The sequence below is a fragment of the Streptomyces violascens genome (genome assembly GCF_014649955.1).
Lineage (GTDB): Bacteria > Actinomycetota > Actinomycetes > Streptomycetales > Streptomycetaceae > Streptomyces > Streptomyces violascens.
Genome location: NZ_BMUA01000001.1, coordinates 454,283 through 511,953 on the forward strand (window position 1 = coordinate 454,283; position 57,671 = coordinate 511,953).

Annotated in this window: 38 protein-coding genes and 4 pseudogenes (2 of these 42 running past the window's edge); 25 read left to right on the forward strand and 17 right to left on the reverse strand. The window is 70.3% G+C overall.

Annotation, left to right across the window (positions count from 1 at the left end; genetic code table 11):
- From IE206_RS02135 to adh, 8 genes are all read left to right on the forward strand, one after another.
- Window positions 1-2,488 carry the 3' portion of an SCO1167/SCO6262 family helicase gene (locus tag IE206_RS02135; RefSeq protein WP_189960014.1) on the forward strand. Its footprint begins 380 nt before the window's first position, so the window shows 2,488 of its 2,868 coding nt (coding positions 381-2,868); the start codon falls outside the window, past its left edge; its stop codon occupies window positions 2,486-2,488.
- Complete coding sequence (locus tag IE206_RS02140) at window positions 2,485-3,753, forward strand: SWF or SNF family helicase (protein WP_189960016.1); 1,269 nt, start codon at window positions 2,485-2,487, stop codon at window positions 3,751-3,753. Before IE206_RS02135 ends, IE206_RS02140 begins: the two co-directional genes overlap by 4 nt.
- 233 nt (window positions 3,754-3,986) lie before the next feature.
- A complete protein-coding gene (locus IE206_RS02145) occupies window positions 3,987-4,274 on the forward strand; it encodes a hypothetical protein (RefSeq protein WP_189960018.1) in 288 nt (95 codons plus the stop codon).
- Between the two features lie 291 nt (window positions 4,275-4,565).
- Window positions 4,566-6,053 carry an APC family permease gene (locus IE206_RS02150; RefSeq protein WP_189960019.1) on the forward strand — a complete coding sequence of 496 codons (1,488 nt, stop codon included), beginning with the start codon at window positions 4,566-4,568 and terminating at the stop codon, window positions 6,051-6,053.
- Window positions 6,050-7,078, forward strand: a complete 1,029-nt coding sequence (locus tag IE206_RS02155) for an acetamidase/formamidase family protein (RefSeq protein ID WP_189960021.1) — start codon at window positions 6,050-6,052, stop codon at window positions 7,076-7,078. The genes IE206_RS02150 and IE206_RS02155 overlap by 4 nt, the downstream gene beginning before the upstream one ends.
- A 15-nt stretch (window positions 7,079-7,093) precedes the next feature.
- The gene (locus tag IE206_RS02160) at window positions 7,094-7,672 is read left to right on the forward strand and encodes an N-acetylmuramoyl-L-alanine amidase (RefSeq protein WP_189960023.1); all 579 of its coding nucleotides are present in this window, start codon (window positions 7,094-7,096) and stop codon (window positions 7,670-7,672) included.
- Between the two features lie 114 nt (window positions 7,673-7,786).
- Window positions 7,787-9,052 (forward strand): GAF domain-containing protein, encoded by a 1,266-nt coding sequence (locus IE206_RS02165; protein ID WP_226598822.1) that lies wholly within the window; start codon window positions 7,787-7,789, stop codon window positions 9,050-9,052.
- Window positions 9,053-9,108: 56 nt separating this feature from the next.
- Window positions 9,109-10,632: an aldehyde dehydrogenase gene (adh, locus tag IE206_RS02170; protein ID WP_189960033.1), complete on the forward strand. Its 1,524-nt coding sequence runs from the start codon at window positions 9,109-9,111 to the stop codon at window positions 10,630-10,632.
- A 443-nt stretch (window positions 10,633-11,075) separates the two neighbouring features.
- On the opposite strand, the gene IE206_RS02175 is transcribed toward adh, so the two are convergent.
- The 7 genes from IE206_RS02175 to kdpF form a co-directional block, all read right to left on the reverse strand.
- A complete protein-coding gene (locus tag IE206_RS02175; RefSeq protein WP_189960035.1) occupies window positions 11,076-14,777 on the reverse strand; it encodes an NB-ARC domain-containing protein in 3,702 nt (1,233 codons plus the stop codon).
- A 1,050-nt stretch (window positions 14,778-15,827) separates the two neighbouring features.
- Window positions 15,828-16,304 carry a (2Fe-2S)-binding protein gene (locus IE206_RS02180; RefSeq protein WP_189960037.1) on the reverse strand — a complete coding sequence of 159 codons (477 nt, stop codon included), beginning with the start codon at window positions 16,302-16,304 and terminating at the stop codon, window positions 15,828-15,830.
- Window positions 16,305-16,312: 8 nt separating this feature from the next.
- The gene (locus tag IE206_RS02185) at window positions 16,313-18,649 is read right to left on the reverse strand and encodes a molybdopterin cofactor-binding domain-containing protein (protein ID WP_189960039.1); all 2,337 of its coding nucleotides are present in this window, start codon (window positions 18,647-18,649) and stop codon (window positions 16,313-16,315) included.
- Window positions 18,650-19,077: 428 nt separating this feature from the next.
- The gene (locus IE206_RS02190; RefSeq protein WP_189960041.1) at window positions 19,078-20,424 is read right to left on the reverse strand and encodes a GlnX family signal transduction membrane protein; all 1,347 of its coding nucleotides are present in this window, start codon (window positions 20,422-20,424) and stop codon (window positions 19,078-19,080) included.
- Between the two features lie 410 nt (window positions 20,425-20,834).
- Complete coding sequence (locus tag IE206_RS02195; protein ID WP_189960043.1) at window positions 20,835-21,629, reverse strand: DUF4118 domain-containing protein; 795 nt, start codon at window positions 21,627-21,629, stop codon at window positions 20,835-20,837.
- Window positions 21,630-21,713: 84 nt separating this feature from the next.
- The gene (locus IE206_RS02200; protein WP_189960744.1) at window positions 21,714-24,224 is read right to left on the reverse strand and encodes an ATP-binding protein; all 2,511 of its coding nucleotides are present in this window, start codon (window positions 24,222-24,224) and stop codon (window positions 21,714-21,716) included.
- Window positions 24,225-24,431: 207 nt separating this feature from the next.
- Window positions 24,432-24,521 carry a K(+)-transporting ATPase subunit F gene (gene kdpF, locus IE206_RS02205; protein ID WP_189960045.1) on the reverse strand — a complete coding sequence of 30 codons (90 nt, stop codon included), beginning with the start codon at window positions 24,519-24,521 and terminating at the stop codon, window positions 24,432-24,434.
- Between the two features lie 244 nt (window positions 24,522-24,765).
- On the opposite strand from kdpF, the gene IE206_RS02210 reads away from it, so the two are divergent.
- The 3 genes from IE206_RS02210 (at window position 24,766) to IE206_RS02220 (ending at window position 29,104) form a co-directional block, all read left to right on the forward strand.
- Window positions 24,766-26,340 (forward strand): Na+/H+ antiporter, encoded by a 1,575-nt coding sequence (locus IE206_RS02210; RefSeq protein WP_189960047.1) that lies wholly within the window; start codon window positions 24,766-24,768, stop codon window positions 26,338-26,340.
- Window positions 26,341-26,428: 88 nt separating this feature from the next.
- Window positions 26,429-26,980, forward strand: coding sequence for a hypothetical protein (locus IE206_RS02215; RefSeq protein WP_226598648.1), 552 nt, complete (start codon window positions 26,429-26,431; stop codon window positions 26,978-26,980).
- Window positions 26,981-27,115: 135 nt separating this feature from the next.
- Complete coding sequence (locus IE206_RS02220) at window positions 27,116-29,104, forward strand: APC family permease (protein ID WP_373300862.1); 1,989 nt, start codon at window positions 27,116-27,118, stop codon at window positions 29,102-29,104.
- Between the two features lie 206 nt (window positions 29,105-29,310).
- On the opposite strand, the gene IE206_RS02225 is transcribed toward IE206_RS02220, so the two are convergent.
- The 3 genes and pseudogenes from IE206_RS02225 to IE206_RS02235 form a co-directional block, all read right to left on the reverse strand.
- The gene (locus IE206_RS02225) at window positions 29,311-29,778 is read right to left on the reverse strand and encodes a hypothetical protein (protein WP_189960052.1); all 468 of its coding nucleotides are present in this window, start codon (window positions 29,776-29,778) and stop codon (window positions 29,311-29,313) included.
- Between the two features lie 125 nt (window positions 29,779-29,903).
- A pseudogene (locus IE206_RS02230) lies at window positions 29,904-30,083 on the reverse strand (serine hydrolase); the annotation flags it as partial.
- Window positions 30,063-30,248 (reverse strand): annotated as a pseudogene (locus tag IE206_RS02235) (transporter); the annotation flags it as partial. The pseudogenes IE206_RS02235 and IE206_RS02230, both read right to left, overlap by 21 nt.
- Window positions 30,249-30,352: 104 nt before the next feature.
- Here IE206_RS02235 and IE206_RS02240 point away from each other — a divergent pair.
- Entirely contained in the window at window positions 30,353-30,628 is a 276-nt protein-coding gene (locus IE206_RS02240) for a MerR family transcriptional regulator (protein ID WP_226598650.1), read from the forward strand.
- A 208-nt stretch (window positions 30,629-30,836) separates the two neighbouring features.
- Here IE206_RS02240 and IE206_RS02245 read toward each other — a convergent pair whose 3' ends face one another.
- Complete coding sequence (locus tag IE206_RS02245; protein ID WP_189960747.1) at window positions 30,837-31,247, reverse strand: RidA family protein; 411 nt, start codon at window positions 31,245-31,247, stop codon at window positions 30,837-30,839.
- Window positions 31,248-31,889: 642 nt separating this feature from the next.
- Between IE206_RS02245 and IE206_RS02250 the strand changes: the two genes are divergently transcribed.
- Window positions 31,890-32,309 carry an effector-associated constant component EACC1 gene (locus IE206_RS02250; protein WP_189960061.1) on the forward strand — a complete coding sequence of 140 codons (420 nt, stop codon included), beginning with the start codon at window positions 31,890-31,892 and terminating at the stop codon, window positions 32,307-32,309.
- Window positions 32,306-36,787, forward strand: a complete 4,482-nt coding sequence (locus tag IE206_RS02255) for a WD40 repeat domain-containing protein (protein ID WP_189960063.1) — start codon at window positions 32,306-32,308, stop codon at window positions 36,785-36,787. The genes IE206_RS02250 and IE206_RS02255 overlap by 4 nt, the downstream gene beginning before the upstream one ends.
- Window positions 36,788-37,175: 388 nt before the next feature.
- Here IE206_RS02255 and IE206_RS43535 read toward each other — a convergent pair whose 3' ends face one another.
- Both IE206_RS43535 and IE206_RS02265 read right to left on the reverse strand, forming a co-directional pair.
- A complete protein-coding gene (locus IE206_RS43535) occupies window positions 37,176-37,586 on the reverse strand; it encodes a transposase (RefSeq protein ID WP_373300863.1) in 411 nt (136 codons plus the stop codon).
- Between the two features lie 1,497 nt (window positions 37,587-39,083).
- Complete coding sequence (locus tag IE206_RS02265; protein ID WP_189960065.1) at window positions 39,084-40,799, reverse strand: tetratricopeptide repeat protein; 1,716 nt, start codon at window positions 40,797-40,799, stop codon at window positions 39,084-39,086.
- Window positions 40,800-41,228: 429 nt separating this feature from the next.
- Here IE206_RS02265 and IE206_RS02270 point away from each other — a divergent pair, with 429 nt between their 5' ends.
- On the forward strand, window positions 41,229-42,197 hold the full coding sequence (locus IE206_RS02270; protein WP_226598652.1) for an alpha/beta fold hydrolase: 969 nt from the start codon (window positions 41,229-41,231) through the stop codon (window positions 42,195-42,197).
- Window positions 42,198-42,313: 116 nt separating this feature from the next.
- Here IE206_RS02270 and IE206_RS02275 read toward each other — a convergent pair whose 3' ends face one another.
- Window positions 42,314-42,481, reverse strand: a complete 168-nt coding sequence (locus IE206_RS02275) for a hypothetical protein (RefSeq protein WP_189960067.1) — start codon at window positions 42,479-42,481, stop codon at window positions 42,314-42,316.
- A 113-nt stretch (window positions 42,482-42,594) separates the two neighbouring features.
- Between IE206_RS02275 and IE206_RS02280 the strand changes: the two are divergent.
- The 9 genes and pseudogenes from IE206_RS02280 to IE206_RS02315 form a co-directional block, all read left to right on the forward strand.
- Window positions 42,595-43,134 (forward strand): annotated as a pseudogene (locus IE206_RS02280) (SDR family oxidoreductase); the annotation flags it as partial.
- 154 nt (window positions 43,135-43,288) lie between these two features.
- On the forward strand, window positions 43,289-44,437 hold the full coding sequence (locus IE206_RS02285) for a PP2C family protein-serine/threonine phosphatase (RefSeq protein ID WP_189960069.1): 1,149 nt from the start codon (window positions 43,289-43,291) through the stop codon (window positions 44,435-44,437).
- A gap of 320 nt (window positions 44,438-44,757) precedes the next feature.
- A complete protein-coding gene (locus IE206_RS02290; RefSeq protein ID WP_189960071.1) occupies window positions 44,758-45,375 on the forward strand; it encodes a 2Fe-2S iron-sulfur cluster-binding protein in 618 nt (205 codons plus the stop codon).
- Window positions 45,372-46,358 (forward strand): FAD binding domain-containing protein, encoded by a 987-nt coding sequence (locus IE206_RS02295; RefSeq protein ID WP_189960074.1) that lies wholly within the window; start codon window positions 45,372-45,374, stop codon window positions 46,356-46,358. Before IE206_RS02290 ends, IE206_RS02295 begins: the two co-directional genes overlap by 4 nt.
- A 50-nt stretch (window positions 46,359-46,408) precedes the next feature.
- Window positions 46,409-48,517: a xanthine dehydrogenase family protein molybdopterin-binding subunit gene (locus IE206_RS02300; protein ID WP_189960076.1), complete on the forward strand. Its 2,109-nt coding sequence runs from the start codon at window positions 46,409-46,411 to the stop codon at window positions 48,515-48,517.
- 31 nt (window positions 48,518-48,548) lie between these two features.
- Window positions 48,549-48,758, forward strand: a pseudogene (locus IE206_RS43540) (imine reductase family protein); the annotation flags it as partial.
- Window positions 48,759-49,175: 417 nt separating this feature from the next.
- Window positions 49,176-50,645, forward strand: coding sequence for a uracil-xanthine permease family protein (locus IE206_RS02305; RefSeq protein WP_226598655.1), 1,470 nt, complete (start codon window positions 49,176-49,178; stop codon window positions 50,643-50,645).
- A complete protein-coding gene (locus IE206_RS02310; RefSeq protein ID WP_189960085.1) occupies window positions 50,642-52,132 on the forward strand; it encodes an amidohydrolase family protein in 1,491 nt (496 codons plus the stop codon). The genes IE206_RS02305 and IE206_RS02310 overlap by 4 nt, the downstream gene beginning before the upstream one ends.
- Window positions 52,129-52,839: a sulfite exporter TauE/SafE family protein gene (locus tag IE206_RS02315; RefSeq protein WP_189960087.1), complete on the forward strand. Its 711-nt coding sequence runs from the start codon at window positions 52,129-52,131 to the stop codon at window positions 52,837-52,839. Before IE206_RS02310 ends, IE206_RS02315 begins: the two co-directional genes overlap by 4 nt.
- Here the strand turns inward: IE206_RS02315 and IE206_RS02320 are convergent.
- Window positions 52,823-53,866 (reverse strand): LacI family DNA-binding transcriptional regulator, encoded by a 1,044-nt coding sequence (locus tag IE206_RS02320; RefSeq protein WP_189960089.1) that lies wholly within the window; start codon window positions 53,864-53,866, stop codon window positions 52,823-52,825. The two genes, IE206_RS02315 and IE206_RS02320, sit on opposite strands and share 17 nt — an antisense overlap.
- A 154-nt stretch (window positions 53,867-54,020) precedes the next feature.
- On the opposite strand from IE206_RS02320, the gene IE206_RS02325 reads away from it, so the two are divergent.
- Window positions 54,021-54,893: a uracil-DNA glycosylase gene (locus IE206_RS02325; protein ID WP_189960090.1), complete on the forward strand. Its 873-nt coding sequence runs from the start codon at window positions 54,021-54,023 to the stop codon at window positions 54,891-54,893.
- 77 nt (window positions 54,894-54,970) lie between these two features.
- Here the strand turns inward: IE206_RS02325 and meaB are convergent, their stop codons facing one another.
- Complete coding sequence (gene meaB / locus IE206_RS02330; protein WP_189960092.1) at window positions 54,971-55,957, reverse strand: methylmalonyl Co-A mutase-associated GTPase MeaB; 987 nt, start codon at window positions 55,955-55,957, stop codon at window positions 54,971-54,973.
- 5 nt (window positions 55,958-55,962) lie between these two features.
- Window positions 55,963-57,671 carry the 3' portion of a methylmalonyl-CoA mutase gene (scpA, locus tag IE206_RS02335; RefSeq protein WP_189960094.1) on the reverse strand. It continues 463 nt past the right edge of the window, so 1,709 of the gene's 2,172 nt are visible here — the last part of the coding sequence; its start codon lies beyond the right edge, outside the window — the gene reads right to left on this strand; its stop codon occupies window positions 55,963-55,965.

Below are 57,671 nucleotides of genomic sequence, written 5' to 3' on the forward strand. Positions count from 1 at the left end.
GCTCGGCGCCGACGAGCTGGACAAGGTGCGCGAGCTGGCCGCCTCGATGCCTCCCGAGGCACATGCCGTACCGCTCGACGCACCCGGACCCGTACTGCTTCCGGAGCCCGAACGGCTGCTGCGCGCCTTCCTCGACGCGGTCGCCGACGGCCTTCCGCGTACCCCCGCAGCCATGCGGGCCACCGGCTCGCCGGCCTTCGCAGCCGCGGCGCCGCAGAGGCTGCCCGAGCAGCGGGCGTGGGCCGCCGATGTGGCCGCCGGACACGACGCGGGCGTACGGATCTCGCTGCGGGTGGAGCTTCCCGGGCTCGCCTCGGCCGATCCGGAGAGCGCAGGGCCGGCGTTCCGGGCCGTGCTCCAGATGCACAGCGTCAGCGACCCCGCGCTGGTCGCGGACGCCGCCGAGGTGTGGGCAGGATCCGGTACGGCCGGCGCGTTCGGGCCCCGAGCCCGCATGGACGCGCTGCTCGCCCTGCGCCGGGCGGCCCGCGCCTGGGCCCCGCTGGCCCCGCTGCTCGCGGCCGCCGTGCCGGACGCGGTCGAGCTCCCTGACGAGGAGGCGGCCGAGCTGCTCGGCGCGGCCGCGCGCACGCTGGCCGCGATCGGCGTCCAGGTGCACTGGCCGAAGGAGCTGTCCCGCACGCTGACCGCGCGTGCGGTGATCGGCCCGCAGGACTCGCCGGCCCCGCAGGGGCAGGGAGCCGAGCGGATCCATTCCGGTGCGCCCTCAGCACTCTCCGCCGACGCGCTGCTCGCGTTCGACTGGCGGTTCGCGCTGGGCGGAGCCGAGCTGTCCCGGCAGGAGCTTGACGCGCTCGCGGAGGCGAACCGTCCCGTGGTGCGGCTGCGTGACCAGTGGGTACTCGTCGATCCTGAGGAGGTGCGGCGCGCCCGCTCCACCCAGGACCGCAAGGTGACCCCGGTCGACGCGCTCGCCGCCGTCCTGACCGGCTCGACCGAGATCGAGGGACGCCGCGTCGACGTCGAGGCGACCGGCTGGCTGGCCCGCCTGCGCGACCGGCTCGCCGACCCCGAGGGGGACCGCGAACAGCCCGTCGCCCAACCGCCAGCGCTCACCGCCCAGTTGCGCGACTACCAGCTGCGCGGCCTCAACTGGCTGGCCGACATGACGTCGTTGGGGCTCGGCGGCTGTCTCGCCGACGACATGGGCCTCGGCAAGACGATCACGCTCATCGCCCTGCATCTGCACCGCCAGAGCGACCCGGCGACGGCGGGCCCGACCCTCGTCGTCTGCCCCACCTCCCTCATGGGCAACTGGCAGCGGGAGATCGAGAAGTTCGCGCCGGGCACGCCCGTGCGCCGCTTCCACGCGTCCTCCCGCTCGCTCGACGCGCTGGCGGACGGCGAGTTCGTGCTCACCACGTACGGCACGATGCGTCTGGACGCCGCCAAGCTGGCGCGTGCGCAGTGGGGCATGGTGGTCACCGACGAGGCCCAGCACGTCAAGAACCCGTACTCCGCGACGGCCAAACAGCTGCGCACCATCGGGGCGCGGGCCCGGGTGGCGCTCAGCGGCACGCCCGTCGAGAACAACCTCTCCGAGCTGTGGGCGATCCTCGACTGGACCACGCCCGGACTGCTCGGCCGGCTCGCCGCCTTCCGTACCAAGTACGCGTCCGCCGCCGAGAGCGGCTCCGACCCGGCGGCCGCCGAACGGCTCTCCCGGCTCGTGCGGCCCTTCCTGCTGCGCCGCCGCAAGTCCGACCCGGGGATCGCTCCCGAGCTGCCGCCCAAGACCGAGACCGACCGGGCCGTCTCGCTCACCAAGGAGCAGACCGGCCTGTACGAGGCGGTGGTGCGCGAGACGCTCGCCGAGATCTCGGGCGCGGACGGCCTGGAGCGGCGCGGCCTGGTGATGAAGCTCCTCACCGCACTGAAGCAGATCTGCAACCACCCCGCCCAGTACCTCAAGGAGGACGGCCCAAAGATCACCGGCCGCTCGGGGAAGCTGGAGCTGCTCGACGAGCTCCTGGACACCATCCTCGCCGAGGACGGTTCGGTCCTCGTCTTCACCCAGTACGTACAGATGGCCCGGCTCATCGAGGAGCATTTGGCGGCGCGCGGCGTGCCCACGCAGTTCCTGCACGGCGGGACGCCCGTGGAGCGCCGCGAGGACATGGTGCGGCGCTTCCAGGACGGTCAGGTCCCGGTGTTTCTGCTGTCGTTGAAGGCGGCCGGGACCGGCCTGAACCTCACCCGGGCCGGCCATGTCATCCACTACGACCGCTGGTGGAACCCGGCCGTCGAGGCGCAGGCCACCGACCGGGCGTACCGCATCGGCCAGACCCAGCCGGTCCAGGTGCACCGGCTGATCGCGGAGGGCACCGTCGAGGACAGGATCGCCGAAATGCTGGACCGCAAGCGGGAGTTGGCGGATGCGGTGCTCGGTTCGGGCGAGTCCGCGCTGACCGAACTCTCCGATGCCGAGCTGACGGATCTGGTGGCACTACGAGGGAGCGGACGATGAGCGACACGTACGAGAACGAGCGCACTTTCGAGCCTCTGCCGCCCGCGCACGGACGCGGCTTCGCGGCCAGTTGGTGGGGTCTCGCCTGGCTGAAGGCCCTGGAGGACACCGCGCTCGACGGCCAGCAGCTCAAGCAGGGGCGCCGGCTCGCCAGGGAAGGCGCGGTCGGCGCGGTGACGGTACGGCCGGGCCGCATCACCGCGGTGGTGCGCGACCGGGACGGCTCGCACCACCGCAGCGACGTGCTGCTCCAGGAGCTGGACGAGGACGACTGGGACCGCTTCCTGACGATGGCGGCGGAGCGCGCGGGGCACATCGCGGCGCTGCTCGACCGCGAGATGCCGCCCCACCTCGTGGAGGACGCCACGAGTGCGGGAGTCGAACTCCTCCCCGTAGTAGGCGACTTGGAGCCCAGGTGTACCTGCGAAGCGTGGGATCACTGCCCGCACACGGCGGCCCTCAGCTATCAGGTGGCGCGGCTCCTGGATCAGGATCCGTTCGTCCTGCTACTGATGCGCGGCCGCGCGGAACGGCCTCTGCTCGACGCCTTGCAGGAGCGCAGTGCGGCCCCGGTCGCGGACGAACCAGCGATACCGCAGGGCATCCCGGCCGAGGAGGCGTTCGCCGCCCGGGACATCGTGCCGCCGCTGCCCGCCCTGCCCCAGCTTCCGCCGGAACCGGGCGAGCCCCCGCACCTGGACACCGAGACGGCGCCGGAACCGGGTGTCGACCCGGCGGCACTGGAGTTCCTGGCGGCGGACGCGGCGGCACGGGCGCACCGCATGCTGGCGGAGGCTCTGGCACCCGGCCATGAACTCCATCCATTCGAGCCCGAGTTGACGGAGGATCAGGACACGGTACGCTTGGCCGCCGCCTGTCACGAAACCCCGATCCCGGCACGGCTCGCCGCCGCCTCGGGGCGTCGCCCGGCAGATCTGGCGGCAGCCGTACGCGCCTGGCAGCTCGGCGGAGCCGCATCGCTCCAAGCCCTTGAGGAGGAGTGGACTCCGGATGCGGAGGCGCTGGCCCGGGCCGTCGCGGGGCTCGACCGCGCCTGGCCCGAGGGCGAACGCCCGGCGCTTCGGCCGGCCGGCGGCAACCGCTGGACCGTGACCGGCCGGGCCGCCCAACTGCGGCTCGGCCACGACGGCCGGTGGTGGCCCTACCGCAAGGAGCGCGGCCGCTGGACCCCGGCGGGCCCGGCCGACCGGGACCCGGCGGCAGCACTGGAGACGATGCCGACGGAGGTGGGCGCGGGCGGGTGAGCCGGTTGCGGGGGGGGCGCGATCGCCGCGTCACAGCGCATGCCGGCCCAGGGATCCACCGGCACACGACGCCCCCCACGTCCACGCCCAACCCGACGCCCAGGCCCCCCGCGGTTCACCGTGCGGAGGGCGGGAATTCGCGCCCGCCTCCGAGGCTGTGGCGCGCTCACCCCAGAGCCCGTCCGGCCGACACCAACCCCTCCACCCCGGAGGGAATCCCGCTGGGCCATTCCGTGGGGAATCCACTGGGCAGCGCGGTCGGGAACCCGCTCGGCAACTCCGTCGACAGGGACGGGAGTTCGGACGGAAGCGTAGTGGGCAGCGCGGTCGGGAACCCGCTCGGCAGGGTCAGCGAAGGAGTCGGCGTCGGGCTCGCGGGGCTGCTCCCGGCAGGGCCACGCGGCTTCTCGCTGCCGCCGCCCCGCGTGACCGCGAAGGCGATCGCGGCGATCGCCACGAAGGCCACCACGACCGCCACGGCGAGGAAAGGGCCTCTGCGCCGTCCCCCGCCCGGCGGCTGAGGCGGCGGTCCCGGCGGCCCGAAACCCCCTCCTGGCGGCGGTCCGAATCCTTGCCCGTACGGCGGACCGGGCGGCTTGGGCGGTACGGGCGGTGTGGCCATACCCCCCAGAGTCGGCGGAAAGGGGGCGCTCCCGCGACCCTTCTGCGGAAGTTGCGTCAACCTGGCCCAACGGCCGCAACAGGGGAGGACGTCCCGCCCGCCCCGCCCGCCCTCTTCCACCCCGCGCGCCCCGGCCCGTACGGTAACTGTCGCTAGCCTCTTGCCTGTTGACCGACAGAGGGAGCGGACGGTGCCGGCGAAATCCAGTACGGGGACGGGGCTGGCGAGGAACGCCGTCGGTCTGCGTGAGGTCCTCTTCCAGAGCGTCACCGCGATGGCGCCCGCGGCGGCCGTCGCCGCGTCCATTCCGGCGGGCGCCGCGTTCGCGGGCGGCAGTCTGCCCCTGGCGGTCCTGGTGGCGCTCGTGGCGTGCCTGTTCACGGCGTCGTGCGTGGCGGAGCTCGCCCAGTACCTGCCCGCCGCCGGTTCGGTCGCCACCTACAGCGCGCAGGGTCTGCATCCGGCGGTGGGGTTCCTGGTCGGCTGGGGCTATGTGTTCGTCGAGGTCCTGGTGCCGCCCCTGCCGCTGCTCCAGCTCGGCTTCACCACGGCGGGCACCCTGCACCAGCAATGGGCGTCGTATCCGGCGGATCTGTGGTGGCCGTGGTCGCTGGCCGGGGCGGTCGTGATAGCGGTCACGGGCTTCTTCGGAGTGCGGGCCTCGGCCCGGTTCGGCACGGCGCTCGGCATCTTCGAGGTGGCGGTGTTCGTGGCCTTCGCCGTGATGCTCATCGTGGCGGCCGGTTCGCACAACACCCTTTCCGTATTCGGCACTTCGCACACCGCGCAGGGCTACAGCGGAATCGGCGGAGTGTTCGCCGGTTCCGTCTATACGGTGCTGGCCTTCGCCGGGTTCGAGTCGGCCGCCCCGCTCGCCGAAGAGGCCAGGGACCCGCAGCGCACGATGCGCCGGGCGGTGTTCGGGGCGGCTCTCTCCATCGGGGTGGTGTACGTCGTGACCACGTACGCGATGACGGTCTACTTCGGCCCCGACCGGTTCGCCGGGTTCGGCGCGTCCGGCGACGCCTCGTGGGAGGGCGTGGCGCGAGCCTCGTTCGGCCTGTTCTGGGTCGTCCTCTTCCTGGCCGTGGTCAACTCGACGATCGCGAACGCCAACGCGTCCTCCAACGTGTCGACGCGTACGGCCTTCGCACTCGGCCGGATCGGGTTCTTCCCCCGCGCGTTCACCCGCCTCCACCCCCGCCACCGCTCCCCCGTCACCGGCGTCGCCGTGCAGTTCGCCGTGGCGGTCGCCGCGATGCTGGGCCTCGGCCTCCGGTACGACCCGGTGACGGCGTTCGCCCTGCTCGCCACGGTCATCGTCACCGTGATCATCGGCGTGTACATCGTGGCCGACCTGGCCTGCGCCGGATACTTTCTGCGGCGGCGCCGAGAACTGTTCAGCCCCGTAAGGCATGTGCTGTTCCCGGTACTCGGCATCGCCGCGTTCGTCCCGGCCCTGCTCACCGCGGCGGGCATCCCGGCCTTCGGCTTCGTCGCCGAGCTCGCGCCGCCGGTGTCGTACGCCGGGCCCGTCGTCGGGGTGTGGATGGCGATCGGGGTCGTCGTGCTCGTGGTGGTGGCGCGCCGGCACCCCGAGCGCCTTGCACAGACCGGCCGCGTTCACCTCATCGATCCCGATGAGGACCACGAGGAGACAGGAGCGGTACGAGGATGAGCGACGATCTGCGGATCCTGACCGTGCGGCCCAAGGAGAACGAGTACGCCTGGACGTTCGGAGGTGCGGCCCCGGTAGCGCGGATCACCCCCGGGACGGCCCTCGACCTGTACACCGAGGACTGCTTCGCCGGGCGGGTGCGCTCCGAGCGCGATCTGGTGTCCCGCGTCTGTGCGTTCCCGTTCCTCAATCCGCAGACCGGGCCGTTCTACGTCGAGGGCGCCGAACCGGGTGACACCCTCGCCGTGCACTTCGTGTCGATCCGGCCCGCGCGCGACTGGGCGGCGTCCACGACCGTGCCGCTGTTCGGCGCGCTCACATCCACCCATGCGACGGCCACGCTCCAGCCGCCGCTGCCCGAGGTGGTGTGGATGTGGGAGCTCGACCGGGCGCGCGGGACGTGTCTGTTCCGGGCGCGCGAGAGCGACATCGAGATCGAGCTGCCGATGGATCCGATGCACGGCACGGTCGGCGTGGCCCCGGCCAACCTGGAGGTGCGTTCCGCACTGGTCCCGGACGCGCACGGCGGGAACATGGACACCCCGGAGATGCGGGCGGGTGTGACCTGCTATCTCGGGGTCAATGTGGAGGGGGCGCTGTTCAGCCTCGGCGACGGCCACGCCCGCCAGGGCGAGGGCGAGACCTGTGGGGTCGCCGTCGAGTGCGCCATGAACACGGTGGTGGTGGTCGAGCTCCTCAAGGGCGTCGACACACCCTGGCCGCGCATCGAGTCCGACACCCACATCATGTCGACGGGCTCGGCGCGGCCCCTCGAAGACGCCTTCCGCATCTCCCAGGTGGACCTGGTGCGCTGGCTGGAGCGCGACTACGGCCTTTCCGCGCTGGACGCGTACCAGCTGGTGAGCCAGGCGGGTGAGGCTCCGCTTGCCAACGTCTGCGACACCAACTACACCTGTGTCGCCAAGATCCGCAAGGAGTGGCTGCCCCGGCAGGGCGAGCCGCACCGGGACCTGCACCGCCACCTGCGGGAGCAGGCGGCCCGCCTCCCTTCCTTTCCCGCCTAGTCGAGGAGTACGTCCATGAACCGAAGAAGACTCCTCCAGGGCGCGGCCGCCTCGGCCACCGCCGGCTTCCTCTTCCCGGCGACGGAGGCGGCCGCCGCCGGCACCACCGACTATCCGGGCGGCGCGCACTGGATGCCGGCGTCGGCCTCCAACTACAGCGCGTCCACCAGACCTTCGGCGTACCCGATCGACCGCGTCATCATCCATGTCACCCAGGAGACGTGGTCGAACACCGTCAACATCTTCCAGAACCCGGCAAAGAAGGTCTCGGCGCACTATGTGATGCGCTCCGCCGACGGATACATCGCGCAGATGGTCCGGGAGCACGACATCGCCTGGCACGCCGGGAACTGGGACTACAACACCCGCAGCATCGGCATCGAGCACGAGGGCTGGATCGACCAACCGGCCTACTTCACGAACGCGCTGTACGAGAAGTCGGCGGCGCTCACCGCATCCATCTGCAACCGGTACGGCATTCCGAAGGACCGCGAGCACATCCTCGGCCACTACCAGATCCCCGGCACCGACCACACCGACCCCGGGCCGGAGTGGGACTGGGTGCGTTACATCAGACTGGTCAACTTCGCCTGAGTGATGGCCGATTCCCCGGGGCTCCTTGCCGGGCCGCGCCTTCGGGACCACGATGGTGGCGGCCCTACGGCGTACGGGGAGGCCGAGTTGACGGTCAGGCGGGACGAGTCCTGGGTGGCTCTGGAGGCAGGGGCCGACCCGGCCGAGCGAAGTCGTCAACTCAGGTGCGCGCACGAGGAGTTCACGACGGACGGGCGAGTGGTACGCCCGGTGCGCCCTTTGGTGGCGGCGTCCTGGCAGCGGTCCGCGCGGGCCCGGGTCAGTCCGGACGGCGCGGCCTGCGTGGAGCTCGGCGAGGAGGAGCTCACCGGATACCGCGACGGCCATCCGCTCGCCCGTGTCATGCCGGTGATCCGGGAGCTGACCGGGGCCTACGCCGGTGACGGCGAGCATCTGGTGGCCGTGTGCGACGCACAGGGACGGCTGCTGTGGGTCGAGGGCGACGCGCGAACGCGCGGCGCGGCCGCAGGGATGAACTTCGTACCCGGCGCCCGCTGGGCCGAGTCGGCCGTGGGCACCAACGCGCCGGGCACCGCCCTGGCGGAGGACCGCCCGGTCCAGGTGTTCTCGGCCGAGCACTTCCGCCGCCCGGTCCAGCGGTGGACCTGCGCGGCCGCCCCCGTGCACGATCCGCGTACGGGACGACTGCTCGGCGCCGTCGACCTGACCGGCGGCGACGGCCTCGCCCACCCGCACAGCCTTGGCTTCGTCCAGGCCGTAGCGCGAGCGGCGGAGTCCGAACTGGCCCTGCTGGCCCGGCCGTTGCCGCGTGAGGCGATCTCCCTCAGCGCTCTCGGCAGGGACGAGGCGCTGCTCGTCGCGGACGGCCGCAAGCTGCGCCTGAGCCACCGTCACAGCGAGATCCTGGTACTGCTCGCCCGCCACCCCGAGGGCCTGAGCGGCGACGAACTGCTGGTGTCCCTGTACGAGAACGAGACGGTCAGTCCCGTGACGCTAAGGGCCGAACTGTCCCGACTGCGGAAGCTGTTGGGTCCCGACCTCCTCGCCTCCCGCCCCTACCGGCTGACCGCGCCCGTGGACGCGGACTTCGACACGGTGGCCCGACGGCTCGGCTCGGGCGCGGTGGCCGCGGCGATGACGGTGTACGCCGGCCCGCTCCTCCCCGCCTCGCAGGCCCCCGCGGTGGCTCGCCTCCGCAGACGCCTGGCCGACCAGCTGCGCTCGGCACTGATAGCCCGCGCCGACCCGGGGTTGCTCGCCGACTGGGCGTACAGCCCGTGGGCCGAGGACGACCTGCCGGTGTGGCAGGCCCTGGCGACGACACTTCCGCGAGTGCAACAGGCAGCAGCGCAGTCGAAGTTGAGGGAATTGAAGGGGGAACTGGACATCGCAACGGGGTTGCAACGTCCGGGTGCCTAGTCTGCGCGGCGTGCGCCGTCCAAGGGCGGGCGGCGCGGCAGAGGGAGGCCACGGAGATGACCCGTTACGCAGCGCCCGGCACCGAGGGCGCGCTCGTCTCGTTCCAGTCCCGCTACGACAACTGGATCGGCGGCGAATACGTGCCGCCCCGGCTCGGCCAGTACTTCGAGAACCCGAGCCCCGTCAACGGCCGCCCCTTCACGGAGATCGCACGCGGCACGGCAGAGGACGTCGAGCTGGCGCTGGACGCGGCGCATGCGGCCGCGCCCGCCTGGGGACGCACCTCGCCGGAGGCCCGCGCGAACGTCCTGCTCAAGATCGCGGACCGGATGGAGGCACACCTGGAGGACCTGGCCGTCGCCGAGAGCTGGGAGAACGGCAAGCCCGTCCGCGAGACGCTCGCCGCCGACATCCCGCTGGCCATCGACCACTTCCGCTACTTCGCGGGTGCGTTGCGCGCCCAGGAGGGTTCGCTCAGCGAGCTCGACGACGACACGGTGGCGTACCACTTCCACGAGCCGCTCGGAGTGGTAGGCCAGATCATCCCGTGGAACTTCCCGATCCTGATGGCGGTGTGGAAACTGGCCCCGGCGCTGGCGGCGGGAAACGCGGTGGTCCTGAAGCCCGCCGAACAGACTCCGGCCTCGATCCACTACTGGATGAGCCTGGTCGCGGATCTCCTCCCGCCGGGCGTGGTGAACATCGTCAACGGCTTCGGCGTGGAGGCGGGCAAGCCGCTGGCGTCGAGCCCGCGCGTGGCGAAGATCGCGTTCACGGGCGAGACCACGACGGGGCGGCTGATCATGCAGTACGCCTCGGAGAACATCAAGCCCGTCACTCTCGAACTGGGCGGCAAGTCCCCCAACATCTTCTTCGACGACGTGTGGGCCCAGGACGACGACTTCCGCGACAAGGCCCTCGAAGGCTTCACGATGTTCGCCCTCAACCAGGGCGAGGTCTGCACCTGCCCCTCCCGCGCCCTGATCCAGCGCGGCCACTACAGCGAGTTCCTGGAGGCGGCGATAGCCCGCACGGAACAGATCGTCCCGGGCCACCCCCTGGACACCGACACGATGATCGGCGCCCAGGCCTCCAACGACCAGCTGCAGAAGATCCTCTCGTACCTGGACATAGGCCAGCAGGAGGGTGCGAAGATCCTGACTGGTGGTCAGCAGATCAGCTACGAGGGTGAGTTGGCGGGAGGCTACTACGTCCAACCGACCATCTTCGAGGGCGACAACCGCATGCGGATCTTCCAGGAGGAGATCTTCGGCCCCGTGGTGGCGGTGACCTCGTTCACCGACTTCGACGACGCGATCCGCACGGCGAACGACACCCTGTACGGCCTGGGCGCGGGCGTATGGACCCGCGACACCAACACGGCGTACCGCGCCGGCCGAGCGATCCAGGCCGGCCGAGTCTGGACCAACTGCTACCACGCCTACCCGGCACACGCCGCCTTCGGCGGCTACAAGCAGTCGGGGATCGGCCGGGAGACCCACAAGATGATGCTGGAGCACTACCAGCAGACGAAGAATATTCTTTGTAACTACTCGCCCAAGAAGCTTGGGTTCTTCTGAGGCGTGAAGTCCATTGCCGGGAGCTGGCGTTAAGTCTCTCGGAGAAGCCATCGAAGTTACTCCAGGTAATCAGATCAAAACCCTGGGCGTTCTCCGTTTGCTTTGCGGAGGCCTGTCCGGACCAGTCGCGGTCCACCGGCATGTCCTTACAGGGATGGGCAAGACAAGATCCTGGGCTGCAGCCCACCGCTCTCCAAAGTCAAGGCCTCGGTTCGGCGGAGGTTCTGTGCGGAGGCCTCTGGTCCGAGGCGGACGCCCTAAGCGGCTGTGGACACTGTCATGACAAGGGATCAGCAGCCGACCATCACGGCGAGCTCAGGAGTCAAGGCTCCCAGGGGCTCTGTTCACGGGAGCGTTCTCGTGAACAGAGCCATCCTGGCTACCGAGCTGGCCAGCCACCGCTGTCGCCGCTTTCATCTGCTTGCCAGCAAAGCGCCAGGAACCTACCTGCGTCGCCCTTTCCGCCGAGCGCGGGTAGTAGGCGAAGGCTGTTGGCGGCCTGCCGTAGCGGCTGGTTCCGTCCTGGTCGAATCGGGCTGTATGCGCACGGAGACGAGGGCAGCCGCAAGCAGGCCGTTGCCGCTCGCCTCGGCAAACCGGCGGTGTACTTCTGCAGGGTTTGTCATGAGTTGCCGATGCGCGGCCGGGTCGCTGAGGGTTAGACCGTAGCCGTACAGCACGAGCACGCTGCCACGATCGCGTGCTGCCTGCCGCCACCGGCCTGATGCTATGGCATCGGCGCGGGCAATCACGGTGCCGTCGTCGTGCTCGAGAGTCAGCCTTCGGCCCGCGATGGTGAGCGTGAGGTGCCGCGGTGAGGGGATGGTCGGCTGTGGCCCAACCAGACGACGCAGACCATTGCCGCAGGCCCGGTGGATCTGCAGCTCGACTGTCTCACCGTTCTCGAGCAAGGTGGCGCCGAGCATCTGATCAGGCTCTAGGATAGCCAAAGCTCTCGACGCCGGCATCAGCTTCTTGATTTCAGGCAGCAGAATGTCAAGGCTGGAGCGGCCAGCGAGAAACCCGTAGACCGGGTCCGTGGACAGCGACAACACCGAATGGCAGCTGGCCTCCTCGTACACGGCACGCAGGTCCCCATTCGCCTGCAGCATCGGCGAAAACTCGGCAAGCACGGATTCGCCAGCCTCTTGCTGGAGGCGGTGTGCGGTCTCACCCGCAACGGCTGATAGCCGCGGAATCAATCCCCGGTAGATCCTTTCCCACACACTCCCGGGATCGTGCGGATCGGTGAACGTTTTATCCCTGAGGCGGGCAAGCAGCACAAGAGGATCCGCGTCGTCGGCGCCCTCGTGTATGGCGCGCCAGCCTTCGTGGACCGCCTGCAACAAGATGAACCGTGCTTCGTCAGTACCTGTCTCGTACGCCGGATTGTCGGCGATGCAGGTCTCTTGCAGCAGGCGCCCGAGCAACTGCACCGCACGCTGCTCCCCGGTCAGCACCCATTTCCAGGCGGACTGACAGCCGACGTTGTGCACCAAGTGATGAACGGCAAACCCGTGGAGGGTGTGGGGGCCGGCATAGGGCACGAAGTCGGTGAAGGCGGCATCGGCCTCGGCCCATTTGTCCTGCAGAGCCAACGCCTCAACCAACAGACGCCTCAGGTCGGCAGTGCTCGAAGACCAAGGGTCAGCACATCCGACCAGGGCCTTGGTAACGGCGTGTTCGGCACGCTCGGCCTCTCCCTGCCCAATCAAGTCCTGGATAGTCAGGAGGTCCTGCACCGTCTGCTCCCTCTCGGCTGAGGGCAGACTGTCGGCAAGGTCGCGATACCCCTTCAGCAGATCCTCCAGCCTAGGGTCGGATTCTCTACTTAGTTGCATCTGCAAGATCAAGGATGCCTTACCTGGCAGGTCGGAGACGTTGTCGTGCAGGTGGCCATCAAGCCTGCGCAGATAGCCCAGCACAGGGCCCAGATAGTCGGCAATGCAGGCGGCGGCGCCGTCCTGCTTGCGGATATGAACGAGATGGGCGAGCGACGTACGCGCCTGGGCGGCCATTCCCTCGTCCGGGTCGCCCGCCTGCACCAGCCATTCCAGCTCTTGCTCGAGCAGCCGCTGCGCGGACTCGTACTGGCCATGGGCGTGATGGAAAGCGGCGAGGTTGCCCATGAGCAGAGCCGTGAATGTGTCTGCTGTCCCTGCCGAGCGGATGTGCCCCACGAGCGCAGTGGCGTGCTGGGCCAGCTCCCAGGTCCGCTCGGCCTGGCCGGTAAGGAGGGCCCCACGCAGCCAGCGGTCCGTGTGAAAGGCAAGAGCCGACAAAGCGGCCGTGCCCTCTTCCTCGTCCATCTCCAGGTACCGGCCGATGATCTGCTGCAGTACCGAGTTCATCGACACAGTGTCATCACTGCCGGGGAACGACTCGCCCCGGCCCGGTAACGGCTCGTCCCAGCGCACAAGGGAGACGTTGAGCAACTCGCGCATGACCTCCCGTACCGGTACATGCACCTCATCGAAGACCAGCCACCTCGGAGAAGGCGGCATGTTCTCGGGATCGTAGAATGCGCATGCCGCAGCCAGATGCACTGGCACCCGACGCGGTGCGAGCCAGCACAGCGCCGCTACCGTCACCAGGGTTGGCTGCAGCAGACCGCGGCCTTGCGCACTGATCGCTAGGCGATCCACTGTCAGCGCGACCGCAGCGGCCAGAGTCCGCGGGTACCCGGCAGGCACCGACTGCTCATCATCGGCCGCCCGGTGAACCAAGGTCTCCGAGTAGGCCGCAATCCGGTCCAGGCCCACACCGCAGCTGACCAGATAGCCACACGCCACCTCGATGGCCAACGGCCAGTACTCCAATACGTCCGCCAGCCGGGACAGCGCCGATGCGTGCTCGGCGGCCTCCTGTGCACCAACCGACAGCCGCAACTGCAGGAGCTCCAGTGCTTCCTCGCGACTCATCGGATCTAGATCAATGCGCCCGCCCACCCTCGGCCAATGACCACCCAGCGCCGTCACGATGACCCGGCCACGTCCCTGACGGGGAATCCAGGCGCCGACAACAGACTGGCTCGCGTCGTCAAGAACCATGAGCCAACGCCCAGGCAGCGACTGCAGCTCCGCGTGAACCTGCTCACGTAACAGCCTGGGGTCGCGCACCTCCGTCTGCTCCGCCCTACCCGTTAGGTGTGCCAGCACCCTGACGAACGACGCCACCAAGGACTCTTCGGTCTCAGCATCAACCCAGAACACAGCGTCATAGAGGAAGGCCTCAGCCGCGATGTACGCGGCAGCAAGACTGGATTTCCCCAAGCCCGACAAACCCGTGATGACACACGTCAGCACACCCTGCGCTGAATCCTGTCCACCCAGCAGTACCTCGCCCACCTTCTCGACGAGGTGGGACCGGTCCACCTCCGGAACCGGAGGCACCTGCCCAAACACGATGCCCAGATCCTGCCGGCCCAAAGCCGAACGCAGTTCCTCATCACTGACCAGCACCGACCCGCGAAAATCGCTCACATCCCACTGAGCCAGACCGGGATCAGCTGCCCGACGCATCACCTCTGCAACCAAACAGCCCAGTACAAGCCCACCGGCCCCACCGGACAGGCCCCGCCCAGCGCGCTCCCGCTCCAAACGCAACGCACCCTGGAGGTCTTCACGCAACTGCTCATCACTGCGGCCATCGAACTCAATGCCCGCACGCCCCAAGCGGTCCCAGTGCTCCTCGGACAACGCCTGACAGAGGCCCCAGGCGGCAGGAGCCCGTACCAGGAGCTCCTCAAGCCCCACCTTGAGACCTGAAACGTCCCCCCCGTGGCGCTTCAGCAGCTCACCCAGACGCAGACAGCCTTCGTCCGGCACAGCGGACGTGATCAAACGGTATTGGTCGGCTTCGAAGCCGGTGACCAGGTGAACCAGCACCGACACCGCCTCGCGCGCCCTTACGGTCCGTCCCGCACCAGCACTCTTAACCTGCACCGCAAGCAGCGAGCGACCAGAGGCGTCGACCAAATCAAAATCGACCGAATCCACATGGTGGACCGACACCGCATTCCCCGGCCCCTCGACACGACAAGCAGTCACCTCACTCTGCTGCATGCCGACCAACAAAGCTTCCACCGTGCGCAGGTACTGATACTGGAACCCACGAGCAGCAACGCGACCACCGTCGATCGCCATACAACCCCCCGGTGTCGAGACCTATTTGTGGGATTCAGCGTAGGGGCGAGGTGTGACAGCCATGGACAGTCCGGCCATATGTGCGATGGCTTCCAGCCTGGAGAAGCTCAACTCCACACAGGGCGCCATCTACTGTGACAGCTCCCACCAGCCCGGAGGCATGGAACGTACCGCATCACCCACGAGACCAGCGCGCTCTCGATCATTTCCAGACCCTCACAGCCTCCATCCTCTTCGCCCCACGAGTTCCTGGGGCCGAGATCCGGACCATTTCCGGACTAGCCCCGCACGAAAGCCTCATAGTGCACCGTTTCCCCAGGTCAGCACGGGTGTACTTGCTGTACCACCAGCAGACGAAGAACTTGCTGGTGTCGTACTCACCGAAGAAGCTGGGCTTCTTCTAGGGGCACAAAAAGGCGCCTGACCTGGTCTTTTGCCGGTCAGGCGCCTTCCGCTCGGCCCACTCAGAGCGAAGCCCGAAACATGCTGTAACTCCCAGTTCCTCCCGCAGCCAGTGTGCTGACGGGCAGGGAGTTCGCTTCAACCAGTCGAGGGTGCTGCGCCGCTCCTCGGTCGGCTCCTGTGCCCATGCGTTCTTGTTGACTGCCCACGAGTACAACGCGCGCCGCAGAACCCGCGGCTCCGGGTATGTTGCGTCCGGGGCGCACCAGGGCAGGCGTGATGGTGGCGAAGGCGTCGGCCGGGGTGCGGCGGGTGTTGCCCGGCGTACGGTCCCATCTTTGGTCGCGGTACTCGTGGGCAAGGTCGTACCGAGGCTTACGCCGGTCGAGGCGCTCGCGTATGCCCCAGAAGCGGACGTTGTAACTCATCGCCAAGTGTCAGAGCCTCTCTCGCACATGTCGTGCGGGTGCTGTGCTCGCCGGCATGGCTGACCGTGCTCGACATTTCGACTGCGACCATGCATCGCTGGTCGCGCAGTTCCCCGCGCCCCTGAACCTGCCAAATCCGGGCGCGGGGAACGGGATTTCCAAGAAGGGGTGCGGCACCGCGCGGGACTTCGCAGGGGCGCGGCACCGCGTGGCGTCTCCGCTAGAAGTTCTTCGCTCCCGCCTTGATCGCCTCGCGGATGCGGTGGTAGGTGCCGCAGCGGCAGATGTTGCGGATTTCGTCGAAGTCCGCCTCGCCGATCTCGTGACCGGCGGCGCGGGCCTGGCGGACCTTGGCCACGGCAGCCATGATCTGGCCGGGCTGGCAGTAGCCGCACTGGGCCACGTCGTACTCCAGCCAGGCCTCCTGCATCGGGTGCAGGTCCTTGCCGACTGTGGCGGGCAGGCCCTCGATGGTGGTGACCTCGTCCGTCGGGTGGATGTCCTTGACCGGCACGGAACAGGGGTTGAACGCCTTGCCGTTGATGTGGCTGGTGCAGGCCTGGCAGACGCCGAGGCCGCAGCCGTACTTCGGTCCGGTCACGCCCAGGACGTCGCGCAGCACCCAGAGCAGCCGTACGTCGTCCTCGACGTCCACCGAGACCGGCTTTCCGTTGAGGATGAAGGTATGCAGAGGCACGGATGCTCCTAGTAGGCGCGGCCGAGGCCGTCGGTGGGGGATGCGGGGATCGGGGGGACGGTCGGCAGCGGTTCGAAGCCGAGCGGGCCGTCGTGGTTGATGGGGAAGGTGGTCGGCATGGTGCCGGTGGCCCGGCCGTAGGCGCAGGCGACCGCCGCCATCGCGCCCGCGACGGCCAACTCGCCCGCGCCGCCCGGCTTTTCGCCGGTCGCCGGCATCACGATGATGTCCAGCTCGGGCGGGGTGTTCCACTGACGGGTGTAGAAGTAGTTGTCCCAGCTGCCTTCGAGGAAGTGGCCGTCCTGGAGGTGGAGGCCGGAGCTGAGGGTGACGGCGATGCCGTCCATGATCCCGCCCATCATCTGGGCCTCCAGACCGCGCGGGTTGACGGCCAGGCCCACGTCGACCGCGCACACGACCCGGGTGACCCGCGGGCCGGTGTACGCGTCGGGGATCTGCCTGCCCGTCGTCTGAGGGCGGCAGTCGATCTCGGCGAGGACCGCGACGAACCCGTGGTACTCGGGGTGCACGGCGATCCCCTGCGCGGTGCCCGCCGGCATCTGGCGGCCCCACTCGCCGACTTGCGCGACCTTGTCGAGCACGGCCTGCGCCCGGTCCTCCTTGAGGAACTGGCGGCGGAACCGGTACGCGTCCTTGCCCATCTTCGCCGCTAGCTGGTCGACGACGAGCTCCTGGGCGCACCGCACATTGGGCGAGTAGATGTTGCGCATGCTGCCGGTGTTGAAGCCCTTGTCCACCTCGCTGAGCAGCTGGGTGGTCGCGCCGAAGTGGTACGGGCTCTGCTGGGTGAGCTCGAAGATCGTCTCGGAGAAGGCGAGATCGCCCACCGGCAGTTTCGCCGCCATCGAGGTGATGATCTCGCCGAGCCCGTGCCCGAAGTCGGTGGCCACGGAGGTGTGCCGCTGCTCGTACGAGAGCACTTCGCCCAGCGCGTACGTGGCCCGGACCCGGGAGATGGACATCGGGTGGGTGCGGCCCTGGCGGAAGTCGTCCGTGCGGTGCCACATCAGCTTGACCGGCTTGCCCATCGCCTGCGATACCTGGGCCGCCTCGATCGCCGCGTCGAAGAAGAGCTTGCGGCCGAACGAGCCGCCGCCCTCGGTGACATGGACCTTCACTGCGGAGAGCGGCAGACCGAGCTTGAGCGCGATCCGCTCCTGGGCGACGATCGGGGTCTTCAGGGACCCCCAGATCTCGGCGCGGTCGCTCCTGACGTCCGCGATCGCGCAGTTGGGCTCCAGGGCGCTGTTGCTGGCGAAGTGGAAGGTGAAGCGCGCGTCCACCGACTTGACCAGAGGGTCCAACGCCGGTATCACCAGCGGGAGTTCGGCGCTGCGCAGCTCCTTGAGGACGGTGGCGTCGGACGCGCCGTCCGCGGTGCCGGGGCCCCAGGAGACGCGCAGTGCCCGCACGGCGTCGATGCACTGGCCGAAGGTCCGCCCGCGCACGGCGACGCCGGTGGGGACGGTGACGACATGGGTGATGCCGGGCATCGCGAGGACGTCGGCCCGGTTGTCGACCGACCGTACCGTTCCGTTGATCGTCGGCGGGCGGCACACCATCGTCGGCAGCGCGTCCTCGACCTGCACGTCCATCGCGAACTGTTTGCGGCCAGTGACGGCGGCGAGCGCGTCGATCCGGCCGCGCGGGGTGCCGATGACACCGAACTGCGCGGGCTTCTTGAGCGCGACCGCCACCTGGAGCGTGGTCCGGCTCGCGGCCTTCGCCGCCAGCTCGCCGTAGGTCGCGGCTTTCCCACGCGGTGAAGTGACCACGCCCGCACGCGTGGTGAGCGTCGAGGCGGCCTCGCCGAACTGCACGGCTGCGGCCTCCAGGAGCCTGGCCCGGGCGGTCGCCGCGGCCACCCGGATCGGGGTGAAGGTGGAGATCGTGGTGTTCGACGCGCCGGTCATCTGGTTGAACAGGAGTTCCGGCCGTGCGTCCGCCAGCGAGACCTTCACCTTGTCCAGCGGCAGGTCCAGTTCCTCCGCGATCAGCATCGCGGAGGAGGTGGTGATGCCCTGGCCCACCTCCGCGCGCGGCAGGACGAAGGAGGCGGTGCCGTCCGCCTCGACCTGGATCGTGATCAGGTTTGCGGTCGGCAGCGCGGCGTCCGTGAGCATGTCGTTGAGGTCGTAGATCTCGGACGGTCCGGGGAGCGACGGAACCGCCGCCTGTGCCCGTGCGGGGGCGAGGGCGGACTCACCGATCTGCGCGGCCACCGTCAGCGTCGAGGCCGCGAGCACATATCCCAGAAACCGCCGCCGCCCCATTTCATGGACGGTGACCTCGTCCGCACGCTCCGGTCGACCCGACGCTGCCATCAACTGTCCTTTCGTCCAACTGCGCTTCCGCGCCGGGTCAGCGTCACATATTTCTCACCAGTAACACCAGACAGGAAACAGGACGTCAGTAGAACGTGGATGAGCCGGACACGGCTCAGCCGGACATGGCCGGTCCGGATCCCCGGCGGCGACCACGGACGGGTCGCCGCCCCGGGGTCGGTCCCTACGTTGTGCCGCCCCGAGGTGCCACTCGGTGGGGGTGAGGGCCGCAGATCCGCTCCGGCGCGGCTGGCCTTCTTGGCACGCAGGTCGATTGTGAAGCCGCTCGCGGAGACCACCAGGACCGGCGCCCGCGACCAGCGGCGCAGCGCGTTCATCCCCTCCAGTCCGTCGAGATCCGGCAGCTCGTCAACGTGTCGTCCTGGCTGCTCCACAATGGCGTGCCACCCGCCAGGCCGGGGCAGCCGTCACCGGAACTCGGCCAGCCTCGGTCGCAGGCCGAACACGACGAGCCCGCCCGCGAGCAGCAGGGCCGTCCCTGAGATGGGTGCCTGGACACTGAGGGCATCCCGGCCGCCGGCGACAGCCTGCTCGTGCTGGGCGGAGTTGATGGCGGTCACCTGATCCAGGGCTTTCATCCACTGTCCGAAGTGGGCGTTGGAGGTGTCGGAGGCCCAGCCGATGCAGAACACCGTGGCCTCTTGCAGCTTGCCGTCGGCGATCAGCTGGCGGAAGGCGCGGTCGTCCTTCTCGTAGACCACGTACGCGTCCACCGTCTTCTCGGCGGCCTCGCGCTCGCCGGGGAAGGTGATGTTGTCGACCTCGCGCCGGTACTCGCCGGTGAACTGTTCGTCGGTGTGGTCGCGTTGGTAGGCCGCCCAGGTGGCGGCCAGCTTCTCGTCGTATGTCGCGAGCGTCGCGTCCTTCAGTCCGTACAGCTGCTGGGACTTGTCGAGGAAGGAACTCTCGTACGCCGTCCTGCGCGTCGCGTCGAGGAGGTATCGGCTCTCGTCGGCGTTGGCGTCGTAGCCGATCGCCTTGGACCGCGACAGGGCGACCACCGAGTCGAAGGAGTCGTGGCGGGCGATCTTCAGCTGGTCGGCGGAGCCGGTGAGCAGCTGCCCGCCGCACAGTAGAGCCACCAGCACGCACGAACTGGCCGCCAGCAGCCACGGGTTGAGGGTCCGGCCGAAGCGGCGGGCGAGGTGCACCTGGAGAGCGACCAGCACGGCGAGCAGCAGCACCCCGAGGACCGCTTCGGCGGTCAGCTGCGCGGTCAGGTCGGAGCGCGCCGCGTCGTACTCGCGCTCGTAGACAGCATCGTTGGCGTCGACCAGTTGCCGGGCCTGTGGCAGGAGTCTCCCGGCGAGGAGGTCGGTGGCGCGGCGGTAGTCGGCGCGGGCCGGGTCCTTGCCGCCGGGGTGCTCGTCGTTCTCCAGGGCCCGCCCGACCAGTTCCTGGTACCGCGCGAAGTCGTCGGTGAGCGCGACGACGGTGCTCTCGGTTCCTCTGTCGCCTTCGGCGGCGGCGCCCAGGGTGCGCAGCGAGCCGCTGATGGCCTCCTGGGCCTCTTGGTAGAGGCGCGTGGCGTTGGTGTACGACTCGTCGAGACGGCCCTTGCCGGTACCCGAATCCCCGCTGGAGAGCAGGATGTTGGCGGTCTGGGCGTCCATGTCGTTGAGCGCCAGGTTCAGCTGGGTGGCCGCGATGGTGCGGGGCGCGTCACGGTGCTGGATGGCGTCCCAGGTGCCGGAGAGCCCGGTGGCGGTGACGGTCAGCAGGGCGATCAGTCCGGCCCCGAGCAGCAGGCACACGGTGCGGGCCAGCCGCAGTCGCCCGGGGGTGGTGTCCCAGTAGCGCTCGACGACGTACCGGAGAAGCGGGACGAGCCGGGCGACGGCTGTGGGAGGCCGTCGGCCCGGCTGTCCTTCACGCGGACCCCCTCCGGACCGCGGCGACGGGATCCCCCCGTGACGAACGGGTGGCGCGGGGGGTGTTTCGGCAGCAACCGGGCCCCCCGCTCCCTGATGCTGTCCGGTACCGGCGGTGATCGTCACTCACCCTCCAACCTCGCGCCACGGGCCGTTCGTACGAACCCGTATGCACATCAGGATGGGGGGCAGGAGTTCGAGTGATCGTCTTCCTTGACGGCGCCCTGACGCCCGAGTCGACTGGTTTAACGCGTACTTGACGGGGGTGACTTCCAGTCACCCCCGGCCCGTGTTCAGTCCTCTGTCACCGTGCCCGTCTCCGCCTCGGCCAGGGCAGCTCCCGCCTGCCCTGCGAGGGTTCCGGCCACGAGCCGCGCCTGCAGCGGTGCGGCCGCACCGGGCACCGGACGCATCATGAACCGGCCGTAGTAGTGGCCGTTGCCGACCGCCCGGAGCTCGACCTCGTCCGGCGGCCAGCCACGGCGTTCGATGTCCCAGCGCCCGTGCGCGGTGCTGACCCGTCCGTCCTGGCGAAGCTGCGGTGGATGTCCGAGCAGTGATCCGTACTCGAAGCGGCAGTTCTCCAGTGCGAGTACGTCGGTGAGTTCGCGGCGTACGTGCTCGACGACGGCGTCGGCGGACCCGGCGTGCTCGGCGAGCTGGGCCGTCTCGTGGATGCGGGCCAAGTGGCCCGCGTCGGTGACGGTGACGACCTTCAGGCGCCGGGCCCGTGCCGCCAGCTGGGAGACGGCCAGGCCCACCACCAGGAGCAGCACGGCCGTGGTGATGTCGTCACCGCTGGAGATGGTGAACCGCTCGTAGGGCCGGGTCAGGAAGAAGTCGAACCAGGCGGCCGAGGAGAGCGCGGCGAGCGCCCCGGCACCCCGGTGCCCGTTGGCGGCCACGGCCACCACGACGACCACCAGGATCAGCGCGAGGTTGGTGCTCGCCAGATGCGTACGGAACGGAATGAGCAGCGCGGCGACGGCGAGCGGGCCGGCGGTCGCCGCCAGCAGCGCGAGTCGGTCGCGCAGCGCAAACGCCGAGCGGGCAGGCCGAGCGGCGCCGGGGAGTGTGATCACGGCCATGACAGCCACCTCCAGTGCTCCGCCTTCCACGATCCTCCTCCCGGGAGCCAAGCGGAAGTGGATATTCCGGCGCGGGACGTACCGCTATGTCTCCAGCCGCTCCGGCAGGTCGGTGGCAGGCAGGGACAGGACCATGGTCAGGCCGCCACCGGGGGTGTCCTCAGGGGTGAGGGTGCCCGCCATCGCCTCGGCGAGCCCGCGCGAGAGCGCGAGGCCGAGGCCGACGCCCGTGGTGTTGTCGGTGTCACCGAGGCGCTGGAAGGGGACGAAGGCCCGTTCGCGGTCCTCGGCGGGCAGCCCGGGGCCGCGGTCGATGACACGTACCTCGACGCGCTCGGCAAGGGTGCTCGCGGTGAGCAGGACGGTCCCGCCGGGCGGGGTGTGGCGGGCGGCGTTGCTGAGGAGGTTGGCGACCACGCGTTCCAGCAGGGGCGGATCGGCCAGCAGGGGCGGGATCTCGGGCGGGCACTGGACATCCACGGGGGGCGCTTCGGGCGGGAGGGATTCCAGCGCGGTGGGCAGCACCTCCTCCAGGGCGGTGGCGCGCAGTCTCAGGGTGAGGGCGCCGGCCTGGAGGCGGCTCATGTCGAGGAGGTTGTCGATGAGGCGGCCGAGCCGGGCCATCGACTCGTCGGCGGTGGCCAGGAGCTCGTCGCGGTCCTCGTCGCTGAAGTCGACATCCCGGCTGCGCAGCGAGGTGATGGCGGCCCAGCCCGCGGCGAGCGGGGTGCGCAGGTCGTGGCTGACGGCGGCGAGCAGCGCGGTACGCATGCGGTCGGCGGCCTTGACGGGTTCGACCTCGGCGGCCGCCTCGGCGAGCCGGGCCCGCTCGACCGCGACGGCGACGTGCGCGGCGAAGGCGGTCAGGACCTTGCGTTCGGAGGACGGCAGGGGGCGGCCGCGCAGCACCAGGTGCGCCTGCTCGCCGACGGGGACCTGGACGACGGCGCCGTCGTCCGGTACGGGTGCTGCGGCGAGTTCGGCCGATTCCATCCCGAAGGTCTCCCGGGTGCGTTCCAGGAGCGCCGGTACTGCCCGGTCGCCGCGGACGATGGAGCCGGCGAGCGACGACAGGGTCTCGGCCTCCGCGGTGGCCCGTGCCGAGCGGCGCGAGAGCCTCAGCGAGCGGTCCACCACGGCCGCCACGATGCCGGCGACGACCGCGAACACCACCGTGGCGAGCACGCTGTCAAGGGTGGTCGTGAACGCACCGATCGGCGGGATGAACCAGTAGTTCAGGAGCAGCGAGGCCGTGACCGAGGCGACGACCGCGGACACGACTCCCCCGACGCAGGCCACGCCGACCACCACGAGCAGGAACAGCAGGGCCTCGCTGGTGACGTTGAGGCTGCCCCGGAGTTGGTCGAGCACCAGGGTCAGCACGACGGGCAGCACGAGGCCGGACGCCGGGCCCGCGATGAGCCGGGGCGTCGACAGGGTGCGCCGTCTGGACGGCAACAGCCGCCCGCTGCCCGCCCGTTCGTGGGTGACCATGTGGACGTCGATGTCCCCGGAGAGCGCGACGACCGTCTCTCCTATGCCCCGCCCGGTCACGAACCGTTCCAGACGGCCCCGGCTGCTGGTGCCGAGCACGAGCTGCGTGGCGTTCTCGGCACGGGCGAACTCCATGAGAGCGGTGGGAATGTCGTCGCCGACCACCGAGTGGTAGCTGCCGCCCAGGCTTTCGGCCAGAGCCCGCTGCCGGGCCAGCGCCGCCGAGGAGGCCCCGGCCGCAAGGCCGTCGCTGCGCGCGATGTGCACGGCCAGGAGATCACCCCCGGCCGTCCGGTCGGCGATCCGGGCGGCTCGCCGGATGATCGTCTCCCCTTCGGGCCCGCCGGTCAGCGCGACCACCACCCGCTCCCGGGTCTCCCACACCCCGCCGATGCCGTGCTCACTGCGGTACTTCTGCAGCGCCTCGTCGACCTGGTCGGCCACCCACCGCAGGGCCAACTCCCTCAATGCCGTCAGGTTTCCGACGCGGAAGTAGTTGGCGAGCGCCGCGTCCACCTTCTCCGGCGCGTAGATGTTGCCGTGCGCCATGCGACGGCGCAGCGCCTCGGCGGGCATGTCCACGAGCTCGATCTGGTGGGCGCGGCGCACCACCTCGTCGGGGACGGTCTCCTGCTGCGGCACCTTGGTGATCTTCTCGATGACGTCGTTGAGGGATTCCAGGTGCTGGATGTTCACGGCGGTGACCACGTCGATCCCGGCGGCCAGGAGTTCCTCGATGTCCTGCCACCGCTTGGCATGGCGCCCACCGGGCACGTTGGAGTGCGCCAGTTCGTCGACGAGGGCCACCTGCGGCCGCCGCACGAGCACCGCATCGAGGTCCATCTCCTCGAACTGACCGCCGCGGTAGGCGCGCTGGACCCTGGGCACGACCTCCAGGCCGTCCAGCTTTCCCAGGGTGTGACGCCGCTTGTGACACTCGGCGAACGCCACCACCACATCGGTACCGCGCTCCGCCCGCCGCCGGGCCTCGTCCAGCATCCGGTAGGTCTTGCCGACCCCGGGGGCGGCTCCGAGAAAGACCTTCAGCCGACCCCGCTTCCCGGGTTCCTGACCTCCGGGCGGGACGTCCGGCTCCACCACCACAGCACCTGCCTCCTCACGCCGTACGCGCGCCCCGACCGCCCAGGGGGAGCTGGGCGGTCGGGGCGCGATGTGTGTTCCCGATCATCATCGGGAGCCGCCGCGAAAAGGCGCCGCGTACAAGGAGATTGATGCGTTCCTGACCCAACTCCTACGTCCTCGGCCACTCTTCACCGAAGATGCCCCACGGCAGTGCGACCGGAGCCATCAGAACCGGTCCGGGAAGATCAGCGCGAAGATCAGATAGCCAAGCAGGCACACGCCGATGCTCAGTCCGACGATGTTCTCGACGCTCACAGACGTTCAGCTCCCTGATCGAGGAGGATCACGGCGAAGGCCGGCTCGTGCGACGCTCCAAGCGAACTCCTCCCACACCCTCCCGGGTTCGCCTCTTGACACCTCCCTGTCGTCGGAGGGCGCTTCGTTGACGCGGCCTTGACGACCGCCGTAATCGATAGGGTGAAGGCGGTGTGCCGGGAAGTCTGGTCGGCGTAACGGGCCAGGTGGGCCCGACTATCGGGTCAGGAAACCTGGGGGCGGCATGCGCGGCGTAGGTACGGTCTTGTTCCTCGTGATACTCGCCACGCTGGTGGCCACCGGTGCCCGCCGGTGGCGCATCCCCGCGCCCTCCCTGCTGGTCGTCGCGGGCCTGGCGGTCGCGCTGCTGCCGGGCGCCCCGCCGATCCGGGTCACCCCCGAGATCATCGGCCTGGTCGTGCTGCCGCCGCTGCTGTACGCCAGCGCCGAGGAGGTCTCCTGGCGCGAGCTGCGGGTCGTGTGGAAGCCGGTGGGTGTTCTCGCGATCGGGCTCGTGCTCGCATCGGCCGCGATCGTCGGCTTCGTCGCCTCCGCGCTCACGCCGCTGCCCTGGCAGATGGCGCTGGTCCTCGGCACGGTCCTGGCCAGCACCGACCCGGTGGCGGTCACCGCGCTCGGCCGACGCCTCGCCCTGCCGCCCAAGGTGCAGGTCTTGGTGCAGGCCGAGAGTCTGTTCAACGACGCCACCTCGCTGGTCCTGTTCAAGGTGGCGGTGGGTGTCGCGGTCGCCGCCTCCGCCGTCTCCTGGGCGGGTGCGGGCGGCGAATTCGCACTGCTCGCGGGCGGGGGCACCCTGATCGGAGCGGCGGTCGCCGGTGTCGTGGTGCTGATCCGGCGCAGAACCGAGGAGCCGGTCCTGGAGACGGTCGTCGCGCTCGTCACCCCGTACGCCGCCTACGTACTCGCCGAGGCGGCCCACACCTCGGGGGTGACGTCGGTCGTCATCGCGGGCGTGGTCCTCGGCGGCCGCTCGGACCGACTGACCAGCGCCCGCATCCGGCTCCAGCTCCACGCCGTCTACGGCACGGTGGTCTTCCTCCTGGAAAGCGTCGTCTTCAGCCTGATCGGCCTCTCCCTGCCCGGCCTGATCCGCGAACTCGGCAACGCGGACCGGCTCTGGCCGCTGTACGCACTCGCCCTTGCCGCGACCCTGATCGCCGTCCGCATGCTGTGGGTCTTCCCGCTCTCGGCCCTGCTCCAGCGCAAGGCCGGCCAGCGCCGCGCCAACTGGCGAGTCCCGGTGGTCCTGTCCTGGGCCGGCACCCGGGGCGTCATGCCGCTGGCCGCCGCCCTGTCCATCCCGGTCGCCACGGCGGACGGCGCCACGCTGCCCGGCCGCCCCCTCGTTCTCGTCCTCACCACCTCCGTGGTGGTGGTGACCCTTGTCGTCCAGGGCTTCTCCCTCTCCACCGTCGTACGCCGCTCGGGCATCGCCCTCGAACCCGACCACACCGAACGCGAGGAGGCGAGCGCCCGGCTCAGCCTCGCCGACGCCGGCATGCGCCGCCTGGAGGAGATCTCCGAGCTGGAGGCCGTCCCCGAGGTCGTCGCCGACCGCCTCCGCCGCGCCCTGCAGGCCCGCCAGGAACACGCCCGCGAACGCCTCGACGAAACCAACGGCGGTAACGGACAGGGCGCGTCGGCCGACCACATCTACCGGCAGCTGCGCCGCGACCTCATCCTCGAAGAGGCCGCCGAACTCCAGCGCCTCTACGACGACCACCGCATAAGCGATACCACCCGCCGCCGCCTCCAGCGCTCCCTCGACCTGGAGGAGGCCCGGCTGGCGGACACATGACCGCCCGGGCGTCAGAAAGCCGTAAGGCCCGCATCAAGACTGGTGTCGGTGCCACGACAACCGCGACCGGCACGCCTACGGTCCCGGCATGGGACGACGGACGACCCGCGACAGGGCGGGAGGCCGGGCCATGCTGCCCGAGCCGGTCGCGTACGACACCACCTGGGCGGGCGAGGCCCGCTCGGCAGCGGGATACGGGGCGCTCCTGTTCGTCCTCCTCGCGGGCGTCGACGAGGTGGCAGGGACGCTCACCGATCTGCGCGCGGCCCTGTGGCTGTTCCTCGGCGCCCTGCTGCTCGCAGTGCTGTGGCCAACCCGGGTATCGGCCGCCCGGGGCCTGCTGACCACGCGCGGCCTGTGGCGCGAGGCCCGGGTGCGCACCGACCGGCTGGTCTCGGTGCGCTGGTCCAACGGCGTCGCCCAGCGCCTGGTCCTGCGGGACGCGGACGGCAACCGCGCCGAGCTCGACCCGCGCGTCCTGATCGCCAACCCCGCGCTGTGGCACGTTCTCGACACCGACGCCCGCATCAGCGTCACCCGAGGCACGCTGCGCTGCGGCGAAACCGCGCTACTGCAGATCGCGGCCCGGGTGGACCGCGAAGCCGCCCGCACTGTGTTCAAGATCTCCGGCCTGGAGTAGGCGTTTCCTCCTACTTCAGCATGAATTACGGGAATCTTGACGGCTCCTTAACGGGTATCCGTCCTCCCCCTTTCCTACGCTCGCGACGTGTTCAACGTGACCGGCGTCCTCAAGCGCCTCGTGATCGGCCGCGCCATGCGCAGCGAGGAACTCGGCGAGACCCTGCTGCCCAAGCGGCTAGCGCTGCCGATCTTCGCCTCCGACCCGCTGTCCTCCGTGGCGTACGCGACGCAGGAGATCCTGCTCGTCCTCACCCTCGGCGGGCTCGCCTACCTCCACTTCACGCCGTGGATCGCGGCCGGGGTGGTCGCGCTGATGGCGGTGGTGGTGCTCTCCTACCGCCAAGTCGTGCACGCCTACCCCAGCGGCGGCGGCTCCTACGAGGTGGTGTCGAGAAACCTCGGCCCTTCGGCCGGTCTGGTCGTGGCGGCCTCACTGCTCGTCGACTACGTCATGACGGTGGCCGTCTCCGTAGCCTCCGGAGTCGACAACATCATCTCGGCGATCCCGTCGCTGGCCGAGCACCGCGTGCTGCTGGCGCTCGGCTTCGTCGCGATCCTCACCGCGATGAACCTGCGCGGCGTGCGCGAGTCGGGCCGCACCTTCGCCGCCCCCACCTACCTCTTCATCGGCGGCGTGATCATCATGGTCGCCACCGGCCTGATCCGGTACGCGCTCGGGGACGCGCCGGTCGCCGAGTCGGCCGCATACGGAATCCACCCGGAACCCGGCAACCAGAACCTGGCCGGGATGGCCCTGATCATGCTGGTGCTGCGCGCGTTCTCCAGCGGCTGTACGGCGCTGACCGGCGTCGAGGCGATCTCCAACGGCGTACCCGCCTTCCGCAAGCCCAAGGCGAAGAACGCGGCGAGCACCATGGCCTCGATGGGCATCATCGCGGTCGTCATGTTCGTCGGCGTGACAGCGCTCGCGCTGATCGCGAAGGTCCACATCACCGACGACTCCTGCCAGTTGACCGGTATCGGCGGCAACTGCGAGAGCTTCACGCAGAAGACGGTCATCGCCCAGCTCGCCTCGGCGATCTTCGGCGGCGACCACTCCGTCGGCTTCTTCTTCATCCAGGCCGCCACGGCCCTCGTCCTGATCCTCGCCGCGAACACCGCCTTCAACGGCTTCCCGCTGCTCTCCTCGATCCTGGCCCAGCACCGCTATCTCCCGCGCCAACTGCACAACCGGGGCGACCGGCTCGCCTTCTCCAACGGCATCCTGGCCCTCGCCGTCGTCGCGGGCGCGCTGCTGTGGGCGTACAAGGCGGACGTCACCAGCCTCATCCACCTCTACATCCTCGGCGTGTTCACCTCCTTCACGCTGTCGCAGCTCGGCATGGTGCGGCACTGGAACCGCGCCCTGCGCACCGAGCCCGACGCGGCGGTGCGCCGCCGCCATCAGTCGGCGCGCGTCGTCAACGCGCTGGGCGCCTGCGTGACCGGACTGGTCCTGGTGATCGTGCTGATCACGAAATTCACCCAGGGCGCCTGGCTCGCCGTGGTCGCCGCGATCCTGCTGTGGCTCATGATGCGCGGCATCCGGCGCCACTACGACCACACCTCCGCCGAGCTGGCCGTCGAGGACCCCCGCGACGAACTCGTCCCGCCCTCACGGGTGTTGGGAGTCGTCCTCGTCTCGACCATCCACAAACCGACCCTGCGCGCCCTCGCCTACGCCCGCGCCTTCAAGCCGTACCAGCTCGAAGCACTGACGGTCGCCGTCGACAAGGAGGAGACCGGCGATCTGCAACGCCGTTGGCAGGACCTGGACGTCGACGTCCCCCTGAAGGTCCTGGCCTCCCCCTACCGCGAGATCACCAAGCCGGTCGTCGAATACGTCCGCACCATGCGCCGTGACAGCCCCCGGGACGTGGTCGCGGTGTTCATCCCCGAATACGTCGTCGGCCACTGGTGGGAGAACCTCCTGCACAACCAGTCCGCCCTCTGGCTCAAGAGCCGCCTCCTTTTCACCCCGGGCGTGATGGTCACCAGCGTCCCCTGGCAGCTCACCTCCGCCGCCCGCGCCGACCACCCGGCCGCCCGCGCCCCCGGCTCCGTCCGCCGCGGCGAACCCAGCGCACCCCACAGAAACACCACACCCGCCCGCAAGAGCTGACGCCCAACTCCCCGTCCCCATAACCCTTTTGGCGCATCACTGACGCCTCAGACATTGCGATTCCCGGGCGCGTCCGGCAAGACTGCGGACGCGCCCGCACCACAGGCAACGGCCGCCCCCCGTTCTCCGCGCGGCGCCGTCCCAGCACCCATCCAGGGCGCGGGCCCGTTCTCGGGACCGTGCCCTGCGCATGCAGTCAGGCCTGTTCAAGCCGTTCGGGGCCAGAACTCGACCAGATACCGCTCCACGCCGTACGCCACGCCCTCAGTCCGAGTGATCCGCTCCACCTCGGCACGGCCGGCACAGGACACCCGCACCCGCCACAGGCCGCCTGTCTCCCCCAACGTGATGACGTCCTTGGCCCGGCCGAGAGTCAGCGTCCACACGGCGAGTTCGCCCGTCGTGGACTCGAAGCCGACCTCCCCCTGCTCCTCCCAGCGCTCGGTGTCGTCCAGGGGCGGTGCGGCGTCCCACGCCTTGACCGTCACCGAGGCCGTGTGGGTGTGACCGCCGCTGAAGAGGTCAAAACGCCGCACATGCGGATTGAGGAACACGCCCCACTCGTATCCATCGGAGAACGCGACCGGTACAGCGCTGTCATCGGACTCCTGGAAGCAGAACCCACGGTAGGCAACCTCAACGTCAAGGCTCTGCTGCAACAGCACAAGCGCCATGCCCACCTCTCCGCCCATGCGCCAACAGGACGTCGCGATCGTATGCCGGCGGGCTCAGCACCCGTGGCGCTCGCCCTGACCACCCTCGTGATGGCCTGCCGGATCGACGTCGCCAGGTAGTCAGATCAGTCGTCGACGGCTTGGTAGAGGGTGGTCCAGAAGTCCTGCATGGCCCGCGCCGAGTCCGGGGTGGACATCCCGGTCTGGGTGAGCAGGATGCCGACGAGTTGGTTGTGCGGGTCGGCGTAGGTGGTGGTGCCGGCTCCGCCGTCCCAGCCGAACTGGCCGATGGGGGCGTAGTCGCCGCCGTCGACGCAGTCGATGACGTACTCGCTCGCCAGGAATCGCACCCCGAGCATCGTCTCCATGTGCGCCTCGACGAGGTCCTGCACATCCGCCTCGACCTCCGCCAGACGCGGCATCACCTCGGCCACCCCACCTGCCGTGCTGAACAGCTTCAGACCGACCACTCCCCCCACTCGCGATCACAATGCCAGAGGGGAACGCTGCACCACCCAGGGATATTTCCGCCACCACCGCCGTTCGAATTCGAGAAGGGATCAACGAGCACGACATGCACCACCACGACAACCCGCCGCAGAGCGCTCCCTCCAGCCCCGCCTACATCCGCGCCACGTGGGGCGGTACAGGCAGCGTCGAAGAAGCCTCCGCAGCCTTCGGCTTCTCCCGCGCCAAGGGCTACGACCTGGTCCGCCGCGGCGAGTTCCCCTGCCGGGTCCTGCGCATCGGCCGCGGCACCCGCGTCGTCACCACCTCCCCGCTCCGCGTCCTCGACAGCGGTGAACCTGAGTACAGCGGAACCCGTGACGCACACACCGCGCCAGCATGACCCACGCACGCGCAGAAGCCCCCGCCGGAACATTCCGGCGGGGGCTTCTGCGTCTCACTGAAGTCAGTCGTTGTGTCATTCACCCCAGTCGGCTGGGGTGGCGTGCAATGCCCCGAAGGGCGGCCGCTGTCACAGAGACGGGCTTGGCGTCACCAAGGGTTTCCTCCCGCCCACGGCCGTATTTCGGCCGCCACGGCACAGACGCGTCTCAGGAATCGAGCACCGCGGCCACGGCCTCGATCTCGACGAGCTGGTCCTGGTAGCCGAGCGCGGTGACGCCCATCAAGGTGCTGGGGACGTCATGATCACCGAACGAGTCCCGTACCACCTCCCAGGCGGCCACCAGGTCCTCCCGCCGGGCCGACGCGACAAGGACCCTGGTGCTGATGACGTCCTCAAGGGACGCACCGGAGGCCGTGAGAGCAGCCCGCATGTTCTCGACCGCTTTCGCTGCCTGGCCCGCATAGTCCCCGACTGCTGCCGTGGAGCCGTCATCGTTCAGCGGACACGCCCCGGCGAGGAAGATCAGCCGTGACTCGGCGGGCGCCGTAGCTGCGTAGGCGTACTCGGCGACGTCGGAGAGGGAGGCGGAGCGGATCAAAGTAATGGCACGAGCCACGGTCATCGGGCCTTTCTCATCAGGTGTCGAGCCCAGACATCCTGCCCACGCCCTGCTGGTGCCCGCCTCCCCTTTTCCTCGTCGGTCCGCCACGCGACGACCGCCGGGTGAGACCGTCCGCAAGTCGACTGAGTAGGATGACATATCGACTAACTTCGCTGTCGAAGGACAACTGTTGTCCTTCGACAGCGAAGTTAGTCATGTGCAGCCCGCTGGCCTGGGCCGACTGGGTTGGATGTCGACGAGTCCGCTCGTGCTGACGCCGTTCGGGCGGCTACGGCGACGCCACCGACGGCTTCTCACTCCCGCTACGTGCAGCCGCCCCGTTCACCGGAGCCGCCGACCGCGCTGTGTACTTCCGCGCGGGGTGGGGCTGCAAGGGGCACGGTGGTGAGGCCGAGCGTGCAGGCGACGTTGGTGACGCTTCGGTCTGCTGCGGACACCGACGAGGTCGCCGGACGCGGCTCTCCTTTTCTTGCCCTGCCTCACCGGATCCTCGAACGGCCGCACCGCCGCAGGGGTGTAGTCACCTTTGTCCCGTGGGGAACAGGGACCCTAGTCAGACCCGGCAGTAGCCGCTAATCTCACTGCGGCCGTGAAGGCAGCGGGTTTACGCGCGGCGGCGACGGGGGCTTGTGAGAAGTGACGCTGAACACCGACGGCCCGAAGGCGGCCGACCAACTTCGTTCACTGCACGCCTGGTTGACAGATGTCGACGAATTGAGAGGCCGAGTCGGCTGCAAGGAGAGCCCACCCGAAAAGGGCACGCTCGGACCTTTGCTCGAGGCACTGACGGTGGCCCTCGGTCCCGGCGCCGCGGCGACTGCGCTAGCCACGACTGTCATCGCCTGGCTGCGTACCCGGCGCGGTGAGATACGCATCAAGGTGACGCTCCCGGACCGCCGTTCGCTGGAACTCTCCGCCAGGAACGTGGCCGATCTCGACCCGGCCGCCCTACGGCAACAAGTGGCCGATGTCGCGGCGCTGCTCGGCGCGCAGGACCAGCAAGGAGACACGACCTTGGCGATCGCCCCGCCCGAGCAGCGGCGCGAGGAGCGATGACCGATCTGGACGGCGCGGGCGTACAGGTCCTGTTGATCGCCACCGCGACGCACCAGGACGGCGGACTCCCTTCGGTCCCGTCGATTGCCGACAGCTTCAGAGATCTGCAGACGGCTCTGATCGAGCGTTGCGGGGTACGCCCGGAACACGTGACGGCGGTGCTCGACCCAGCTGACGCCCAGAGCATGGCCCACGCTGTGGCCAGGGCGGCGCAGCAGGCCGACACCGTTCTGCTGGTCTACTTCATCGGGCACGGTCTGCTCACCCCGGGCAGGGAGCTATACCTGGCCGCCGGCAACACCGCGGAGCTCACTCCCGGCATGGCCGAGCACCAGGCGTACTCCTTCGCCGCCTTACGGGAGGCGGTGCTGGCGAGCCGGGCGGCGTCCAAAGTCGTCGTACTCGACTGCTGTTTCTCCGGGGTCCCGTCGCGCGGCGGCACCTCACTGGTCACCGCTTTCAACGCGGAACCCGGGAACGGGATGTATCTCCTGGGGTCGGCGGAGCTACTGGCCCACGCTCCGGAGGAGGCCGAACACACCACGTTCACGGGAGCGTTCCTGGAGCTGTTGGAGCACGGCGACGACGGGGGGCAGCAGTCGCTGACCCTGGACGCGGCCTACAACGCCCTGTACCGAAAGCTGCGGGACAGACAGCAACCCGTACCGCGGCGGATGAACGGAGATCTCTCCGGCAACCTCATCATCGCGCCGAACCCGGCTTTCCGGACCCGCGCCTCGACACCGGAACGGCAGCCGCCCGCTGACAGCATCTGCCCCTACCCGGGGCTCGGCCCCTTCACGGTGGACCGAGCCGATGTCTTCGCCGGGCGGACAGCGATGACCGAGCGCCTGGTAAAGGCGACGGCGGCGGCCGTAGACGAACCCGGCCCACTGATTCTCGTCGGGGCCTCCGGTTCCGGAAAGACCTCCCTGCTCAATGCCGGTCTGCTGGCCGGACTGCGCACCCATGGACTACCCGACCTGCCGGGGTCGACCGGCTGGCCCAGACGGCGTCTGACCCCCGGCAAGAACCCGCTCCGGAATCTGGCCGACGCCCTCGCGCCCGAGTCGCCAGACGCCGCCGAATTGCTGCTGGCGAACGGCCACGCGGCCGCACTTGTGGACCCGCTGCTGGACCACCCGGGGCAACGGCTGGTCATGGTCGTCGATCAGCTGGAGGAGCTGTTCACCCTCTGTACGGACCCGGAGGAACAGGCGGCGTTCCTGAGGGCGGTGACCGCACTGGCCCGCCCTGGAGAAGGCCACGAGCCGCAGGCCCTGGTGGTGTTCGCGTTACGGGCCGACTTCTACGCCCAGGCAACCGCACACCCCGAACTGCGGACCGTCCTGAGTAAGAGTCAGTTGCTGGTCGATCCGATGGACGTCGGCGAACTCCGCGCCTCGATCGAAGAACCGGCAGCCACCGCGCAGTTGGAACTAGAGGACGAGCTCGCCCCCCTCATCCTCAAGGAGCTGGGCAGGGCGACCGGCGGACGGGCCCCCGCAGAGGCGCTGCCCCTCCTGTCCCACGTGCTGCAGGAGACGTGGAAGGAGCGCGAGGGACTACGGCTCACCGTCTCCGGGTACCTCGCCACCGGCGGCATCACGAAGGCTGTCGCGACCACCGCGGAGAACGTCTACAGCCGGCTTGACGCGGCCGGCCAGGAGGCCGTGCGTCTCATGCTGCCCCGGCTGGTCCGGGTGAGCGAGGATGCCGCCGACACCGCGCAGCCCGTCGAATGGCCCGTACTCCTGCACGGAGTATCCGACGACGCGGTCGCACGGGACGCGATCAAACGGTTCGCCGACGCTCGTCTGCTCACCCTCGACCGAGACACGGTCCGGATCAGCCATGAGGCGCTGCTGCGCGCCTGGCCCCAGCTGGAGAAGTGGGTCGACGAGGATCGTGACCTGCTGCGCGCCCGTCAGCAGCTCGCCTCCGACGCGGCAGGCTGGAAGCAGTCCGAAAAGGACCCCTCCCTGTTGTACCGAGGGAACCGGCTCGTCGCGATGCGGGAGCGCACGGCTGCCCCGGGCGCGCCACCACTGGGCTCGGAGTCCGCCGAGTTCATGGAGAACTCCTGGCGCCAGCACACGCGCGAAGGCCGCCGACGCCGTGCCGCGTTCACCTTCGTCGTCGTCCTGGCCCTGCTGGCGACGACCGGTCTGGTCGGCGCGGGGATCTACTGGCGGCAAGCCGACCAGGCACAACAGCGCAACCTCGCCCGCTATCTGGCCGCCGAAGCCGAAGGCCAGCGCGACCTGCACCCCGGGCTTGCCAAGCAGCTCAGCCTGCTCTCATACCGGATCGACAACAAAGCCGGCCACAGCGCCCTCCTCAACAGCCAGCGCACCCCCGGCATGATCAACGGCGACGAACCGGCCTACGACCTCTCCTACAGCACGAACGGTCGGGTGCTCGTCCTCTCCACCGGCGACGCGATCGTGCTGCGCACCCAGAACGGCGACGGGCGGATCGACGGGGTCCTGTCCGGCCCGATCGCGGTGGCCGCCAACGGCACCGTGCTCGCCGCGGCCACCTACGACAACGGCGGCTCCACCTCGGCGACCCTGCAGCTGTGGGACATCTCCGACCCCAGCCGACCGCGGAAGCTGGCCGCGCCCACGACGCCGGACGCCGTCACCGCGTTGGCCTTCAGCACGGACGGGCGCACCCTCCTCGCCGGCACCTCGGCGGGCGAGATCCGCCGCTGGGACACCGGCGATCCAGCGGCACCGCACGCCCTGTCCCCGCTCCCGGGCAACGGCAAGCAAGTCGACTCCCTGGCCGTCTCCCCCCAGCGCGGTCTGCTCGCAAGCGCGAGCACCGACGGGCAGGTACGGCTATGGAAGGAAGCCAGCACCACACCCGTCGCCACACTGCGCGCAGCGCCGTACACGTCCTCCTACCCCGACGGGCACATCCGGCCACTGCACCGGATCGCCTTCGACAGTTCGGGCGGACTGCTGACGGCACCTGCCGAGGAACCGAAGAAAAAGGACGTCCTCGCGCCCAGTGACGACCTGGCCCTGTGGACACTCGACGACCCGCGGGCTCCCCGGCAGGTCGTGGCAGCGGACAAAGGCGTGTCGTCCGGCTCCAACAGATGCTCCGAGAGTGTGACCTCGATGGCGTTCGCCTCGAACAGCAAACGGATCGTCGCGAGTTGCGGCGCCAGCTGGAAACTCTGGATCTACACCTACGGAACCGACGCGGTCCTGCCGGGCGCGTCGAACACCGCCAACGGCTTGAACGGCGGTGTGGCCCTGTTCGCCCCCGGCAACGCCGAACAGCTGCTCAAGGCCACCGACCGCGGCGTCCAGGTCTGGGACCTCTCCAACGGGTCCCAGCCGGGGGCAGTGGGATTCATACCGCCGGCGCCCGGAACCGGGAGTCATCTCTCCCTCGCAATGTCCGGGAAGAAGCTGCTTCTCGCCTATCAGGGCGTGGGCGCGAACTGGCTGCGGGATCTCAACCTCCAGCAATTGCAGTCCAACTTGTTGGCCACGACGGACGCTCCCAACATGGGCACGGGACAGGACATCGCCCTCAGCCCGGACGGCAAGCTCCTCGCCGACACCGAGGTGTACAAGCAGGGCAAGGACACATACGCCAATCTGTTCCTGCGCAGCACCGCCAGTCCGGAAGAGAAGCTGGGCGTGATCGACCTGAACAACGGTGTGGGGGCTCTGGCCTTCAGCCCGACCAAGCCCCTCCTGGCCGTCTCCGACTCCAACGGCGTCGTGGCCGGTAACCCCAAGCCCCAGGTCGTCCAGCTCTACGACATCGCCGACCCCCGCCATCCGCGGCGCCTCTCCACGATCGAGACGACGGGGTACGGACTCGGCTTTTCCCCGGACGGCAGATCGCTGGTCATGAACGAATCCGTCCAGGGCGACACGAAGGCGGCCCGCCCGACCGCGGGGCCGCTGGTGCGCAGTTGGAACGTCGTCGATCCCGCGCACCCGGCCGCGTCATGGTCGATGCGCCTGCCCACCGGCACCAACTTCGCTCATTTCGCCTTCCGGCCGGATGGAAAACTCTTCGCGCTCTACGACGACACCGGAACGCTCCAGCTGTGGGACGTCCGCAGCGACCACCTCGTCGGTTCCCCCGTCAAAGTGTCCATCGGCAGCCTCGGCGGCCCACTGGCGTTCAGCCCCGACGGGACCCGCATCGCCCTGATCACATACGACAAGGACATCCACGCCCGCCCCGAGATCTGGGACGTGAGCGACTGGGCCTCGCCCACCCGGCAGTTCTACATGCCGACCGCATCGGCCTTCTACTCCCTGGCATTCACCCCCGACAGCAAGACCCTCGCCGTCGTCCGCGCCTCCGCGGGCATCGACCTGTGGGACACCGACCCGCAGCACGTCATCGCAGACCTCTGCAACGCGGTCGGTGACCCCATCTCCGAGCAGGACTGGAAGAAGTACCTGCCGGACCGCCCTTACCAACCGCCATGCCAGTGACGTAGATCAGCCGGGCAGCAACCGGACCCTGCCGGCAGCGGGGGTGACAGTTAGCGTGACAGCGACCGCACTCTCATCGGCACGGGGGCCAGCCCGCGGGAAATGCTGGACCTCCTAGCGGGTCCGGCCTGCTCAGCGGAGTACTGGAGTGAGCGCGTTCTGCAGCGCTCCGTCCTGCCGCCGTCTACCGCGAAGCGGGGAGGACCTCCTCGACGTTGGCAAGGACCACCCGGCACGCGGAACGCCCCGCATCAGCGGGGAGGACACCAGGACGCGGGGCCCGCCGACACCACACCGTGAAACACTCCCGCAGAGGGGGGTGTTCCGCACCGGCATGCCCAAGGGAGTCCGGCACTCGGGTTCTCCCTGCCGACGCAAGGGTGTTCGATTACCTCCCGTGGTGATCAGGGGCGTGACGACGCTCCGACCGCACCCAACGCTCCTGCCAGACAGGACATGGAGCCCTCCACTCATTTGCCCAGCTGCTGTAAGGGCATCGGGCCTGTGGACACGCGACACACCAGATGGAAGCCTCCCGGGCTACGTACCGCTTCAGGCAGCGAATGATCTCGCGCCGGGTCTTCCCTTCCGCCACACGCCGCTCGTAATACGCCTGCGTACGCGGGTCCCAGCGCAGCCGGGTCAGCACGATCCGGTACAGGGCAGCGTTGGCCTGCCGGTTTCCGCCGCGGTTGAGCGGACGATGGCATCTGCCGCCGGAGGAGTATTCAACCGGGCTTGCCCCGCACAACGCAGCGAACAACGCCTCGCTGCGCACGCGTCCGACGTTGTCTCCCATCGTGATCAACAAAACGGCGGCGCTCCGTGGCCCGATCCCCGCCGCAGCGAACAATGCGGGGTAATACAACTCGATCACCTCGGCCAGACGCTACTCCAGTTCCTGGGCCTGCACGGTGAGTTGCTCAATGCGCTCAGCCAGTGCGCGCAACGTGAACCTCGGAGCCCGCACCACAGGATCGTCATTCGCGTCGTCTTCGCCGAGGTTTGCACACGACCGGATCAGCGCTCGACGCTTCAATTCCGCCAGCTCTTCCCGCAGGGCCGGCTCGGCCGTGACCAGGATCGCCTTGAGCTGATTGACAGCCTGGGTACGGGTTCACGGCGGAATCCCTGGCCACGTTGTATATACCGGCCATCTCCACCGGACCGTTCCCCGCCTTTACGCGAGAGCAGGCGCGGCCACTGAGCACAGCACAGGTAGCGGCCTGTGCGTCGCCCTGATCAGACTTACTCCGCCGACGACGAGCCGAACGGCCCGGCCCAGGGGCCTCGACAACGTCAATCCCCCGCGACAGCAAATGCCGGGAAAGGGCTGCCCCGTAATTGCCTGATCCCTCCACCCCGGCACGCCGCACAGCACCTCACCGGGCTGCCCACTGGATGAGTTGGGAATGTCCGGCCGCGGTAGCCGGGAAGCTCTCCACGGCAAGAGTCTTCCCCATCGCAGAAATCACAGCGGCTACATGAGTATCCCGATGCGTGTCGACACCGAGAATCACCTCCTCAGCACCCTCAGGGAAATTGAAGGGAACAGCATTCGCAGCGATCGTTCAACCACCGCCTTCGGTAGTTTCACGCCAGCGTCGCCACTGGCCTGGAGGAGCGGTCGTCAGTGAGCGTGCACATTCCTCATCCAAGGCAGTCCTCTAGACACACTCCCCCGAGACAGGTCCTGCGCGCACTGCCCTGCACCGGTGATCGACGGAGGATGGTTGGGACACTTCGGCCAGAAATTACAGGAGCCAGGGGCCGGTTGACGGCAGTATCACTACCATTCTTCCCAGCCGCCCAACGCCAGCACACCGCTACCTGTGCACCAGTGAACCCCCGCGAGGCACACCCCCGCCCCGCGCAACGCGTGATCTGTACCAGCGCGAAATGTGCGCTTGCGCACATAACAGACGCCTACTGCGGCGCGTGCCCTCGATGCTGGCCATCCCAGCGGACGCTCGGGACCCGAACGCAGAGGTCCCCGCCGACGCCTCTGCCGACGGGGGCCTCATCTGTCACCAAGTCTCACAAGCGTCTCACCAACACCGTCGACGCACCTGGAGTACGGGGCCGCTACCTGCGCAAACGGCCCCGCCCTGGACCACGTGGACGCCAGAGGGCGGCCTGGCCCACCTGTGCCATGTGGGACCAGAGGGAAGCCTCCCCCCACACGCAGGGGGCGACCGACCAAGATCCGGACCAGGGGCCGACCAACTCAACGTCGCATCAGGCGATTCCACCCGTCACCCAGGTCAGCGAGCCGTCCCCGCAGCTCCGGCCGGCTTCACCCATCCGTCTTGCGGCGCAGCACCTTGGCGGCGCGGGTGACGGCGCGTGCCTCCTTGCGGTGGGCGTGTCTGCGCAGCCACCAGCCGAGCCAGGCAAGGGACTCCGCCAGGTTTTCGACATCGTTGCCGGGGCCCAGCGGGGGATCCTGGTCCAGGAGTTCCACGGCTTCCATGGTGGGGGCGAGCACCTCGTCGTCGCGTCCGACCCGGGCCAGCCGCAGGCCGAGATTGGAGAGGCCGTGGATGAGCCCGGGCAGGTGACCGCCGGGCTCTGCCGCGCTCAACCGCCGGTGGATTTCCACCACTTCACGCGTGGCGGCGAGCGCGTCGTTGTGACGGTCGGCGTCGGTGAGGCGGATGCCGAGGTTGTTCAGCGAGCGGGCGAGCCCGGCCAGGTGGGCGGTCGGGTCGGCGTCGGCGAGCTGTCGGTGCAGGGCGACGGATTCCTGCGAGGCGGCGAGTGCGTCATGGTGGCGACCGAGCGAGGCGAGACGGTTGCCGAGTGTGTCGAGTGCGTCGGCGAGCAGCGGGCGTACGAGGTGAGGAGCGGCGGACAGGCTGCGGCGGCACAGGCGCACCGCCTCGGCGCAGGACGCGAGCGATTCGGCGGGGCGGCCGCTCCAGGCCTGCACCAGTCCGAGGTTGTGCAGGGAACGCGCCAGCGCGATGACCAGGGCCGGGGTGGTCTCGGCGGCCTGCCGGGCCAGGGCGACGGCGTCGCGGAGCATGCCGAGGGCCAGACCGAGGCTGCCGTTCGAGGCCAGCCGAAGACCCTGCTCGTTGAGGCTCTGGATGCGGGCGAGTGGCGAAGGGCCGGGGGCCGCGGAGCGCCGGGCCCCAGTTTCGGACCGCACGATCAGGCCGTCTTCGGTGAGCCTGAATCCGTACCTGCGCAGCATCGCGGTCATGAAGGCGAGGAAGTCCGGGCTGCTGCGGGCGAGCCTGCGGTAGAGGACCGCGGCCTCCTGGAGATACGGACCGGATTCGGCGGCGCGGTCCTGGTGGGCGAGCTCGCGGCTGATGGACAGCAGGGCCACCCAGTGGTGGGGCAGGTCGGTGGCGGGCCGCGCGCCGGAGATCGCGCGATACCGGCCGATCGCGTCGCGCAGCGTGTCGACGGCGTCCCCATGGCGGCCCATTTCGCCGAGCTTCACTCCCAAGTCCACCAGAGCGGAGGCGAGTTCGGCTGCGAGGTCGACCGCGTTGGGGCGGCGGTCGGCCAGGCGGCGCCGTACCTCAACTGCCTCTCGTATGTGGTCGAGGGCCTCGTGGTGCCGGCCCAGTTCGGCCAGCTGGTTTCCGAGGTTGGTCAGCGAGTCGGCCAGATCGGGAAGGTGTGACTCGTCCTCGCGGGCGAGCTCGTGGTGGATGCGGACCGCTTCCTCGGCGGGGGCGACCGCCTCGCTCCGGCGCCCCAGCAATCCGGTGACTCGGGCCAGCTGCCCCAGCGACAGCGCGAGGCCGGGCAGCCGGCGATGCGGGTCCGACGCGGCCAGTCGTCGGCTCACCTCCACCAGCTCTCCGAGAAGTGCGGCCAACTCCTCGTGCTGCTCCGGGAGTTGGGTGAGCAGGTCGCAGACCTGGTAGAGCCGTGGCGCGAATCCGGAAAGGTACTGGTCAGGGTCGGCGCGCGCGAGCCGGCGGTAGTGATCGGCCTCCCGCTGCGCGTCGATCAGCTCCTGCTCGACCCTCGATGCACCCCGTCCCGCCATCAGTCCCCCGTATCCGCCGTCGCCGGTCTCGTCCCGCCCGTCACCAGGCCCCCTGATGCAGTCATGGCGTGGGAGTGGCCTGTGGTTCCACAGCGGGTCGCTGTTGGCGGTTTCCCGCCGCCCGGTGGCTCTGGGCGTCGTTGCCGATGCGGCGGGGCCTCACGTCTGCGGGAGCGGGTACCGGCGAACTCCGAGGACCGGCGCCAGGGCTGGGAATCCAATGACGACTTCACCTGGACAACGGGTGGGCATCTCTGCCGACGCTCCGCCGCCGGGCTCGGCAACGCGCGGCACGCACGGCGCCCGCTGGATCGTGGCTCCCACCCGGTACGCGGTTCGGCCCTGCGGCGGGCAGGTCAGTTCCGGGCACGGCAGCGCGAGTTCAGGGCCGGGCCAGTTGCGTGTGCCGTACAGGCGTATGTTCGTCTCATGGTTGAGCATCGCATGATCGACGTGAACGGTATCCGGCTGCACATCGCGGAGGAGGGCGAGGGGCCGCTCGTCGTGCTGCTGCACGGCTTTCCCGAGTCCTGGCACTCCTGGCGCCACCAGTTCGCACCGCTGGCCGCCGCCGGGTTCCGGGTGGTCGCCCCCGACCAGCGCGGGTATGGCCGCAGTGATCACCCGGAGAGCGTGGAGGCGTACAGCATCCTCCATCTCGTCGGTGATGTGATCGGGCTGATCCACGCTCTGGGGGAGAAGGAGGCCTTCGTCGTCGGGCACGACTGGGGTGCACCGGTGGCCTGGCACACCGCGCTGCTGCGGCCCGACGTGGTGCGCGGAGTGGCGGGGCTGAGCGTGCCACCGCCGTTCCGCGGGGACCGCCCGCCGCTCGTAGCCATGCAGGAGCGGTTCGGCGGGCGGTTCTACTGGAACTACTTCAACCGGCCCGGGGTCGCCGACGCCGAGTTCGCCAAGGACCCCCGCACCGCCCTGCGCAAGCTGTTCTACTCCGGCTCCGGTGACGCCCCCACTGCCGGTCGCCCCGACCAGGGCCTGGTGGCCGACCCGGCGCACGGCTGGCTCGCGGACATGACCGATCCCGAGGTGCTGCCGGACTGGCTCACCGAGCAGGACCTGGACGAGCTCACCGAAAGCTACGCCAAGGGCTTCACCGGCGCCCTGAACTGGTACCGCAACCTGGACCGCAACTGGGAACTGACCGCCGCCTGGCACGGCGCGGCCGTCAGTCCGCCCGCGCTGTACATGTACGGCGACCGCGACCTGGTCCCGGCCTTCCCGGGTACGCCCGAACTCATCGCAATGCTCCCCGAGTTGATGCCCAACCTGCGCCGCGAGCCGATCATGCTGCCGGGCTGCGGCCACTGGACCCAGCAAGAGCGACCCGAGGAAGTCAACGCTGCGCTGATCGAGTTCCTGACGGAGCTGCGGAACTGAGTCAGTTCGGGCCGGCTTGCGGGGCCGTCGCAGTGGGTCGAACTTCTCGACGTGGGCCGAGCCCACCGGGTGCCGTACCCGAAGCCCGCGTCGGGATCGCCCGCTCGGCGCGATGATCAGCCTTCCCGCATGGGGATAGCCATCAGCGTCACGCCTATGGGCACCGTCCCGGGCGAACGCAGCGGGCGGGCGGCGTCGCGGAGTTCCGCCGCGATGTCGGCGAGCTTGTGACAGGCCCGTTCCGATGCCTGCGGCTCGATCCACAGTTCCGCACCGACCGTCACCTTTCGCCGTCCGGACGCCGATGCCCGGTGCGCTCCTCGGGGTCAGCAGAATGCTGCCCGCACGGACGGGCCGTCGAGAAGCGTGGTGACGAGCTGGTGAGGGGGTCCGCGTGGTGGGTGCGGCCCGCACGATCACGGCCGAACTGAAGGAGGCCGGCGCCCACCCGGTCGCGGTCGACCTGAGCACGCCGGAAGGTGCCGAGGAGTTGGGGGCGCAGGCGCTCGCGGAACTCGGCGGGGTGGACTTCCTGGTCAACAATCTGGGCGGCGGCGACACGTTTACCCTCAACGGGTTCCTCGCGACCGACGACGCCCTGTGGGCGCAGAGCTTCGAGGTCAACCTGTTCGGCACGGTCCGGGTCACCCGTCGGCTGCTGCCGAGCATCCTGGAGCGCCGCGGTTCGGTGGTGAACATCTCGTCGATGAGCGCCCGTCTGCCCGGCACGGGCCCGATCGAGTACGGCGTCGCGAAGGCGGGTCTCAACGCGTTCGGCAAGGCGCTGTCCGAGGAGTTCGGCCCCCAGGGTGTACGTGTGAACACCGTCTCTCCCGGTCCGACGCGTACCGGTATGTGGGAGGACGCAGACGGCTTCGGTGCCCGCCTCGCAGAGGCGAACGGGGGTCCGCCTGCCTCGGCCGGGCGCCCTGACCGGATCGCCCGCGCACACGCCGACCCCCGCGATCACCTGGTCGCGGCGGGAGGCAGTGGGGCAGGCTTGGCGTTGTTGTCCCGTCTCACACAGCCAGGACAGGGGTCCCCGGAGCGCCGCGTCCACTCCTCGCCGACGCGGGTGGAAGGCTTGAGGCATGGCCCTTCGAGCATGGTTGGACGCCCGGACTTCCTGGCAGCCGGAGCACGCGCCCGTGCTGCTGATGATCCCGCTCGGGCTGATCGTCACCGTGTGCGTAGTGGATGTGTTGTCTCCACCGCACGTCCACCTCGGTCCACTGCTCGTGGCAGCGCCCGCCATCACGGTGGCGTTGGCCGGTGCCCGTACGACGGCGGTGATGGGGGCTCTTGCGATTGCGGCCCAGGTGTTGATCGGCGTGCTCAGGGGAGTCGCAGACACCGCCAACGTCCAGGCTCAGATCGCTGCCCTGGTCGTCGTCTCGGCCGTCTGTGTCGCCGTCTGCGTGGTGCGGGGCCGACGCGAGCAGCAGCTGCACCAGGTACGGTCGGTGGCCGAGGCGGCCCAAAGAGTGCTGTTGCAGCCGCTGCCCTCACGCGCCGGCCCGCTGCAGATCGCCGGCTTGTACATCCCCGCCGAGGAGGAAGCCGAGCTGGGCGGAGACCTCTACGCCGCCGCACGCACCTCCCACCACAGCACCCGGCTCCTCATCGGCGATGTGCGCGGCAGTGGGCTGGGCGCCATCAGCAACACCGCCCTGCTGCTCGGCGCCTTCCGCGCAGCCGCCCATCGGCAGGCCACCTTGCCCCGCCTCGCCGTCCACCTGGACGCCGCGTTCCGCTGGGACACCAGACAGTGGCGGTCACAGACCGAACAGGACACCGTCGAAGACTTCGCCACCGCCATGCTGCTCGACATCCCCGACCACGATCCGGTCGTCCACCTCATCAGCTGCGGTCACCCGCCGCCGCTCCTCCTCCGCGGGAATCGGCTCATCCCGCTCGTGGCCGAGGCGAGCCACCTTCCGATCGGATTCGGCGGGGCTTTCGGCATCGCCGACTACGACGTCCAGACGTTCCCGTTCGAGCCCGGCGACCTGCTGCTCCTCTACACCGACGGCGTCGTCGAGGCACGCAACACCGACGGACGTTTCTACCCATTTACCGAGCGCGCGCCACAGTGGACCACGGACGACCCCGACGCATTCCTGAGTCATCTCCAGGCCGACCTGCTGGCCCACGTCCACGCACACCTCGACGACGACGCGGCCGTCGTCGCAATCCGCCGTACGGCGTCTGCCCCTCCGCCATCCGCCCCGGCCCGGTGAACGAGGGCGCCGTGTGATCGATCCCGCCACAAAGCGCGCCGCGGCGCTCGGCGTGAACCCGGACGGCCGTGCCGCCGGCCCGCCCCGGTAAGCCAGGACCTGCTCATCACCCCGACCGCGGACCTGGAGAAGCACGCCTCAATGTTCCGGGCGGAGAAGGGCTGAATGGGCGCGTGCCCATGAGCGGGGCGGCCCGCACGGGCCGCCCCGCTCATGTCACCGGGCTCGGACCGATGTCGAGATGCCGGGCGGGCCGGGCTGTATGAGGGTGGGTGTGCGGTGAGCCGCCGCCGACCATCCGGATCGAGGAACAGGCAACGATGGACAGCAGCGAGGAATCCCACGCCGGCGCATCAGCGCAGGCGGTCCGGCATGCGCCCTGGCCCGGCCCAGCGGATTCGCCGGCCGGTGCCACCGAGTCACGGGTTGCCCTGCGGGTGAACGGCTTCAGCCACACCACCGAGGTGGACCACCGCACCACACTGCTTGACCTGCTGCGCGAGCGACTCGCCCTGACCGGGTCGAAGAAGGGCTGCGACCACGGTCAGTGCGGGGCGTGCACGGTCCTGGTGGACGGCCGCCGGGTCAACAGCTGTCTGCTGCTGGCCGTGGCCCAGGACGGGGCCGAGGTCGTGACCGTGGAGGGGCTCGCCGACCTGGCCGGCGAGGACGGCGACCTCCATCCGTTGCAGCGCGCGTTCCTGGACCGCGATGCCTTCCAGTGCGGGTACTGCACGCCCGGCCAGCTGTGTTCGGCCGTCGGCATGCTGGAGGAGGCCAGGGCGGGTGCGCCCTCCGCGGTCACCGACCCGCAGCAGGGGCTGGGCAGTGCGGTGCGCCTGACCGGCGAGGAGATCCGGGAACGACTGAGCGGCAACCTGTGCCGGTGCGGCGCCTATCCCCACATCGTCGAGGCAGTGCGGGACGTGATCGCGTGAAGCCGGTGTCGTACGTGCGTGCCCGGAGCGTGGAGGAGGCCACCGCCGCCCACGCCGGCCGGGGCGAGGCCCGCTACCTGGGCGGTGGCACCAATCTGGTCGACCTGATGAAGCTCGGGGTGGAGCGTCCCGAGGTCCTGGTCGACATCACGCGCCTCCCGCTCGACCAGGTGGAGGAGCAGCCGGACGGTGCTCTCCGGCTCGGTGCGACCGTACGCAACAGCGACCTTGCCGCACACCCCTTGCTGCGGGACCGGTATCCCGTGGTGTCGCAGGCCGTCCTCAGCGGCGCCTCGGGCCAGCTGCGCAACGTGGCCACCACCGGCGGGAACCTGCTTCAGCGCACCCGCTGCGCCTACTTCCAGGACGTGTCGAAACCCTGCAACAAGCGCGTTCCGGGGAGCGGTTGTGCGGCGCTCGACGGCGTCAACCACGACCACGCCGTCCTCGGTCATTCGCCGCACTGCGTCGCGACCCACCCCTCCGATCTCGCTGTGGCCCTCGCCGCGGTCGACGCCGTCGTCGAACTGGCCGGCCCCGGGGGCGGCCGGGCCGTGCCGGTCACGGACTTCCTGCGCCTGCCGGAGGACGTCCCCGAGCGGGACACCGTGATCAGCCACGGCGAACTCATCACCGCCGTGGTGTTGCCGCCTCTGCCGCCGGGCTCGGTGTCCCGCTACCGCAAGGCGCGGGAACGAGCTTCGTACGCCTTCGCACTCGCATCCGTGGCGGCCGTCCTCCGGCTGGAGGACGGCGTGGTCAGCCACCTCGGCCTCGCCTTCGGCGGCCTCGCCCATCGCCCCTGGCGCGCCCGGCGTGCCGAGGCCGCCCTTCTGGGCGCGCGGCCGACACCCGAAGCCGTCGCGCGGGCCCTCGACGCGGAGCTGGCCGAGGCCGTACCGCTGCGGGACAACGCGTACAAGGTGTCGCTCGCCCGCGATCTCGCCGCGCAGGTGCTCGGCTCGCTGACCGCTACGGCCTGAACCCCTCCGAGGAGGCATGCCGCCCGGTTCGACCCGCTAGGAGACCCGTCATGGCTTCGCAAGCGCACAACGCAGTCGGTTCACCCATCGAGCGCCGTGAGGGCGGAGCGAAGGTGAGCGGCGGCGCCCTGTACGCCACGGAGTACACGCCGCCCGGCTGTGTGTACGCCTGGCTGGTCACGGCCACCGTACCCAAGGGCAGGGTCGCCTCCCTCGACACCGCCGCCGCGCTGAAGGTGCCCGGAGTGCTCGCCGTGCTCACCCCGGACTCGGCGCCCCGGCTCGCCGACACGGACGACGCGACCCTCGCCGTGCTCCAGAATTCCGAAGTGCCGCACCACGGATGGCCGGTCGCCCTGGCGGTCGCCGAGACCCTGGAAGCGGCACGCGCCGCAGCCGGGTCGGTAGGCGTCGCATACGAGACCGAGCCCCACGAATCCGTCCTCACCGAGGACCCGCCCGGCGCCTACACCCCCGACGAGGTCAACGGCGGCCACCCCACCGAGCGCCGACGGGGCGACCCCGAGGGCCGGTTCGCCGCGGCACCGGTGAAGATCGACGCGCGCTACCGTGTGCCGCCCCTGTACAACCACCCCATGGAGCCGCACGGAGCGACCGCGAGCTGGCGGGACGGCCGCCTCACCGTGTACGACACGAGCCAGGGCGCCGACCCTGTACGCGCCGTCCTGGCCCAGGTGTTCGAGCTGCCCGAGGAACGGGTGACCGTCGTGTGCGAACACGTCGGCGGCGGGTTCGGCTCCAAGGGCACGCCCCGGCCGCACGTCGTGCTCGCCGCGATGGCGTCCCTGCACGTCCGGCGGCCCGTCAAACTCGCCCTGACCAGGCGGCAGTTGACGGAGCTCGTCGGCCACCGCGCACCGACCGACCACCGCCTGCGGCTCGGCGCCGAGCCGGACGGCACACTCACCTCGCTGATCCACGAGGTGACCACGCACACCTCCCGGATCAAGGAGTTCGTCGAGCAGGCTGCGGTGCCCGGGCGCGTGATGTACGCCGGCGCGAACAGCCTCACCGCCCACCGGGTGGCCGCGCTGGACGTGCCCACCCCGTCCTGGATGCGGGCGCCCGGGGAGGCGCCGGGCATGTACGCCCTGGAGTCCGCCGTCGACGAACTCGCCTGCGCGCTCGCCATGGACCCCATCGAGCTGCGGACGCGCAACGAGCCGGACGAAGAGCCCGACAGCGGCCGTCCGTTCAGCAGCCGGCACCTCGTCGAGTGCCTGCGCGAGGGCGCGAAGCGCTTCGGCTGGGCCGAACGTGACCACCGTGCGGGGGTCCGGCGTTCGGGGGCGTGGCTGACCGGGACCGGCGTGGCCGCCGCCACCTACCCGGTGCTGGTCTCGCCCAGCCGCGCTACCGTCACCGCCCACCCCGACGGGCTCCACGTGGTGCGGATCAACGCCACCGACATCGGCACCGGCGCCCGGACCGTCCTTGCGCAGATCGCGGCCGAGGCGCTCGGCGTCGGCGCCGAGGCGGTCCGTACGGAGATCGGCACCACGGGACTTCCCAAGGCCCCGCTCGCGGGAGGCTCGTCCGGCACCGCGTCCTGGGGCTGGGCCGTGCACGAGGCATGCCGCTCCCTGGCCCGCCGACTCCACGAGCGCTCCGGCCCCTTGCCCCCCGAGGGGCTGACGGCCTCCGCGGACACCAGGGGCACGGCGGACGCGGAGTCCCCGTACGCGCGCCACGCCTTCGGTGCCCACTTCGCCGAGGTGGGCGTGGACACGGACACGGGCGAGGTACGCGTGCGCCGCCTGCTCGGCGTGTACGCGGCGGGGCGCATCCTCAATCCGCGGACCGCCGGGTCGCAGTTCATCGGCGGCATGGTGATGGGGCTCGGCATGGCGCTCACCGAGGGCGGCCGCGTGGACCCGGCGTCGGGCGCCTTCCTCGGCAGCGACCTCGCGGGCTACCACGTCCCGGCGCACGCCGACGTGCCCGAGGTGGAGGCGCACTGGATCGACGAGGAGGACGCCCACCTCAACCCGATGGGAAGCAAGGGCATCGGGGAGATCGGCATCGTCGGAACGGCCGCCGCGATCGGCAACGCGGTGCACCACGCGACCGGCATCCGCTTCAGGGAACTCCCGCTCACGCCGGACCAGGTGCACGCCGCCGGGCGAGGACTGGTCTAGCGCGCCCGCGCATGCCGGACGAGCCCCGGTCACCATGATGGGAGCGACGGCCGACCACATCGTCGAGACCACCACCTCACCCGGTCTCTGCCCCGGCCTTCCGCCGGCCGTGCAGGCCCGCTACCGGCGCTCGCTCGGGGACGGCCACGGCGGGACCGCTCGCTCCCGACCACCGCCGGGCGGCCGAAGGCAGCCGCTCCCCGGGGAGGAGCCGACGACCTCCCCGACCTTGCCGGACTGATCACCATGAAGGGTTTTCCCTGCGACTGGGCCCCCTGGGCCATGGCTCTCGCCGTCCCCCTTGACCGCTGGTGATGCTGCTGCACCGTGCGGAGCCGATAGCGGCTCGGATGGGTGTTCGGCGTGGGGTGTGGTCGTGAGGTCGCGGCGGGCGGGGGCGGTGGGCGGCGGCCATGGCGGTCCTTGAGGCCCGGCCATGACCTCCCTCGCCCCCGCCGACACCGTCACCGCACAAGCGGCGCCGGTGCGCGCCGAGAACTGGTCCCCCTCCCCCAACCTCCGCCGACATCCACCCTTGACGCCGCTTCTTCGGGCTCCCCATACTGGCGGCCAAATCGATTTGGCCGATCGCATGTGGCTCCCGTCCGGGCCGGTCCACGGCTGAATTCCGCGCTCGCGACCCGAACGGAGCTCGCACGTGTCCCGTCCCCGCCGCATCCCGCCCCCAGCCCCCGCCCGCGTCACCGCCCCGGACTCCCCGACCCCCGCCGACCCGGCGGACACAGCCCCCGCAGCAGCCCGCACCGCAGCCGACGCGGAGCGGGCGGCGCCCCATCCCGTCGACGCGTCACGCCCGTTGGGGCGGATCCTGCTCTTCGGTGTGCAGCACGTGCTGGTCATGGCCGCCACCCCCATCTCCGCCATCTTCCTGATGAGCGCCACGCTGCGGCTGGACGCGGGTCTCACCGTCGATCTGCTCTCCGCCGCCTTCGTCCTGTCCGGCCTGGGCTCGTTGGTCCAGTCGCTCGGGCTGTGGAAGTTCGGGCCCCGGCTGCCCTTCGTCATGCTGCCGGGCGGTGCGCCGCTGGTCCTGTTCCTGGCCATCGCCGACGAGCACGGCCTGCGCGTCGCGACGGGGGCGGTCATCCTCACGGCCGTCTTCACCTTCGCCGTACTGCCGGTCTTCGCACGGCTGTTGAAGTACTTCCCGCCCCTCGTCATCGGCACGATGATCGTCATCGTCGGCGTGAATCTGGTGAAGGTCGGGGCAGGCCTGGTCACGGGGCGCCCCGGCGAGCAAGGCTTCGCAGATCCGGGCCGGCTCGGGCTCGGCCTGGCAACCATCGGGTTCACGGTTCTCGGCCACCTGCTCCTGCGCGGAGTCCTGCGCCAGCTCTCCGTCATGCTCGGCCTGATCGCCGGTACGGTCCTCGCGCTGCTGCTCGGAGACGTGAGCCTCGGGCACCTCAGCCAGGGCGGCTGGCTCGACGTGCCGCGGCTCGTGCCGTTCGGCTCGCCCCGGTTCGACGTACTGGCGGCCCTGCCGCTCATGCTCTACAGCCTGGCGTCCATGGCCGAGGCCACCGGCCAGACCGTCATCAACGCCGAGGCGGTGGGCAAGGAGATCGACCAGCGGGTGGCCGTGCCCCGGACGATCCGCGGGGACGCGCTCGTCTCGGCGCTCGGCGGCGTGTTCGGGATGCCGTTGATGGTGACGAGCGGGGAGAACATCGGGATCGTCCGCGTCACGGGGGTGCGCAGCCGCTACGTCACGGCGGCCGCCGGAGTGGTCCTCATCGCCATCGGGTTCCTCGCGCCGGTGACCCGGGCCATCAGCGTCGTCCCGGCCGCGGTGGTCGGAGGCACCGCCATGGTCGTGTTCGCGGTGATCACCGTGCTCGGCGTGCAGATGCTCGCCCGCTGCGATCTCGACCGGCACACCAACACGTTCATCTGCGCCGTCGCCCTCGCGCTCGGGCTGCTGCCCATCCTCGTACCCGACGTCTACCAGGGCTTCCCCTCGACCGTCCGCATCCTGCTCGAAAGCGGTGTCGCGGTCGGCGCGTTCGTCGCGGCCTTCCTCAACATCCTCTTCCACCACGTCGGACCGGCCCTCGCCGGCCGGCTGTCCCTACGCCCCGATCTGCGCACCGAAGGCAACCGATGAACGAGCTCATCCAGGAACGGCTGCGCACCAGCGGCCCCCTCCTCCTCATCCCCGACGCGGTCCTGCTGCCGGAAGGAGTCGTCGAGCTGTACGCGGTGGTCGTCTGCGCCGGCTCCTTCGAGGCGGTGGGACCGACCGAGGAACTGGAGCGCGCCTATCCGCATCTCCAGGCCCTGCGCCTGCCGGGCCACCTGCTCATGCCGGGCTTCGTCGACAGCCATCACCATCTGACCCAGAGCTTCGGCGCGGCCCTCGCCTTCGGCGAACCCTCCGAGATATTCCGCCGGGTGTGGGTGCCGCTCGAAGGCGCCCTGGACGAGGAGTCGGCGTATGTGGCGGCCAAGCTCGCCGCGTTGGAGTCGCTGCGCGGCGGGTTCACCACCGTCACCGACGCCGGCACGCGCGCCGATGTGGACACCGACGTCGTCGCCTGCGCCGCGCGGGACGCCGGGATCCGCTGCGTCCTCGGACTGATCTGCGACGACGCCCATGAAGGCGCCGATTCCGCCGCGGTGCTCGAACGGGCCGAGAAGCACCTGGCCGCGTACAGCGACGATCCGCTCATCCACCCCTCCCTCGCGATCTCCATCCCCGAGGCCGCCACCAACGCCACCCTGCACGCGACCGGCCGACTCGCCACCGAGGCCGGAGCGGTCGTCCAGATGCACGTCAACGAGCATCTCGCGGCGGTCGAACGCTCCCTGCTGCGCCACGGCCTGCGCCCCCTGGAACATCTCCACGGCGTCGACGCGCTCGGCCCCCATCTCCTGGCCGCCCACACCACCCTCCTGTCACCCCGCGAGGTGTCGCTCCTGGCCGACACGGGAACGGCCGTCAGCTACAACCCCGTCGCCAGTGCCTGGAAGGGCAACGCGGTGGCCCCCGCGACCGCCCTCGCCGAGCGGGGCGTCCGCTTCGGGATCGGCAGCGACGGAACCCGCGGCGACGGGTTCCGCCTCGCCGACGCGGCCGAGTTCGCGCAGCGCCTCACGTACGGCCTCGCCACGGGCGACTCGTCCTGCGGAGCGGGCCATACCTGGCTGGAGCATGCCACCACAGGAGGCGCGGACGCCGTCGGCCTCGGCGGCCACACCGGTGCCGTCGGCGTCGGCATGGCCGCCGACTTCCTCCTGGTGGACGTGTCCACGCCGGAACTCGCGCTGTCCTGGGACCTGCCCTGGGAGTTGGTGCGGCGCGGCAACCGGGACCAGATCAGCGCCGTCTTCGTGGCCGGCCGGCTGCGTCTGTGGCACGGCCGGCCCGTCGACTGGGACGGCCCCGCGCTCGTGCGCCGCGCCGCCGCGCTGGCGCGTACCGCCGTCGCAAGGGCGCCCATCACCCGCGCCCACCCCACCTCGACGGCTGCCCGCACAGCGGCGACCGCCCGGCCCCCGGCCGCCCGCACGACCACAGCGCACCCCCTCACCCAGGCAGGCGGCATCCCCGCGCAGAACGCCCCAGCACGGAACCGGAGCACCGCACAGTGACCACGCAGACCCTGGTCGTCCTGGCCATCACGGTGGGGATCGCCGCATTCGTCCAGGGCGGCAGCGGGCTCGGCTTCGCGCTGGTCGTCGCACCGGTGGCCGGCATCGTCGATCCCTCGCTCCTGCCCGTCTTCGTCCTCGCGTCGATGATCCCGCTCAACCTGTACGTCGCCTGGCGCGAACGGGCCTCGCTCGATCTGCGCGGGGCCCGCTGGATCACGGTGGCCCGGATCGCCGCCACGCCGGGCGGGCTCGCGCTGCTCTGGCTCATCCCGGACCGCAGCATCGGGCTGTTCGTCGGCGGTGCCACGGTCGCGGCGGCGCTGGTGAGCCTGGCCGCACCGGCCTTCGCGCCCAACCGTGCTGCGTACGTCGGGGCGGGCCTGGTCACGGGCCTCACGGAGACCGCGACCGGGGTCGGCGGCCCGCCGCTGGCCCTGGTCTATCAGCACCGGCCGCCCGCCGAGCTCCGCTCCACCGTCGCCGCCTGCTTCCTGGTGGGTGAAGTGGCCTCGCTCGCCCTTCTGTTCGCCACGGGGCGGGGGCGCGTCGCGGATCTGGGCTGGGCGATCGCACTGCTTCCGGCGATCGCCGCGGGGGCCTGGCTGAGCCGGTTGGTGCATCAGCGCATCGATGCCCGTCGGATGCGGCTGTTCGTGCTGGTCTTCGCGCTGGTCTCCGGCACCGTGCTCATCGCGGGTCCCTGAGCGAGGAGGCGCGCGGGACCAGGGTCGGGGCGGGCGGCGGCGCCGCGCAGGGTGCGGTCGCGGCGCCGCGCAGCCCTGCGAGGAGCAGTTCCACCGCGTCGGACGCGGCCCGGTCCAGGTGCAGGTCGACCGCCGTCAGAGGGGGTTGGCAGGTGCGGGCGCGCAGCCCGTCGTAGCGGGTGGCGACCATGACGTCGTCGGGGATGGAGCGCCCGCTGTCCCGGATGGCCCGTACCGCCCCGACGGCGAAGGCGTCCACCAGGGCGCAGACCGCGTCGGTCTCGGGGTGCGCGGCCAGCAGCGCCTTGCAGCGCTCGTACGCCTCGTCCTCGCCCCCCGTCTCGGGCCATGCCTCGACGACGGGGGCCCAGCCGTGCTCGGCGGCCAGCCGTTCGTACGCGGCGCGGGCGTCGACCGACGAGTGCCGCGAGCCCGAGCCCACGACGAGCGCCGGATGCCGGGCCCCCTGCTCCCGCAGATGCGTGAGGAGCACGCTCGTCACCCGCTCGCCCCACAGATCCACATAGGGCGCGTCGTCGTCCGCCGCGACCGGCCGGCCCAGGGCGACGTACGGCAGCCCCCGCTCGCGCAGTTGCGTCGCCGCCGCGTCGTCGACGTCGGGTTCGACGACGATGGCCCCGTCGATGTCGAGGGAGTAGAGCGCTGACCCGGACCGCACGGGCGGCACCAACACCAGCGCATAACCGTGGACGAGGGCGCTCTCCGCGGCCGCGGCGGCCACCTCCATGTAGAACCCGAGCCGCGACGGGCCGCCGGCCACCGCGAACGGCATGGACGACACCAGCGCGATGGCCTTCGCCTGGCCGGTACGCAGGCGCTGTGCACGCAAGTTGGGCCGGTAGCCGAGTTCCAGGGCGGTCTGCTTGATGCGCTCCCTGGTGCGGGGATCCACCTTGCCGAGCCCGTTGAGCGCGTGCGAGACCGTCGTACGCGACACACCCGCGACGCGCGCGACATCGGCGATCGTCGGCGGCTTGGCACCGTGGGGGGAACCGGAAGCGGGCATCTGCGGGGGCACTCCTGTGCTGGGACGGCCAACGGGACGTGGCCCCATCTTCGCCGAGGCCGTCCCGACCGGGCGAAACCGGGTGCGCGAACGCGCGAGCGGCACCGCCGTGCGGTCGTGGAGACCGGAGGGACCACACCGGTAGCGTGGGCCCATGCACGAGGTCGGCGCCACAGGTCCGCGGCCCTCCGCCGGGGATCGCCGCTTCCCCGTGTTCCACGCGGCGCGCTGCGGCGGGCTCGGTGAGCTGGACGGCCACCTGATCGGATGCCGGGCCTGTCCGCGCCTTGTCGCCTGGCGCGAGAAGGTCGCCGCGACGAAACGAGCAGGCTTCCAGGGCTGGGAGTACTGGGGCAGGCCGGTGCCGGGGTTCGGTCCGCACGATGCCCCCCTGGCGGTGGTCGGGCTCGCTCCGGCCGCTCACGGCGCCAACCGGACGGGCCGTATGTTCACCGGCGACGCTTCGGGCGACTTCCTCTTCGCGGCCCTGCACGCTGCAGGCCTCGCCTCTCGGCCCACCGCCACCGCGGCCGACGACGGCCTCGAGCTGTACGGGGTGCGGGTGACCTCCCCCGTCCACTGCGCTCCTCCCGCGAACAAGCCGACACCCGCGGAGCGGGACACGTGCCGACCGTGGCTGGCGGCCGAAATCACGCTGCTGAACCCTCGCGCGATCGTTGTCCTGGGGGGTTTCGGCTGGCAGGCGCTCCTGCCCGTCCTCTCCGACTGCGGCTGGCGACTGCCGCGCCCCCGGCCCCGGTTCGCGCACGGCAACGTAGTGACGCTGCGACGCGCGGAGCCGGATGCCGCGCGGCCGGCGGACGCGGGCCGGAGCGAACACGGCGGCCGGGCCGCGGACGACGAACTCCATGTGATCGGCTGCTACCACCCCAGCCGGCGCAACACCTTCACGGGACGCCTGACCTCCCCCATGCTCATTGACCTGCTCCACCAGGCCGCGCACCTCGCGGGCCTGGGCGGGCGCGCGGACGCACTCGGCCCCAGGCCGGGCCCGCCGAGCTCCTGACCGTCCGCAGCGCCTTGTCCACGGCGTCCGGAACGCGCGCCGGACACTCCGGGCGGTCGCGGCGACCGCCTCGCGCCTCAGACCCCTCCGCCGCCGAACACTCCGAGGATGCGCTCCGCGGCGAGCGTGGCCGTCAACTCGCCGTTGCGGACCTGTTGTTCGAGGGTGGGTGCCAGGGACCGTACCTCGGGATCCGCGTGGAGGCGGCCGAGCAGCTCGTCGCGGACCATCGTCCAGGTCCAGTCGACCTGCTGCTCGCGGCGCTTGGCGGCGAGCCGGCCGGTCGAGTCGAGCAGGGTGCGGTGTGCTTCGACGCGCTCCCAGACGGTGTCGAGGCCGGTCGATTCGCGGGCGCTGCAGGAGAGGACGGGGGGTGTCCAGGCCGCGTCCATGGGGTGCATCAGGCGCAGGGCGCCCGCCAGTTCGCGGCCCGCGGCCCTGGCGTCGCGCTCGTGCGGGCCGTCCGCCTTGTTCACGGCGATCACGTCGGCCAGCTCCAGGACGCCCTTCTTGATGCCCTGCAGCTGGTCGCCGGTGCGGGCCAGGGTGAGCAGCAGGAAGGTGTCGACCATGTTCGCGACCGCGGTCTCCGACTGGCCGACGCCGACCGTCTCCACCAGGATCACGTCGTAGCCCGCCGCCTCCATCACCACGATGGACTCCCGCGTCGCCTTGGCCACCCCGCCGAGCGTGCCGGCGGTGGGCGAGGGGCGTACGAAGGCGGCGGGGTCGACGGCGAGGCGTTCCATGCGGGTCTTGTCGCCCAGGATGGAGCCGCCCGTGCGGGTCGAGGACGGGTCGACGGCCAGGACCGCGACCCGGTGCCCGAGCGAGGTCAGCATCGTGCCGAGCGCGTCGATGAACGTCGACTTGCCGACACCGGGTACCCCGCTGATGCCCACCCGCCGGGCCTTTCCGCTGTGCGGGAGCAGGTGGGTGAGCAGGGACTGCGCCAGGGTCCGGTGGTCGGGCCGGGTGGACTCGACGAGGGTGATGGCGCGGGCGATGTGCGCCCGCTTCCCGTCGAGTACGCCCTTCACATAGGTGTCGAGGTCGATGGCCATGGGGCTCAGAGGTCGTGTCCGAGTTCGGCGGCGAGCTTGTCGACCAGGTCGTACGCCGCGTCCGGGATGACCGTGCCCGGCGGGAAGACCGCGGTTGCGCCCATCTCCAGAAGGGTCGGCACGTCCTGCGGGGGGATCACGCCGCCCACCACGATCATGATGTCCTCGCGTCCCTCCTCGGCCAGTTGCTCGCGCAGCGCCGGTACGAGGGTGAGGTGCCCGGCGGCCAGTGAGGACACGCCGACGATGTGCACGTCGGCCTCGACGGCCTGGCGTGCGACCTCGGCCGGGGTCTGGAACAGCGGGCCGACGTCCACGTCGAAGCCGAGGTCGGCGAAGGCGGTGGCGATGACCTTCTGGCCGCGGTCGTGGCCGTCCTGGCCCATCTTGGCGACCAGGATGCGCGGACGCCGCCCCTCGGCCTCCTCGAAGGCGTCCACCCTGGTCCGCGTGCGCTCCACGGACGGCGACTCCCCTGCCTCGTTGCGGTACACACCGGAGATCGTACGGATCTGGCTGGAGTGGCGGCCGTACACCTTCTCCAGGGCGTCGGAGATCTCGCCGACGGTGGCCTTGGCGCGGGCCGCGCGCACGGCGAGTTCGAGGAGGTTGCCCTCGCCGCCCGCCGCCCGGGTGAGGGCGTCGAGGGCGTCCCGGCACGCGGTCTCGTCGCGCTCGGCGCGCAGCCGGCGCAGCTTCTCGATCTGCCGGCCGCGGACCGAGGAGTTGTCGACCTTGAGGACGTCGATCTGCTCGTCGCTGTCGACGCGGTACTTGTTCACGCCGATGACCGGCTGACGGCCGGAGTCGATCCGGGCCTGGGTGCGGGCCGCGGCCTCCTCGACACGCAGCTTCGGGATGCCCGCGTCGATGGCCTGCGCCATGCCGCCGGCCGCCTCGACCTCCTCGATGTGCTGCCAGGCCCGCCGTGCCAGGTCGTACGTCAGCTTCTCGACGTAAGCGCTGCCGCCCCACGGGTCGATGACCCGGGTGGTTCCCGACTCCTGCTGGATGAGTAGCTGGGTGTTGCGGGCGATGCGCGCCGAGAAGTCGGTGGGCAGCGCGAGCGCCTCGTCCAGGGCGTTGGTGTGCAGCGACTGGGTGTGGCCCTGGGTGGCGGCCATCGCCTCCACACACGTACGGGTCACGTTGTTGAAGACGTCCTGTGCGGTCAGCGACCACCCCGAGGTCTGCGAATGGGTGCGCAGCGAAAGGGACTTGGTGTTCTTCGGGTCGAACTGCTTGACCAGCCTCGCCCACAGCAGGCGCGCGGCCCGCATCTTGGCGATCTCCATGAAGAAGTTCATGCCGATCGCCCAGAAGAAGCTCAGCCGCGGCGCGAACGCGTCCACGTCGAGGCCCGCCTCCTGCCCGGCCCGCAGATACTCCACACCGTCGGCCAGCGTGTAGGCCAGCTCCAGGTCGGCCGTCGCCCCGGCCTCCTGGATGTGGTAGCCGGAGATGGAGATGGAGTTGTAGCGCGGCATCCGCTGCGAGGTGAAGGCGAAGATGTCGGAGATGATCCGCATCGACGGCTTCGGCGGATAGATGTAGGTGTTGCGGACCATGAACTCCTTGAGGATGTCGTTCTGGATGGTCCCGGCCAGCTTCTCCGGCGGTACGCCCTGCTCCTCGGCCGCCACGATGTACAGCGCGAGGACGGGCAGCACGGCGCCGTTCATCGTCATCGACACGGTCATCCTGTCGAGCGGGA

What these genes read in the sequence shown, in the direction of transcription:
- IE206_RS43535 (WP_373300863.1), bottom strand. Translation starts at nt 37,586, where the DNA reads ATGGGAGACAACGTCGGACGCGTGCGCAGCGAGGCGTTGTTCGCTGCG.
- adh (WP_189960033.1), top strand. Translation starts at nt 9,109, where the DNA reads ATGACCCGTTACGCAGCGCCCGGCACCGAGGGCGCGCTCGTCTCGTTC.
- IE206_RS02225 (WP_189960052.1), bottom strand. Translation starts at nt 29,778, where the DNA reads ATGGCGCTTGTGCTGTTGCAGCAGAGCCTTGACGTTGAGGTTGCCTAC.
- IE206_RS02140 (WP_189960016.1), top strand. Translation starts at nt 2,485, where the DNA reads ATGAGCGACACGTACGAGAACGAGCGCACTTTCGAGCCTCTGCCGCCC.
- IE206_RS02185 (WP_189960039.1), bottom strand. Translation starts at nt 18,649, where the DNA reads ATGGCAGCGTCGGGTCGACCGGAGCGTGCGGACGAGGTCACCGTCCAT.
- IE206_RS02215 (WP_226598648.1), top strand. Translation starts at nt 26,429, where the DNA reads ATGGGACGACGGACGACCCGCGACAGGGCGGGAGGCCGGGCCATGCTG.
- IE206_RS02155 (WP_189960021.1), top strand. Translation starts at nt 6,050, where the DNA reads ATGAGCGACGATCTGCGGATCCTGACCGTGCGGCCCAAGGAGAACGAG.
- IE206_RS02300 (WP_189960076.1), top strand. Translation starts at nt 46,409, where the DNA reads ATGGCTTCGCAAGCGCACAACGCAGTCGGTTCACCCATCGAGCGCCGT.
- IE206_RS02175 (WP_189960035.1), bottom strand. Translation starts at nt 14,777, where the DNA reads ATGGCGATCGACGGTGGTCGCGTTGCTGCTCGTGGGTTCCAGTATCAG.
- IE206_RS02270 (WP_226598652.1), top strand. Translation starts at nt 41,229, where the DNA reads ATGGTTGAGCATCGCATGATCGACGTGAACGGTATCCGGCTGCACATC.
- IE206_RS02320 (WP_189960089.1), bottom strand. Translation starts at nt 53,866, where the DNA reads ATGCCCGCTTCCGGTTCCCCCCACGGTGCCAAGCCGCCGACGATCGCC.
- IE206_RS02255 (WP_189960063.1), top strand. Translation starts at nt 32,306, where the DNA reads ATGACCGATCTGGACGGCGCGGGCGTACAGGTCCTGTTGATCGCCACC.
- meaB (WP_189960092.1), bottom strand. Translation starts at nt 55,957, where the DNA reads ATGGCCATCGACCTCGACACCTATGTGAAGGGCGTACTCGACGGGAAG.
- IE206_RS02285 (WP_189960069.1), top strand. Translation starts at nt 43,289, where the DNA reads ATGGCCCTTCGAGCATGGTTGGACGCCCGGACTTCCTGGCAGCCGGAG.
- IE206_RS02220 (WP_373300862.1), top strand. Translation starts at nt 27,116, where the DNA reads ATGCGCAGCGAGGAACTCGGCGAGACCCTGCTGCCCAAGCGGCTAGCG.
- IE206_RS02240 (WP_226598650.1), top strand. Translation starts at nt 30,353, where the DNA reads ATGCACCACCACGACAACCCGCCGCAGAGCGCTCCCTCCAGCCCCGCC.
- IE206_RS02290 (WP_189960071.1), top strand. Translation starts at nt 44,758, where the DNA reads ATGGACAGCAGCGAGGAATCCCACGCCGGCGCATCAGCGCAGGCGGTC.
- IE206_RS02210 (WP_189960047.1), top strand. Translation starts at nt 24,766, where the DNA reads ATGCGCGGCGTAGGTACGGTCTTGTTCCTCGTGATACTCGCCACGCTG.
- IE206_RS02310 (WP_189960085.1), top strand. Translation starts at nt 50,642, where the DNA reads ATGAACGAGCTCATCCAGGAACGGCTGCGCACCAGCGGCCCCCTCCTC.
- IE206_RS02265 (WP_189960065.1), bottom strand. Translation starts at nt 40,799, where the DNA reads ATGGCGGGACGGGGTGCATCGAGGGTCGAGCAGGAGCTGATCGACGCG.
- IE206_RS02160 (WP_189960023.1), top strand. Translation starts at nt 7,094, where the DNA reads ATGAACCGAAGAAGACTCCTCCAGGGCGCGGCCGCCTCGGCCACCGCC.
- IE206_RS02195 (WP_189960043.1), bottom strand. Translation starts at nt 21,629, where the DNA reads ATGGCCGTGATCACACTCCCCGGCGCCGCTCGGCCTGCCCGCTCGGCG.
- IE206_RS02325 (WP_189960090.1), top strand. Translation starts at nt 54,021, where the DNA reads ATGCACGAGGTCGGCGCCACAGGTCCGCGGCCCTCCGCCGGGGATCGC.